This window comes from Streptomyces sp. NPDC025793, from assembly GCF_055558375.1.
In genome coordinates, this window is record NZ_JBVHMR010000012.1 from 167851 (window position 1) to 224360 (window position 56510).

The following is a 56510-nucleotide window of genomic DNA, read 5'->3' on the forward strand; positions in this document are numbered from 1 at the left end:
GGTCGAGGCGGACCTCGGTGCGGGTGCCGGGCTCGGCGTGATCGCTGCGCAGGGTCATGCCCTGGCCGTTTCCACTCTGCCGGGCGCCGGGGACCGAGCCGTACAGGGCGTAGCAGACGGCGTCCAGGACGGAGGTCTTGCCCGCGCCGGTGGGGCCGTGCAGCAGGAAGAGTCCGGCGGCGGACAGGGCGTCGAAGTCGACGCCGAGGGAGCCGCCGAAGGGCCCGAAGGCGGTGATGTCGAGCCGGTGCAGCCTCACCGGGCCACCTCCCGCACGGCGTCGTCGGCGCGCACGGCGTCGAACGCCTCGCGCAGCACGCCCAGTTCACGGTCGTCCGGCCCGGCGCCGCGCACATGGGCGACGAAGTCCTCGGCGACCTGCTGGTCGCTGCGGCCCGCGAGCCGCCGGGCGTACGACACCTCGGGGTCGTCCGGGGCCCGCTCGGGGTCGAAGACCAGGCTGAGGGTGTGCGGGAAGCGCTCGGTGAGCCGGGCCATGGGATCGGCCGGGCGGACCGGGTCGGTGAGGGTGGCCTCGACCCAGGAGTCCTCGTACCGGGCCAGCTCCGGGTCGGCCAGCAGGTCGTCCAGCGTGCCCCTGACGCGGGCCAGCGGGCGCGGCACCGGGCAGTCGAGGCGCTCGGCGGTGACCGAGCCGTCGGCGCCGAGGTCGATCAGCCACATGCTCTTGCGGTGGTCGGTCTCGGAGAAGGAGTAGGCGAGCGGGGAGCCGGAGTAGCGCACGCGCTCGGTGAGGGTCTGGCAGCCGTGCAGATGCCCGAGGGCGACGTAGTCGACGCCGTCGAAGACGCCCGCCGGGACGGCGGCCACCCCGCCGACGGTGATGTCCCGCTCGCTGTCGCTGGCCCGGCCGCCGGTGACGAAGGCGTGGGCGAGGACGACGGAGCGGGTGCCCCGCGCGCGCGTGGCGAGGTCGGCGCGGACGCGGTCCATGGCGGCGCCGAGCACGGCCTCGTGTCCGGCCCGGTCCACCGCGAACTCGTCCTTCACCAGGGCCGGTTCGAGATACGGCAGACCGTAGAAGGCGACGTCCCCGTGGGTGTCCGCGAGCAGCACCGGGGTGCCGGCGGCGGCCGGGTCGGTACGCAGATGGATGCCCGCGCGCTCGATGAGCCCGGCGCCGACGCCGAGGCGGCGGGCCGAGTCGTGGTTGCCGGAGATCATGACCGTCGGCACGCCGAGGTCCGCGAGGCGGTGCAGCGCGTCGTCGAACAGCTCGACCGCGGCGAGCGGGGGCACCGCGCGGTCGTACACGTCACCGGACACGACCACCGCGTCCACGGCGTGCTCGCGCACGGCGGTGACGAGGTGACCGATGAACTCGGCCTGGGCCCCGAGCATGCTCACCCGGTGGAAGGCCCGGCCGAGATGCCAGTCGGACGTGTGCAGCAGTCTCATGATCCCCGAGGTTAACGGCCGGGTCTGACATCACGGGCGGTTACTCCCGTATCGACCGGCGGCACGCAGGAGTTCGTACGGATATCCCGTACGGCGCGAATGGTCTGGATATTCCGATCAGTCCGCTATGTCACGCGTCTCCGTAGGCCTCCCCGCCCAGTTCGAACCCCGCCGAGCCCGCCGTCGCATCGGCGAGCCACGCCCGGAAGGCGTCCACGTCGGCGTCCGGCAGACCGATCTCGATGGTGACGACCTCTCCGTACCGGACGTCGCGCACCTCCCGCCCCGTGGCGTGCAGGTCGTTCTGGACCTTGCCCGCGCGCTGGTGGTCGACGGTGACGGTGGCCAGCCGGAAGCGGCGCCGGGTGAGTGTGCCGAGCGTGTCGAGGGCCCCGCCGACGGCACCGCCGTAGGCGCGGATGAGTCCGCCGGCCCCGAGCTTGACGCCGCCGTAGTAACGGGTGACGACGGCGACGACGTAGCGCATCTCACGGCGCAGGAGCATCTGGAGCATGGGGACGCCGGCGGTGCCGCCCGGTTCACCGTCGTCGCCGGCCTTCTGCACGGAGGCGTCGGCGCCGATCACGTACGCCCAGCAGTTGTGGGTGGCGTCGGCGTGCTCCTTGCTGACGGCGGCGATGAAGTCCTGTGCCTCCTGCTCGGTGGCGGCCGGGGCGAGGGCGCACAGGAAGCGGGAGCGGTTGATCTCGGTCTCGTGCACGCCCGCGTGGGCGACTGTGCGGTACTCGTCCTGCATCCCGCCAGCCTAAGCGGTGGCGGGAAGTGCCGGTCCGGGCGGAGGCCGCGCCCACGCGCGCGTGGCGGCGGATCCTCCTCCTCGGCGCCGCTCGGCTACTGCTTCCTGCCCCCGCGCGGCACGGTCACCCAGGTCAGCAGGGCGACGCCGGGGGCGAGGGCGGACCAGCCGGTGCCGTGCCAGGTGAGGACGGCGATCGCGGACGTCGGGAACTTGGTCCGCACCCGCTCCAGCGTGTCGTCGAGACCGTCCCCGGCCAGCTCCAGGACCAGCTCCTGCAGCCCGGGGTTGTGCCCGACCAGCAGCAGGGTCTCCACCTGGGACGGCACCTCGCGGACCACCTCCACCAGGTCCGCCGCGTCGGCCGCGTACAGCCGCCGGTCGTAGCGCACCGGCGGCGGGGTGCCCCACTCGGCGGAGGCCAGCTCCCAGGTGCGGCGGGCGCGTGCGGCCGTGGAGCACAGAGCGAGGTCGGGCAGGCAGTCGGCCTCGGCGAGGGTGCGTCCGGCGGCCGGGGCGTCCTGCAGGCCGCGCGGCGCGAGAGGCCTGCGGTGGTCCTCGACGCCCTCGGGCCAGGCGGACTTGGCGTGCCGCAGCACCACCAGCCGGCGCAGCGGACCCGAGGAGCCCGCCCGCGCGCTCACGCGAGGCTCCCGAGGTCACGGGCGAGGTCGAGCGCCAGCAGCCGGTCCACGTAGGCGAACGTCTCGAACCGGGCTCCGTCGGGCAGATCCGGGTCACGCGCCACGTCCCGCAGGACGTCCAGGACGCCGGGCAGGTCGAGGTCGTCCTCCCACGCGGAGCGCAACCGCCCCCGCACCGCCTCCGGCACCGGCCTGGACGGTCGCCGGGCCCATCCGGCGACGGCCCGCCGCCACTGCGCCAGCCGCCCGGCCGCCGCGTCCAGTACGGCGGGCGACAGCCGAACGGGCTCACCCCGAGGGACGGAGAGCAGGGCGAGCCGCACCGCCTCGGGGTCTTCGAGGAGGGCCGGGAGCGCGGGGTGGGAGTGGAGGGTGGGTCCGGGGCCGGGGCCGGGGCCGGGTGCGGGTGCGGACGCGGGTCCCGCGTCGCGGCCGACCGCCTGCGGCCCCTGGCCGTCCGTCTTCCAGTGCACCGGTGCCACCCGCATCACCGGGCCTTCGCCGACGGCGGCCGCGGGGTCGGCCGTCACGTGGATCGCCTGGGACTCGCCCAGTCCCGAGGCGAGGTCGCGGCCGTCCTCGAAGGGGCGGATGGCGAGGGCGGTGGCGGCCGCGCGCAGTTCGGCGTGCTGGTGGGGGGACGTGAGGATCGTCCAGACCGGGGTGCCGCCCAGCTCCAGGGCGCGGACCAGGAGGTCGGCGGTGAGGAGCACCCTCAGGGCGGTCGGGTCCAGCCCCGAGGCGTAGGCCTCGATGCGGGTCAGGCCGCGGCGGGCGGGCGCGGCGGGGACGGGCTCACCGGTTCGGTCGTCGAGGATGCGCAGCACAGCGCGAGCGTAGGCGGGCAGAGCGTCCTACGCAGGCATCTTGCTCCGATTCCGGACATGGCGGCGGGTACCGGGGCGGGAATCCGTACCGTGCGCGCCGCTGTTGCCCAGGCGAACTGTTCCCACGAACCGAGGAGGCGGCCATGGCGGTCGTGCACGGCGACGGCAGCTACGACGGCGACGACCACGGCGACGAAGCGGTGATCCGCAGAATCCTGACCGGGCTGGGCGACACCTGGGCCGTGGTCGGCCTGTCGAACAACCGGAACCGGGCCGCCTACGGGGTGGCGCAGGTGCTCCAGCGGTTCGGCAAGCGCGTCGTGCCGGTGCATCCGAAGGCGGAGACGGTGCACGGCGAGCGCGGCTACGCCTCCCTCGCGGACATCCCCTTCGACGTGGACGTGGTCGACGTCTTCGTCAACAGCGACCTGGCCGGGGCGGTGGCCGACGAGGCCGTGGCGAAGGGTGCGCGGGCGGTGTGGTTCCAGCTCGGCGTCGTGGACGAGGCCGCCTACAGCCGGACCCGGGCGGCGGGACTGGACATGGTCATGGACCACTGCCCCGCCATCGAAATTCCCCGCCTCGGCTAGCGAATCTCTCCTTCTACTTACAATTCGACGCTGAATATTGACATTCGCACTAGGCATCTGACCTGTGACAAGACAGTGACCGAGCGTGGGGCCAAGACACCTAAGATCCCGGGTCAAAATTTGGTTAACGCTCTTTTGACAGCATGGAACGCACCCCTAACCTGTGGCCTCCTCGCCCGTTAACGCTGCGTATAGATCTGAGAGGCCACTACACATGGCGAATGTCGACCAGGCTGCACCGGTAGCCACAAGCGACACCGGTGGTCTGCGCCGAGACGTCGGACTGATCGGTCTGATGTGGGCCTCGGTGGGTTCCATCATCGGCTCCGGCTGGCTCTTCGGCGCCGAGAAGGCAGTCGTGGTGGCCGGCCCGGCGGCGATCATCTCGTGGGTGATCGGCGCGGTGGCCATCGTGCTCCTCGCCCTCGTGCACGCCGAGCTCGGCGGCATGTTCCCGGTGGCGGGCGGCACCGCGCGCTACCCGCACTACGCCTTCGGCGGCCTGGCCGGCATGTCCTTCGGCTGGTTCTCCTGGCTCCAGGCCGCGACGGTGGCCCCGATCGAGGTCGAGGCCATGATCGGCTATGCCAAGCACTGGCACTTCGCCGACGGCCTGCAGAACGCCAACGGCACGCTCACGACCAGCGGCATCGTCGTCGCCGTCCTGCTCATGGCGGTCTTCGTCGCGGTCAACTTCCTCGGTGTCCGCATCCTGGCCCACACCAACAGCGCCGCCACCTGGTGGAAGATCGCCGTTCCGCTCGCCGCGATCTTCATCATCGCGGTCGGCAATTTCCACCCGTCCAACTTCACCTCCCAGGGCTTCGCGCCGTTCGGCGCCAAGGGTGTCCTCACCGCGATCAGCTCCAGCGGCATCATCTTCGCGCTGCTCGGCTTCGAGCAGGCGATCCAGCTGGCCGGCGAGAGCCGCAACCCGAAGCGTGACCTGCCGCGCGCGACGCTCGGTTCGGTCGCGATCGGCTCCACGATCTACCTCCTGCTCCAGATCGTGTTCATCGCCGCCCTGCCGCACGCCTCCTTCGCGAAGGGCTGGGCGAACCTGGCCTACGCCGGCATCAGCGGCCCCTGGGCGGGTCTCGCCTCGGTGCTCGGCCTGGGCTGGCTGGCCTGGGTGCTGTACGCCGACGCGATCATCTCCCCCGGCGGCACCGGCCTGATCTACACCACCGCCACCTCCCGTATCTCCTACGGCCTGGCCAAGAACGGCTACGCGCCGAAGCTCTTCACCAAGACCGACTCGCGCGGTGTGCCGTGGTTCGGCCTCGCGATGTCGTTCGTGACCGGTGTGATCTGCTTCCTGCCGTTCCCGAGCTGGCAGACGCTGGTCGGCTTCATCACCTCGGCGAGCGTGCTGATGTACGCGGGCGCCCCGCTGGCCTACGGCGTCTTCAAGGACCGGCTGCCGAACCACGACCGTCCGTACAAGCTGCCCTACGGCAACATCATCTCGCCGCTGTCGTTCGTGGTCGCCAACCTGATCATCTTCTGGTCCGGCTGGGACACCCTGTGGCGACTGGGCTTCGCGATCCTGATCGGCTACGTGCTGCTCGGCGCCTACGCGGCCTACGCCATCCGCAAGGGCCTGCCCGACGCCCCCCGGCTGGACTTCAAGGCCGCGCAGTGGCTCGCGCCCTACCTGCTGGGCATCGGCGTGATCTCCTACCTGAGCACCTTCGGCGGTACCGGTGACCTGCCGCTGTGGTGGGACATGCTGGTCGTCACGGTGTTCTCGCTCGTCATCTACTACTGGGCCAAGGCCACGGCCTCCCAGCCCGAGGCGATCGAGCGCAGCATCGAGGAGGTCGTCGTCACCGACGCCCCCGCGCACTGAGCCACACCACTCCCGGTGTCCCGTCAGCCGATTCCCGGCTGACGGGACACCGTCATAATGCGAGGGTGATCTCCCCCTCCCCCTCCCCCCACCCGGATCCCGCGCACCCCGCACGCCGGGAAGCCCGTACGGTCGTCGTCGTGGGCGCCGGTCCCGCCGGGCTCGCCGTCGCCAACATCCTGCGGGCCGCCTCGGTCGACTGTGTCGTCCTGGAGACCGAGAGCAGGCAGTTCATCGAGACCCGGGCCCGGGCCGGTGTCATCGAGGAATGGGCGGTGCGCGAACTCGGCCGCCGCGGCCTCGCCGGGCACCTGCCGCAGCGGGCCGAGCTGCACAGCGCCTGCGAGTTCCGCTTCGCCGGCGAGCGGTACCGCTTCCCCTACGCCGAACTGACGAGCCGTCACCACTACGTCTACCCGCAGCCGTTGCTGGTGACGGACCTGGTGCGCGAGTACGCCGACGTGCGCGGCGGCGACATCCGCTTCGGCGTGCGCGACGTCACGCTGCACGACCTGGACACGGACCGGCCGGCGGTGTCGTACCGCTGTCCGGAGACGGGTGAACGGCGGCTGCTGCGCTGCGACTTCGTCGCGGGGTGCGACGGGGCGCGCGGGGTGACGCGCGACGCGATTCCCGAGCGGCACCGGCGGATCGCCCGGCAGGACGACGGCATCGGCTGGCTGGCGCTGCTCGCCGAGGTCCCGCCGTCGACGGACTGTGTCCTCTTCGGCGTCCATCCGCGCGGCTTCGCCGGGCAGATGCCCCGCAGCCCCGAGGTGACCCGGTTCTACCTCCAGTGCCCGCCGGGCGACGATCCGGAGAACTGGCCGCACGAGCGGGTCTGGACCGAGCTGCGCGAGCGGCTGGCCGCGACCGGGGCGCCCCCGCTCACCGAGGGGCGGATCGTCGAGAAGCGGGTGCTGGACATGCACCACTACGTCGTCGAACCCCTCTCCCACGGGCGGCTGTTCCTGGCCGGCGACGCCGGTCACCTGGTCGCGCCGATCGCCGCGAAGGGGATGAACCTCGCCCTGCACGACGCCTTCCTGCTCGGCGACGCGCTCGCCTCGTACGTCACGGAGGGAGACGGCGCCGGCCTGGACGGCTACTCGGCCGCGGCGCTGCGCCGGGTGTGGGACTACCAGGAGTTCTCGCAGTGGCTGTCGGACATCTACCACGGTGTCGCGTCCGGTGATCCGTTCCGCGCCGGCACCACGCTGGCCCGGCTGCGCCGGCTGTTCTCCTCGCCCGCAGCGGCGGCGGCCTTCGCCGAGCAGTACCTCGGCACGGCCTCGGCCTACTGAGCCCGTTCGGTGAGATGGTGGTCGGCGGTCTTCAGCGCCTCGTCCACCAGCCGCCGCAGGTGTCCGTGCGCGAGCGAGTAGACCACCCGGCGGCCCTCCTTGCGGGTCCGCACCAGACCCGCGAGCCGCAGCCGGGCCAGGTGCTGGCTGACGGCGGGACGGGCCGCGCCGCATGCCCCGGTGAGCGTCGTGACGTCGGCCTCGCCCGCCGTCAGCGCGTGCAGCAGGGTGAGGCGGGTGCGGTCACCGAGCAGGGCGAGCAGCTCGGCGGCCAGCGTGAACTGCTCCTCGCCCGGACTGCGCGGATGCGTATGGTGCGCAGGTGACAGGTGCATGCGTGCGCTCATACGCACATAATGGTCCCCTGGACGCCGCACGTCCACTCCCGCACACCGGAAGGGGAGCCACGTGAGCGACCGGCACCCTCACCAGCACGCGCACGGGCACGCACACGGGCAGGAGCACAGCCACCGCGCCGCCCGTCTCCGGCACCGCCTCGCGCATCTGCTCACCCCGCACTCCCACGAGAGCGCCGACAAGCTGGACTCCGCCCTGGAGTCCTCGGTGCGCGGGATGCGGGCGCTGTGGGTGTCGTCGGCCGCGCTCGGGGCGACGGCACTGACACAGGCGGCCGTGGTGGCCGTGTCCGGTTCGGTGGCGCTGCTCGGGGACACCGTGCACAACGCCGCCGACGCGCTGACCGCCGTCCCGCTCGGCATCGCCTTCGTCCTCGGACGGCGGGCGGCGACGCGCCGGTTCACCTACGGCTACGGCCGGGCCGAGGATCTGGCGGGGCTGGTGATCGTGCTGACGATCGCCGCGTCGGCGGCCTTCGCCGCGTGGGCGGCCGTCGGCCGACTGCTCGACCCGCGCCCGGTCAGCCATCTCCCGGCCGTCGCGGCGGCCGCCCTGGTCGGCTTCGCCGGCAACGAGTGGGTGGCCCGTCACCGGATCCGGGCGGGCCGCGCGATCGGTTCGGCGGCGCTCGTCGCCGACGGGCTGCACGCGCGCACCGACGGGTTCACCTCGCTGGCCGTGCTGGCCGGCGCGGGCGGCTCCGCGCTCGGCCGGCAACCGGCCGACCCCGTCGTGGGGTTGGCGATCACCGCCGCGATCGCGCTGGTGCTGCGGGACGCGGCGCGGGAGGTGTTCCGGCGGATCATGGACGCCGTCGACCCGGCGCTGGTGGACCGGGCCGAGCGGGCGGTGCGTGCGGTGCCGGGCGTGCGCGAGGTGGGCGAGCTGCGGCTGCGCTGGATCGGGCACCGGCTGCGCGCCGAGCTCGCGGTGGTCGTGGACGGCGAGGCGACGGTGCGGCAGGCGCACGCGATCGCCGTCGAGGCCGAACACGCCCTGCTGCACGCCGTACCGAGGCTGACGGCCGCCCTGGTGCACGCCGATCCGGCACCGGTGCCGGGCGAGCGCGACCCGCACCTGACACTGGCCCACCACCTGACCGCCTGACGCGGACCTCCGGCAGCCCGGCCTCAGGCGGTCCCGAGTCCCTCCAGCACCACGGCGCCGGGCAGTTCGGCGAGGGCCTTGCCGGGTACCAGCAGCTTGCCGCGCCGGCGTCCGCTGCCGACGAGGACGTACGGCAGGTCGGCGACCGCCGCGTCCACGAGCACCGGCCAGCCGGCGGGCAGGCCGACCGGGGTGATGCCACCGTATTCCATGCCGGTCTCGCCTGTCGCCGTGTCCATCGACGCGAACGAGGCCTTGCGGGCGCCGAGATGGCGGCGCACGACGCCGTTGACGTCGACCCGGGTGGTGGACAGCACGAGGCACGCGGCGAGGGAGGTCTCGCCGCCGCGCCTGCCCGCGACCACCACGCAGTTCGCCGACTGCTCCAGCAGGTCGCGGCCGTAGTGCTCCACGAAGACGGCGGTGTCGGCCCAGCGCGGGTCGGTCTCGACGTAGAGGATCCGGTCGGCGGGGACGGCGCCCTGCCAGTGCCGTACGGCGTCGGCGACGGGTGCGATCAGGTCGTCCAGGCAGTCCGGGGCCGGGGTGGCGGTGTCGAAGTCTCCGATGGGTGCGCGCATGGCCGCACGCTAACAGCCCGCGCCGCGGGGCCGTTCAGCGCACGGGCGGCACGGAGACGGCCATGACCATCTCCATCGGTACGTCGCCCTCGTTGCCGTACGTGTGCTGGGTGCTCGCCTCGAACGTGGCGCTCGCACCGGCCGCCACCAGGTGGGCCACGCCGTCGACGGTGAGGGTCAGTTCGCCGGCGGTGACGTGGACGAGTTCCACGGTGCCCACCGGATGCGGCTCGGAGGGGCTGGACTCGCCCGGCATCAGCCGCCAGTCCCACATCTCGACCGGGCCGGGTGCCTCCGTGCCCGCCAGCAGGCGGTTGTAGCTGCCGGCGTCGGTGTGCCACAGGCGTACGGCCTGGTCGGGGGCGACGATACGGACCTTGGGACCCTGTTCGTAGTCGAGCAGGGTGGTGATGCTGACGCCGAGCGCGTCGCCGATCTTGACGACGGTGCCGAGGCTGGGGTTCGTCCGGGCCTGCTCGATCTGGATGAGCATGCCGCGGCTGACTCCCGCACGGGCGGCGAGCACGTCCAGGGTGAAGCCGCGCACCGTGCGCCAGTGCTTGACGTTGCGGGCCAGGGACTGGGTCAGCAGGTCGAGGTCCGACACATCACGTCCATCGAGAGGATAGTTCACTATATGGGATGACGTAGTTCACTGTACTGAACTACGGTGGGGTGCACCCGATCATTCAGCAAACTGTACTGCGAGGCCGTCCGTGACAGCATTCTTCGCCCTCACCACCAGTCTCCTGTGGGGCCTGGCCGACTTCGGCGGCGGACTGCTGACCCGGCGTACGCCCGCGCTGACGGTCGTCGTGGTCTCCCAGTCCATCGCGGCGGCCGTCCTGGGCGCGATCGTCGTCGCGACCGGTGGCTGGGGAGAGGCCGGGCCCCGGCTGTGGTTCGCGTTCGCGGCGGGGCTGGTCGGCCCAATCGCCCTGCTCTCCTTCTACAAGGCCCTGGCGCTCGGCCCCATGGGAGTCGTCTCGCCGCTCGCCACCCTCAGCGTGGCCGTCCCGGTCGGTGTCGGCCTGGTCCTCGGCGAGCGCCCGGGGCTGCTCCAGGTCGCGGGCATCGCGGTCGCCGTCACCGGCGTCGTCCTCGCGGGCGGGCCCCAGCTGCGCGGCGCGCCGGTACAGCGGCGGACGGTTCTGCTCACCCTGGTCGCGGCGCTCGGCTTCGGCACGGTGTTCGCCCTGATCACCGAGGCCTCGACCGATGTGACCGGGCTCTTCCTCGCCCTCTTCGTGCAGCGGCTGACCAATGTCGCGGTCGGCGCGACCGCGCTCGCCGTCTCCGTCCGCCGGGGCGGCCACGGCCTGCCGGACGGCGGCTTCCCGTGGGCCTCGCTGCCCGCGCTGGCCTTCGTCGGGCTCGCGGACGTGGCCGCCAACGGCACCTACGCGATCGCCGCCCGGCTCGGCCCGGTCACCGTCGCGGCGGTGCTGGCCTCGCTGTACCCGGTGGTGACCGCGCTGGCCGCCCGCGGCTTCCTCAGCGAGCGGCTGCGCGCGATCCAGGCAGCGGGCGCGGCGCTCGCCCTGCTCGGCACACTGCTGCTGGCGACCGGCTGAACAACCGCCCCCGCTTCCAAGCCGCTCCCACTCCCACCCTGGAAACACCCTTCACCGCCGCCTCGGCTCCCACCCCGGAAACCGCCCCCGCCGCGACTCCCGCCCCGGAACCGAGCTCGGCCCCGACGCTGCCCGGGTTTCGGCTCGGCCCCCGACCCGGACTCGGCCGCGCCTCGGCTCGGCCTTCGCTCCCGACCTCGACTCGGCCGCACCTCGGCTCGGCCTTCGCCCCCGACCCCGACTCGGCCCCGCCTGAGCTCAGCCCTCGGCCCCCGCTCAACCCTGGCCCCGGCTCGGCCCCCGACCCCGACTCGGCCGCACCTAGGCTCGGCCTTCGCCCCCGACCCCGACTCGGCCCCGCCTGAGCTCAGCCCTCGGCCCCGGCTCGTCCCTGGCCGCAACGCAACCCCCGGCCGCGACTCGACCCCTGGCCTCGGCACAACCCCGACTCTGACTCGCCCCCGCCGGATTCGGCCTAGTCCCTGGCCGCGACTCGGCCCGCCGCTCACCCCCCTGGTCTCGACACAGCCCCCGGCCCTGGCTCGATCCCCGCCCTGGCTCGGCGCACGCCGCCATCGGCCCAGCCCGCGGCCTCAGCTCCGCCCCGGCACCGGCTCCACTCCGGCCCCCGGCCCCGGCCTCGCTGCGGCCCCACCGGCTTCGCCTCAGTCCCCCGCCTCGGCTCAGCCCCAGCACCGAATCGGCCCCCAACCCGGCCTCGACGCCGACCCCAACACAGCCCCAACCCCGCCTCGACCCCCGCCGGATGCGGCCCAGCCCCCAACCCCCTCTCCACCCACAACCCCGACGCAGCCCCGGCCCCAACCCCGGTCCCGGCTCAGCTCTCTGCTTCGAGTTCGGCGAGGCGGGTCACCGTGGCCTCGTCCAGTTGTGCCAGTGCCCGGAGCTGTTCCGCTGTCGTGTCGGCCGGGATCGGGACCGGGGGCGGGGTGCGCAGTGGGGGTTGCCAACCGTCCGCGGGGGTCCAGCGCCGGACGACGCGGGCCGGTGCTCCGGCCACCACGGCGTGGTCGGGCACCGCGCCGCGCACCACGGCGCCGGCCGCGACGACGACGTTCCGGCCGATCCGCGCCCCGGGCAGGATCACCGCACCGGTGCCGATCCAGCAGCCCGGGCCGATCTCCACCGGCTCCATCCGCGGCCACTGCCTGCCGATGGGCTCGTGCGGGTCGTCGTAGGAGTGGTTGGTGGACGTGACGTAGACGTACGGGCCGAAGTAGCAGTCGCGGCCGATGGTGACCGTCGTGTCCGCGATGACGTGGCTGCCGCGGCCGAGGACGACTCCGTCGCCGATGCGCAGGATCGGGTCCGGGCCTAGGTCCAGGTCCGGCATCAGGCCGGCGGTCAGCGTGACCTGCTCGGCGATGATGCAGTGGGAGCCGAGGTGGATCCAGGGTTCACCGAAGACGGTGCCGAGCGGGAAGGCGAGGCGGGTGGCTTCGCCGATCGCGCCGAACCGGTACCCCGCCGGGTGCTCGGCCGAGACGGAGCCGGCGCGCTGTATCCAGGCCCAGGCCTGGTGGACGACACGTTGCGCTGCACGGCGTCGCCGGAATGAGAACGTGTTCTTCCGCTGGGGCACGAGGTTACGTTACTAAGCGGACGCTTTCGGCGAGAGGGCCGCCTGCTGTGATCTTTGCCCCAGCCCGTGTCGTACGGTGCGGTGGACGACGACACGAGGAGAACCGTCATGACGCAGCAGGCGCTGATCGTGGGCATCGGCGGCAGGGAGCCCCAGGTCGATCCCGAGGCGTTCGTGGCCCCCACCGCCTCCGTGATCGGAGACGTCACGCTGCATGCCGGGGCCAGTGTCTGGTACGGGGCTGTCGTGCGCGGTGACGTCGAGAAGATCACCGTGGGGGCGAGCGCGAACGTGCAGGACAACGTGACGCTGCACGCCGATCCCGGGTTCCCCGTCAGCGTGGGTGAGCGGGTCTCCATCGGGCACAACGCGGTGGTGCACGGGGCGACCGTCGAGGACGACTGTCTCATCGGGATGGGGGCGACCGTGCTCAACGGTGCGGTGATCGGGGCGGGCTCGCTGGTCGCCGCACAGGCTCTGGTCCCGCAGGGAATGGTGGTGCCGGCCGGCTCACTGGTGGCGGGGGTGCCGGCGAAGGTGCGGCGGCCGCTCTCCGAGGAGGAGCGGCAGGGCGTGACCCTCAACGGCACGATGTACGCGGAGCTGGCGAAGGCACACAGGGACGTGCACAGCCAGGCATAGCCGGGCCGATCACGCCCGTCCGGCGGAGCCGCATGTCGATACCGCCCCGCGCGCCCGCGGGGCGTCTTCGCTCACCGGCCCACTCGGCGGTTCACTCGCCGGCGCCGACCGGCTCCGCCTCCTGGCCGTGCTCCTGCTGGGCCTTCTGCGCCTTGCGCTTGACCAGCAGCATCGAGGCCAGACCGACGAGGACCGCCGCCGCGAGGCCCACGTAGGAGAACTTCTTCAGCCAGCCCTCGGCGACCACGCCCACGTAGTAGATGACGGCCGTCGTGCCGCCCGCCCAGCAGATGCCGCCGAGGACGTTGGCGATCAGGAACTTCCAGTACGGCATCTGCAGGACGCCCGCGAGGGGGCCGGCGAAGATGCGCAGCAGGGCGATGAAGCGGCCGACGAACACGGCCCACATGCCCCACTTCTCGAAGGACCGCTCGGCGGTGGCCACATGGCCCTCGCTGAAGTGTCTCGGGAACTTGCCGCCCAGCCAGGCCAGCAGCGGGCGGCCGCCCTTGCGGCCGATCGCGTAGCCGATGGAGTCGCCGATCACCGCTCCGGCGGTCGCGCACGCGCCGAGGACGACGGGGTTGACGCCGGAGTGCTGGGAGGACAGCAGCGCCGCCGAGACCAGGACGATCTCGCCCGGCAGCGGGATGCCGAGGCTCTCGACGCCGATCACCAGCGCGACCATGACATAGACGGCGACCGCGGGCACCGAGTCGAGCCATTCCTGCACGTGCACCGCGGGTTCCTCCCCTGTCGCCGACCTGTGGCTGCCGGACACCGCATGCAAAGAGCGTCCCAAGGGAAGGCTACCTGGTCGGCGGTGAGCGGCGGTTAAGCACAGGCCTCCCCGGCCGTTCCCGGCGGCTCCCCGGCGGCACCTTCCCGCCCTCGGCCCTTGGGCTCACGGACACCCCGGTGTCACACAGGCAGGGAAAACTCCCGCGGTATCGCCCGACCCGCCTCCCCCAGGTCCCCGCCCGGGACCCGCCGCGGAAGGACGACGTCCCCGTGCCCTCACCGTCCCCGCTCTCCCTCCCGCTCCCGCCCTCCGCTCCGCCCGCCCCCCTCGCCGGAGAAATCCCCGGTCACCTCCCGGAGGCGACGCCCGCGCCCCGGCCGTCGTCCTTCCTGGCGGGCCGCTCCGTACGGCTCGTCCTGTGCCTCGCGCCGCTGCTGCTGGCGGGCGGCTGGGCGGTGGCCAACCGGCCCGTGGTGTACGAGGGGGTCCGGCGGCTCGTCGCCGCCGATCCCTGGTGGCTGCTGGCCGGCGGCGGTTTCACCTGCCTGAACTGGGTGGCCGCCACGTGTGTCCGGCAGGGCGCGCTGCCCGACCGGGTCCCGGCGGGGCAGTTGCTGGCCTCGCAGTTCGCCGCCGGTGCCGCCAACCACGCGCTGCCCGCCGGACTCGGCGCCCATGCCGTCACCGTGCGCTTCCTGCGGGCGCGCGGTGTGCCGCTGGAGCGGGCGACCGCGTCGATCGGGCTGTACTCGCTGGCGAAGTCCGCCGCCAAGACGGTCGTGCTGGTCGTCCTGCTCGCGGTGTCGCCGGCCTGGCGGCGCCTCGGCGAGCTGGTCCCGGACGGGCGGCTACTGGTCCCGCTCGCCGCGGTCGCGGGCGGTGTCCTCGCGGTCGCCGGGGTGCTGCTGACCGTCGTACGGCCGTTGCGGCGGCCCGTGACCGGACTGCTGCGCTCCGCCCTCGCCGATGCGCGGGAGGTGCACACGCGGCCCTGCCGGGTGGCCGCCCTGTGGGGCGGGGCGGTCGCGATGCCGCTGCTGCAGGGGGCCACCCTCGTCTGTGTCGGAGCCTCGCTCGGGCTGCACATGCCGTGGCAGCAGGTGGTGCTCGCCTACCTCGCGGCCGGTACGGCCGTCGGCGCGGTCCCGGCGCCCGGCGGGTTCGCGGTCGACGCGGCGCTGGCCTGGACGCTGATCGCCTTCGGCGCCGCACCGGCCGTGGCCACCGCGACCGTCATCGGGTACCGGGTGCTGACCGACTGGGTGCCGCTGGTGCCGGGCGCCCTGACGTTCTCGGCGTTGATCCGCGCCAGGATCCTGTGAGCGCGCGTCACGTACCGGTCAGTCACGGCGGGCCACCAGACGGTAGGCGTTCGAGACGCCGAGACGGTGGGAGAGGGGGCGTACCGCGAAGCGGTCGAGGAGCGTGGCGGTGACGAGCGCGGGCACGCCCGCGAGGAGAAGGGCGGTGCGCGCGGCGCGGCGCAGACCGCCGGGGGGCTCGGGAAGCCAGGGCGCGTCCTCGCGCGGCGCCGCGTGGTCGAGGGCCAGCCAGACGGCGGCGAGCAGGTCGACCGGATCGTGCGGTTCGGCGTGCTGCTCCGCGACCACCGTGAAGCCCAGTTCGGTCAGCCGCCGCCGGAGGTTGGCGACGGGCATGAAGTGCAGGTGCTGCGGCTGGAGCCAGGGGAGCCACCAGCGGCCGAGCAGCCGGGCGTAGCGGCTCTCGGGGTCCGGCACCTCGATGAGGAGGTGGCCGCCGGGGCGTACGGTCTCGTGGGCGGCGCGCAGCTCGCGGTCGGGGTCGGTGCTGTGCTCCAGGTAGTGGAACATGCTCACGACGTCGTAGCGGTCGGCGAGTTCGGGGGCGAGGGCCGGGAAGGCGCCGCGGTAGGCGTGGTCCACACGGCCCTCGCGGGCGGCGAGTTCGACGCCGTCGGTGAAGTCGAGGCCGTCGAAGGAGGTGCCGGGCAGGACGGTGCGGGCGGCGGCGCAGAAGTGGCCGTGGCCGGTGCCGACGTCCAGCCAGGTCTTCGGGGCCGGGTCGTACGGCAGCATGGCCTCGGCACGGCTGCGGTACATGGCGGTGCGGCCGCCGAAGGTGCCGCTCATGCGCTGCTCGCCGAGGCCGTCGTAGAAGTCCCGGTAGTAGAACTCCAGGCCCTCCTCGGTCAGTCGGGGGTTCTGGAAGACGTGGCCGCAGTCGGCGCAGCGGTCGAGGGTGAACCGGCCGGGCTTGTGCTGGAGCAGGTCGGTGGTGCGCAGGCGGGGGGCGAGCCGGGCCGAGCCGCACCAGGGGCAGTCGGCGCGCAGCGCCGTGAAGAAGCGGTCCGGGCCGGCGGCCAGGTCCCGCTGGTAGGCGGGGCGCAGGGCGGCGATGCGCGCCCGCTTCTCGCCCTTCTCGGTCTTCTCGCCCTTGGCGCTCTTGTCGCGCTTGTCGCTCTTGTCGTCGGTCATCGGCTCTCCGCTTCGACGTCTGCGCGGGATGCGTGGTCTGCGAGGTGTTCGAGGTGGGCCGCGGCGACCCGGGCGCCGCCCGCCGCGCGGAACGCGGTGCTGATGCGGGTCGCGGCGGCCCGGTGGGCCGGGTCGGTGAGGACGGTGTCGAGGGCCGCGCCCAGCCGGTCCGCGCGGACCCGGCCGAAGCGGACCCGGACCCCGGCCCCCGCGTCCACGACCTGCCCGGCGATCACGGGCTGGTCGTCGCGGATGGGGGCGACGACGAGCGGGACGCCGTGCCACAGCGCCTCGCAGACGGTGTTGTGGCCCGCGTGGCAGACGACCGCGTCCATCCGTTCCAGCAACGGGAGTTGGGGCACGGACGAGAGGGCCAGGACATCCTTGTCGCCGGGCGGCACGGGCAGGACACCGCCGGGATCGGCGATCACCGCCTGCACCCGGTCGGCGCGTTCGCGCAGCGCGGTCAGGCACTCGGCGAGGAACCGGTCGCCCGCGTCGGCGTTCGCCGTGCCGAGGGTCACCAGGACCTTCGACCGGTCCGGGGTGAGCCGCTCCCAGGGGAAGCCGGGCCCGGCCGGGCGCCCGCTGATCGACGGGCCGACGTACCGGATGTGCGGGGCCAACGGCGCCTGGGGTCCGATGAGTTCGGGGGTGCTGAAGATCAGCAGGAGGTGGGGTGAGAAGCGCGGGTCGGCGGTGCCGGCCCCTTCGCCGATCCGGGTCCGCAGCTCGGCCAGGCTCCGGTGCAGCCACTCGGCGACCTTGGGCAGGCCGTCGTACGCGCCGCTGAACTCGGCCGACGTGGTGGCGGAGGTGGCCCACGGCAGCCCGCACCGCTCGGCGACCAGGGCGCCGGCGAAGGCCTGCTGGTCGGCCACGACGACATCGGGGCGGAACTGCCGGACCGCCGCCCGGACACCCGGGGCCATGGCGTCGGCGAGCGGGAGCAGATACCGCTCCCACAGGAACTTCAGCGCCTCCGCGCCCCGCAGCTCCGGCGGTCGTACGGCCCCGTCGGCCCCCGGCACCGGCCCCGTGCACCCGTGCACCTCGGCGTCCGCGCCCGCGAGCCGCCGCACCAGCGCGGGGTCGGCGCACGCCCAGGCGACCCGGTGCCCGCGTGCGGCCAGACGGGCGGCGACGCCGACGGCCGGGTTGATGTGACCGGTCAGCGGCGGTACGACGAAGAGGAAGGCGCTCACCGGACCGCCGCTCCCGCGTGGATCAGGTCCAGGATGTGCCCGCCGACCACCGCCGGTGCCTCGACCAGCACGGAGTGCTCGTGTCCGGGCAGCACGACCGCGCGGAAGTCGGTCAGCAGCGCCCGCTTCAGCGGCACGAGGTCGACGAGGTCCGACTCTCCGCCGTACACCCCGAGGACCGGGCAGTGTACGGCCCTGATCGCGTCCTCCGTGAGCACCCGGCTGGCCGGGATGTCCCGGCCGAGGGTGGTCTCGCGGGCGAGCCGGGCCGCGCCCTTGGCCAGGCGGGCGGTGTTGTGGCCCCGGTTGGCGGTGATCCAGGCGATGGCGTCGGGCTCGTCGTGCGCGAGGTGGGTGACGACCCGGTCCAGGATGGCGCCGAGTTTCGTCGCCCAGGCGGCGGTCGCCGGCTCGGACTCGATCAGCGTCAGGCTGAGCGCGCGCTCGGGGTGGCGGGCCGCGTAGCCGAAGGCGATGGTGCCGCCGTAGGAGTTGCCGACGAGGTGGACGGGGCCGGTGACGGCCAGCCGGCCGAGGAGGGCCTCCAGGTCGTCGATGTTGTGGTCGAGGGTGTAGCCCGCGGGCGGGCGCTCGCTGCGGCCGTGTCCGCGCAGGTCGTACATGACCACGTCGAGCCCGGCCGCCGCGAAGCCGGGGGCGACGGTGAAGTAGTAGCTGGCCAGGCTGTCGGTGAGCAGCCCGTGCACCAGGACCACCGTGGCGCGCGGGGACCGGTCGTCCGCCGGCCCCATGCGCTGGACGTGCAGCCGGATCCCGCCGGCGTCGACCATCGCCACGGCTCAGCCCGCCTGCGCGGTCTTCAGGCTCCACACCACATACTCCACCAGCCGGCCCACGGTCAGCTCGATGATCTCGTCGAACTCCATGCCGGCCAGGAACGCGGCCAGGTTGACCCGCTGTCCGTACCGCTCCTCCAGCAGGCCGGCCAGGGTGACCAGGTCGATGCTCTCCAGTTCCAGGTCGCGGTTGAAGGTGGTGGACATCCCGATCTCGGCGTCGTCGTCGCCGTACTCCGCGAGCACCGTGCGGAGCATGTCGCGGACGTCGGCGAGGACGGCGTCGGCCGTGGGTGCGATGTCGGTCGTGGGCTGCGCCGGGGCCGGCTGGGTGGGGTTCATCGGGGGTCACTCCTCGGCTGCGTCGTCATCGTGGGGTGTGCGTCGTCGGTGCCGGGGCCGGTGGTCCAGGCCACCACGTAGGACCGTGCGGGCAGCGCCGGTGGATTGCCCACCGGCGCGCAGTGCACGGTGTAGGCGCGCTCCAGGCGGCCCGAGACGACCAGTCGGCTGCCGTCCGGGGTGGCCTCCAGCACCGCGAAGTCCCGTGGCCGGCCGCCGAATCCGACGCCCTCGGCCTTGGCGACCGCCTCCTTGGCGGCCCAGAAGCGGGTGAACCACAGATCCTGGGGGTCGGGGCCGTCCGCCGACAGGGCTTCCAGCAGCCGCAGTTCGGCCGGGGCGAGGGCGGTGGCCAGGGTCGCGGGGTCACGCGCGGTGACCTCTTCGATGTCGATGCCGGGGCCGGGCCCCGGGCCGTGCGGCCGTACGATCGCCACGCCCGCCTCACCCCGGTGCGCGAGCGAGACGTCCAGCGGGGGCAGGGTGCGGCCGTGCACCCCGGTGACGTACGGCCGCCCCAACTCGTCGTTCCGAACCAGGAGTTCGGCCGGGAAGACGGGGCCCTCGCCGTGCTGCCAGAGCCACTGCCGTACGGCGTCCTTGGCCGCGATCCGGCCGAGCAGCCACTGGCGGCGGCCGCGAGGCGGGCGGGCGGCGTACGCGGCGCGTTCGGCCGTGCCCAGCGAGTTGCGCATGATCAGCTCGCGGGAGGCGAGGTCGGGCCAGCGCTCGTGCACCAGCACCCAGCCGCCGGGGCGGGCCGTGGACAGGGTGTGGCGCTCGGGGAAGCGCTCGACGGGCCGGGTCGTGGGGTCGTTGTCGAAGCGGCGGTCCTGCCAGCCGGTGACCACGGCCCACACCCGGCCGCCGGCCGTCAACTCGGCGTCCGCCTCCAGGAGGGTGTCCGTCAGGGTCGTGATCCGCAGGCGGCAGCCGACCTCGGTGCCGGGGGCCGGATGCGGACCGTGGAACCTCAACTCCCCTATCTGCACCGGGAAGACGACGGTCCGCTCCGTGCGGGTGGCCATGATCCAGTAGCCGAGGAGCTGGCCCACGTTGTCCAGCAGGGCGCCGGGCGCGGCGGGTGTGGTGATCACTCCGCGGATGTGCCGTTCGCCGATCGCGGTGAGGTCGGTGAGGCCCTGGAAGCCGGGACCGTGGAACATCCAGCGCTCCCGGTACAGCTGGGCGGCGGTGTGCTCGGGGCGGCGCTCCGCGGCCTCCGGGAGCGGGCCCGGCGGGGGCGGTGCGGGATGGTGCGGGGCGAGTTCGACGACGGCGCGGGCCGTGGGGCCGAAGGCGACGGTGACCCGGTCCGGGCGGTCGGCCGACGGGGTGACGGTGACCGGGACGTCGACCGGGGGTGTCGCGGTGAGCCAGCGGTCGAAGCGGGCCCCGTGCACGGCGACCGCCCGCAGTCCGGGGGCGGCGGCCTCCGCCGCGTCCATCATGTGCCGCACGATCGTGGTGGCGGGCACCACCGGCCAACGGTCCTCCGCGTCCGGCCAGTCGGGGCGCTGCGGGAAGAAGCAGTGGTCCAGGAGGTGGGGCATGGTCCGGGGCGAGACGTGGACCGTGGTGGTCGTCGCGGCCGGCCGGGCGAGGGTGGGTACGGCGGTGGGCCGGCGGCGGCCCGCGGCGATCAGCGCGGCCGCCGTGTCGGCGGTGTCCCGGAGCAGGGCGGTCAGCTCGGCGGCGGCCGGGATGCGGGTGGCCAGGCCGTCCAGCTCGTCGAGGCCGGAGCGGGCCGGGCCCGGGTGCGCGGCGGGGCGCAGTGCGGCGCGCACCGCGTCGAGTTCCGCTCCGGCCAGCGAGACGAGGGCGCCGGAGAGGTCCAGGCGGACGGGTGGGCGGCGCCGCGAGGTCACCGCCTGCGTGTCACGGGGTGGCAGCGCGGGCGCCACGGACGCGCCGGCCGCCCACAACGCGGTTGCCACGCGGCGGAGTTGGGACATACCGCTGTGCTGGGGGGCGTTGGCGGCGACGGCCAGGTGGTCGCGGTCGCCGAGGGTGTCGTCGATGAGGGAGGTGAGCCGGCCGGGTCCGGTCTGGACGAAGACGCGGTGCCCGGCGGCGTACAGGGCCTCGGTCAGCTCGCGGAAGCGGACGGGTTCCAGCAGATGCCGGACGAACAGCGCGCGTACCTCCGCCGGGTCCTGCGGGAAGGGTGCCGCGGTCGTCCCGGACCACACCGGCACGGTCGGCGGATGGAGCCGGAAGCGGCCGGCGGCCTCCTTGATGGGGGCGAGGTACGGTTCGAGCATCGGGGTGTGGAAGCCGGAGCGGAACGGCAGCACCTGGCAGATCACGCCCCGGGCGCGCAGGGACTTCACGAACGCGTCGACGGCCGCGCCGGGTCCGCACACCATGGACTGGCGGGGCGCGTTGTCGTGGGAGAGCACGATCCCGGAGTCCGGCCAGCGGTCGGCGAGCGCGGCGCGGACGTGCCCGGCGGAGGTGCCGAGGGCGGCGAAGGCGAGGCCGGGGACGGTGACCGAGTCGGGGTCGAACCCGGCCATGAACGCGTCGACCTCGGCGGCCGAGTAGAGCCCGGCCGCCGCCATGGCCGTCCACTCGCCGACGCTGTGTCCGGCGACCGCGTCCGGTGCGACGCCGATGTGGCGCAGCGCCCGGTCCAGCAGGCGGCCCACGCCGACGACGCCGAAGCCGTGCCGTCCGACGTCGCCGACCTCGACGTCCGTGGCGGGCAGCGGGGGCAGGCCGAAGTGGGCCGCGATGTCGTCGGTGCGCGGCGTGAAGTCCCCTTCCAGACCGGGGAAGACGAAGGCGAGCCCGCCCCCGCCCGCGCCCGCGCCGAGCAGCGGGCCCGGCCGGAACCACACGTCCCCGCGCCCCTGCCACGCACGCCCCTTGGCCACCGCCCGACGGGCCAGCCCGAGCCGCTTGGCGTTCGGCCCCACGATCCCGAGCCGCACGGGTCCGGCACCGGTGTGCGAGCGCGTGGGGTCGAGCCCTGCGGCGAGCACGACGGAGTCGTCGGCGTCGAGCAGCGCACCGAGCTCCGCCACGGTGCCGGCGGCCAGGAACAGCACGGGCTCGGGCTCGGCGACGTGGTCGGCGGCCGGAGTGGGGGCGGACGCGGGGACACGGGCGGCAGTCGGTCTGGACGCAGGCGCGGGCACGCGAGCGGCCACCGGGCTGGAGGCGGGCTCAGGGACACGGGCAGCGGCCGAGCTGGAAGCAGGCGCGGGCACGCGATCGCCGACCGAGCTGGACGCAGGCGCGGGCACGCGATCGCCGACCGAGCTGGAGGCGGGCGCAGGCACACGGGCGCCGCCAAAGCTGGAAGCGGGCGCAGGGACACGGGCGGCGACCGGGCTGGAAGCAGACGCGGGCACGCGATCGCCGACCGAGCTGGAAGCAGACGCGGGCACGCGATCGCCGGCCGAGCTGGAAGCAGGCGCGGGCACGCGGTCGCCGACCGGGCTGGAGGCGGGCGCGGGGACGGGGGCGGTGGTGGCTGGAGTGGCGGAGCCGATGACGTGGGTGGCGGCTTCGGATGGGGTAAGTCCCGGCGTTCGCACGGTGGTTGCGGCCGGAGTCGGGGCGGCGGGCTGGGTGGCAGCCGGGACGCGGGCAGGTTCGGTGGCGCGGGCTGCAGCGGTTTCTCGGGCGTGGCCGGGGACCTCGGCGGTGGTTGCCGCGGGGATCCGGTCGGTGGTTCGGGGTGGGGTGGGGTGCGGGGGTGGGGGTGAGGGGGTGCCGGGGGGCTCCTCCAGGACCACGTGGGCGTTGATGCCGCCGAACCCGAAGGCGTTGACAGCGGCCCGGCGCACCGCTCCGCGGGCGTCGTTCTCCCAGGGCTGGGAGACCTCCAGGGCGCGGAAGCGGGTGGCGGCGAGGGCGGGATGCGGGTCCTCGCAGTGGAGGGTGGGCAGCAGGGTGCGGTGGTGCAGCGCGAGGGCCGCCTTGACCAGGCCCGCCACTCCGGCGGCGGGCATGGTGTGACCGATCATCGACTTCACGGAGCCGAGGACCGGGCGCAGGCCGTCGGGGCCGGGCACCGGTGCCCCGAACACCTCGGCCAGGGTGGCGAGTTCGGCCGTGTCCCCGGCGGGGGTGGCAGTGCCGTGCGCCTCCAGCAGGCCGAGGGAGTCCGGTGCTGCGGGGTCGAGTCCCGCGGCCTGCCAGGCCTGCCGTACGGCGCGGGCCTGTCCGCCCGGGTCGGGGTTGACCAGGCCCGACGTACGGCCGTCGCTGGCCACGCCCGTGCCCCGGATCACCGCGTACACACGGTCGCCCGCGCGCTCGGCGTCCGCGAGCCGTTTCAGTACGACGACGCCGGTGCCCTCCCCGATGAGGATGCCGTCCGCGTGGCGGTGGAAGGGGCGGATGCGCTCGGTCGGGGACAAGGCGCGCAGTTGGGAGAAGACGCTCCAGAGGGTGATGTCGTGGCAGTGGTGCACTCCCCCGGCCAGCATCATGTCGCAGCGCCCGGTGGCCAGTTCGGTGACCGCCTGGTCCACGGCGACCAGCGAGGAGGCGCAGGCGGCGTCCACCGTGTAGGCGGGGCCGCGCAGGTCGAGCCGGTTGGCGATGCGGGAGGCGGCGAGGTTGGGGACGAGGCCGATCGCCGACTCGGGGCTGTCGGGACCGAGCCGTTCGGTGAACGCCGTGCGGATCCGGTCGAGTTGGGCGGAGTCGAGGTCCGGCAGCAACTCGCCCAGGGTTCGCACGAGTTGGCCAACCGTCCGGACCCGCTGGTCGAGCCGGACCAGGCCCGGGGTGAGATAGCCGCCGCGGCCCAGCGCCACCCCGATCCGGTGCCGTTCGGGGAGCCGGTCCGTACCGCCCGCGTCGGCGAGCGCGGCGGCGGCCACGTCGAGGGCGATCAGCTGGTCGGGCTCGGTGCCGGACACCGAGGCGGGCATGATGCCGTAGCGCGTGACCTCGACCTCGGCCAGGCCGTCCACGAATCCACCGCGCCGGCAGTACACCTGGTCGGCGACGGCGGGCCCGGCGGCCGTTCCGGGCCGGTAGTAGTCGGCGTCCCAGCGCTCCGCGGGGACCTCGCCGATCGCGTCGACGCCGTCGCGCAGATTGCGCCAGTACGCGTCCAGGCCGGGGGCGCCGGGCAGGAGCACCGCCATTCCGACGATGGCGACGGGTGCGTGACGTTGACGTTCCGTCATGTCACCAGCCCGACGCGGTGTGGACGACGGCACGGGCCGCCGGATCGCCCCAGGCGAGTTCCCGGAGCAGGGCCGCCGTGCCCTCGTCCGGGTCGATCAGTTCGACCCCTCGCCGGGCGTACTCCCGGCCGAGTTCCGCCCCGACCATCCCGGTGTGCGTGCCGGACGGCGCCCAGGGTCCCCAGTGGACGGTCAGCGCGCGGTTGCCGGTGCGGTCGGCCCAGTCCGCGCCGAGCGCCTCCAGCGCGTCGTTGGCGGCGGCGTAGTCGGCCTGGCCGCGGTTGCCGAGCACGGCGGCGATGCTGCCGAACAGCACCGTGAACGCCGGTGCGGCGGGCAGGTCGTCCAGAGCGGCGAACAGCGCGGCGGCCCCGGCCGTCTTCGTGCCGTAGACCCGCTGGAAGGACTCGGGGGTCTTGTCGGCGATCAGCCGGTCCTCGATGATCCCGGCGGCGAAGACGACGCCGTCGAGTCTGCCGTGTTCGGCGTGGATCTCCTTGACCGCCTGGAGGACGGCGTCCCGCTCGCGGAAGTCGACCGCGCGGTATCGTGCCTCGCTGCCGAGTGCGCCGAGTTCGGCGAGGGTGGTGGCGATCTCCCGCTGGGCGAGGAGCAGTTCGGCGGTCCTGTTGATCTCGGCGGGCTTCGGCGCCCCGGGTCCGGCGGCGAGCGCCGCCCGCAGCTCGACAGGGGTGCGGGCGGCGGCGGTGCGCGGGTCCTCGGGTGCGGTGGGCGCGGGGGTGCGGCCCAGCAGTTCGACGCGGCAGCGGCAGGCACGGGCGAGTGTGGCCGCGAACCGGGCGGTGATGCCCCGGGCGCCCCCGGCCAGCAGGACGACGGAGTCCCGGTCGAGCCCGAGCGCGGCCGCCTCGGCGGCGCCGTCGGCGGCGGGCCCGGCCCCGGTCGTGCCGAGCAGTCCGAGGGGCGCGGGCACGAGTTCCAGACCCTGGCGGGCACCGGCCGCCGTACGCAGGACGACGGGGGCGGCGGTCTTGGGGGCGCGCAGTTCGGCGAGCACGGCGTCGGCGACGGCCGCCGGTGCGGTGTCCGGTACGGCCACGACCCTGGTGAGCAGGTCGGGGTACTCGCGGCCGATGGTGCGGAACAGCCCGTCCAGCCCGGCCGCCCGCACCGCCGCCCGCTCGGCGGACCGCACGGCGAGCAGCGCGCGCGGGCCGCACGCCAGCGCCGCCCGGAGCGCCGGGAAGGCGTCCGGCAGCGCCGGGAGCTCGGGGCCGGGCAGCGCGCCCAGGTACACGACACCGTCGACGGGACCGTCGGCGGCGGCGAGGAGGCGACCGCCGTCGAGGGCCACCGGCTCGGCTCCGGCCCCGGCGAGCCGCGCCGCGACCTCGGCCGCCACCGCTTCGCCGCCGCCGAGCAGGACGAACCGCCGGCCGGCCGGGTCGAGGCCCGCCGGGCCGGCCTCCGGGAGGGGCACGGGCCGCAGCTCACAGCGCCGGGGTGGTACACCGGCGGCCAGAGGCGTTTCCGGGACCGGTGGCACGGCCGCGGCCGACGTGTGCTCCGCGCGCGGGGTGTCCGGGGTCGGCACACCGGAGTACGACGTGTCCGGCCGGTTCCCGACCGGCTCACCCCCGCCCCCGCCATCGTCCCCGGGGCCCGCTCCGGCCCGTGCCGTCAGCCACCCCGTCACCGCCGCCGCCGTACGTGCCTTCGCGAGTTCCTCCAGTTCGGCGTCGTCCAGGACGGCGGCGCCGCCCGCGATGCCCAGGCGCTTGGCGAGTTCGCCCGCTATCTCGGCCCGCTTGATGGAGTCGATGCTCAGGTCCGCCTCCAGATCGAGGTCGGGTTCGATCATGTCGACGGGATAGCCGGTACGTTCGCTGATGATCTCCAGGACGATCCGGGCCACGTCGTCCGTCGGCACGCCATCGGCCGACTCCGGTATCAACTGCCCCTTGGCCGAGGGAAGTTCGTGGCTCTCGTGCTGGACCGGCGGAACGGACAGGGCCGGCTGTGCGGACAGGGCCGGCTGTGCGGACAGCGCGGGCGGTGCGGGCCGGGCGGGCGTCTGTGGGGTGGCGCCGGGCGTGGCTCCGAAGTAGGTGAGCAGCACATCGCGCTGGGCGGCGATCATCTCCCGGCTGGTGCGCAGGAACTCCGAGATCAACGCGTCCCGGTCGGCCGGGGTGGCATGCGGCTGGTCGGTGGTCACGGTCGTCTCCACGACTCGTCGGGCCGGTGCGAGGGCACCGGGCAGGAGGGCTCCGTCGGCGGTGCGGACGAGGTGCCCGTCGACCGTCCAGCCGGGCCGTTTCGGCGCCGGGGCGCGCAGCGCGTCGACGGCGTCGCGGCCCCGCAGCAGCCAGGCCGTGCGCACCGGCCGGCCGGCGACGGCGAGCCGGGCGAGTGCGTCGAGCCAGCCGCGCAGGCCGCTGTCGGCCGTCGGTTCGCAGGCGACCGTGCGGTGCGGCCGGTCGCCGAGGATCTGGCCGACCAGCCGGGTGAGCACGGTGCCGGGCCCCGCCTCGACGAAGAGCCGCGCGCCCGCCTCGTACATCGCCTCGATCTGGGCGGCGAAGTCGACCGGGGAACCGATCTGGGCGGCGAGCTCGGCGCGCACCGCGTCGGGGTCGGCGGGGTAGGGCGCGGCGGTGCGGTTGGCGAAGACGGGGAACTCGGGCGCCCGTACCGGCTTTTCCGCGAGCACCTTCGCGAAGCGCTCGCCCGCCGCGGCCACGAGCGGGCTGTGGAAGGCGCAGGCCACGGGGATGCGCCGGGCCCCGAGCCCAGCCGCTCGCAGCAGTCGTACGGCGGTCTCGACGTCCGGCGTCGGTCCCGAAATCACCGTCTGCTCCGGAGAGTTGGCGTTGGCCACGACGACCGACGCAGGCGCCCCCGAGGTGCGCAGGGCGGCACCGACGGTCTCGGCCCCGGCGCCGACGGCGGCCATGGTGCCGGGGTCGTCACCGGCCGCCGCCAGGATCGCGGCTGCGCGTTCGCCGCTCAGTTCCAGCAAGGTCTCCGGGTCGAGGGCGCCGGCCGCGGCGAGGGCGGCCAGCTCGCCGTAGCTGTGGCCGGCGGCCTGGTCGGGTTGGACGTTCGCACAGATGAGGAAGGCGTGGGCGGCGAGACCCGCGATGCCGAGGGCGGGCTGCGCGGCCCGGGTGTCGGTGAGGGCGGCCCGGTGCCGCTCCCGGGCGGTGTCGTCGAAGGCGGCCGGCGGGTGGACGGTGTCGGCGTGGGCGCGGCCGACGTGCAGGAAGTGACGCAACTCGGGGAGGGTGACGAGGAGTTCGGCCAGCATGCCGGTGCGCTGGCTGCCCTGCCCGGGGAAGAGGAACGCGACCTGGCCGTCGAGCGCGTCCGGGCCCTCGTGCGGGTCGGTGCCCTGCGACGGGGGCGCCACGTGGATCCCGGCGGCCGGATCGTGCTCGCCGGCGAGGACCCGCCGCAGTTGCCCGGTCAGGTCGTCGACGTCCCGGGCCACGACCGCGGCCCGTACCGGTTCGTGCGTGGTGTCGGCGCGCCGGGCGGCGGCGAGGGCGAGGTCCCGCAGCCGCCAGGGCCGGCCGTCGGCCTCGGCGGCGCGGAGGATCTCCGCCACCGTGCGGTGGGCCGCCGCCGTGTCCCGGCCCCGGAACAGGAACAGCTCGCACGGCCAGGCGTCCAGGCTCTGCGCAGGCGCCGCGGCGTCGGCGTGCGCGGCCAGCACCGCGTGGAAGTTGGTGCCGCCGAACCCGAACGCGCTGACCCCGGCGACGCGCCGCGCGGGCGGCTCCGTCCAGGGGCGGGCCCGGGTGTGGAAGACGAAGGGGCTGTCGTCCTGCGTCCAGGCCGGGTTGGGCCGCTCCAGGTGCAGGGTGGGCGGGGTGATGCCGGTGTGGAGGGCGAGGGCGGCCTTGATCAGCCCGGCGAGTCCGGCGGCGCACTTGGTGTGCCCGATCTGGGACTTGACCGAGCCGAGCGCGCAACTGCCCGTGCCCGCACCGGCTTCGGCGAACACCTCGCTCAGCACGATGAGTTCGGTGCGGTCGCCCACGACGGTCCCCGTGCCGTGCGCCTCGACCAGGCCGACGTCCGCCGGTGAGACGCCCGCGTTGCGGTAGGCCCGCTCCAGGGCGGTCCGCTGGCCTTCGGGCCGGGGTGCGGTCAGGCCGAGGGAGCGGCCGTCGCTGGCGGAGCCGAGGCCCTTGACCACGCCGTAGATCCGGTCGCCGGCGCGTTCGGCGTCCGCGAGCCGCTTGAGGACCAGGCAGGCCGCGCCCTCACCGAGGGCGATGCCGTCGGCCGAGGCGTCGAAGGCCCGGGAGCGGCCGGTCGGGGAGAGCGCGTGGACGGAGGAGAACAGGACGTAGTCGTTGATGCCGTTGTGCAGGTCCGCGCCGCCGCACAGCACCAGGTCGCTGGTGCCGGAGACGAGTTCCTTGCAGGCCACGTCGAGGGCGGCGAGCGAGGAGGCGCAGGCGGCGTCGACGGTGAAGTTGGCGCCGCCGAGGTCGAGGCGGTTGGCGATCCGGCCGGAGATGACGTTGGCCAGCATGCCGGGGAAGGAGTCCTCGGTCAGCCGGGGCAACTGCTCCTCGATGCCGTCGGGGACCCGGCCGTAGTACGCGGGCAGGACGGCGCGCAGGGTGACGGCGTTGGACAGGTCGCTGCCCGCCTCGGCGCCGAAGACGACCGAGGTCCGCGCGCGGTCGAACGCCCGCCCCCGCTCGCCGTACCCGGCGTCCTCCAGCGCCCGGCGGGCCGCCTCCAGGGACAGCAGCTGGACGGGTTCGATGCTGCCGAGGGAGGCGGGCGGGATGCCGTAGCTCAGCGGGTCGAAGGGGATACGGGGCAGGAAGCCGCCCCACTTCGACGCCGTGCTGCCGGCCGCGTGGTGCACGGCGGGGTCCCAGCGGTCGGGCGGAACCTCGGTGACGGCGTCGTGTCCGGCGACGACGTTGGCCCAGAAGGAGGCGAGGTCGGGGGCCTGCGGGAACATGCAGGCCATGCCGACGATCGCGATGTCGAGCGGGGCGGGCGGGGCCGGCTCCTGCGCGGCCCGCGGATCCGGGTGCCCGGCGCGCCGGGTCAGGAAGTCGGCGGCGCCGTCGGTCACCGACCGGTGCAGCTCGGCGACGGTGGTGGTCGCCGAGCGCAGGACGGCGACCTCGCCCGCCATGAACATCCCGTCGGTCAGCTGCCGTTGCTCGTCGACGGCCGCCAACTGCCCGTCGGTGCGCCGCTCGACACCCTTGCTGGCGATGCGCAGCCGGCCGACGTTGAGACGTTCCAGTCCCTCCCAGACCTCGCGGTCGGTCAGCCCCTGCGCCCGCAGGGCGGCCTCCCGGTCCGGGTAGTCGCCGGTGAAGGGGCTCGGCACACAGCGGGTCGCGTGGCCGGGCGCGGTCCGGAGCAGGGCGGTCGTGGTGGCGCAGAGCACCTGCCGCTGGAACAGGGGCCGGATCGCGCCGTGTGCCACCGCCTCCTGCGTGAACAGGTAGGCGGTGCCCATGAGGAGGCCGACGGCGGCGCCCCGGGCGGTGAGCGGCGCGGCCAGGGCGGCGACCATCGCGGCCGACCGCTCGTCGTGGATCCCGCCCGCGAAGAAGACCTCCACCTGCCGGGCGGCCTCCTCACCTGCACTCGCCACGTACTCATCGAGTACGCCGAGTTGGGCCTCCCACAGCGGGAACGACGCCCGGGGCCCCACATGCCCGCCGCACTCGGCCCCCTCGAACACGAACCTGCGGGCCCCTGCCTCCAGGAACTGCCGCAGCAGCCCCGGCGAGGGCACGTGCAGGAAGGTCCGGATCCCGGCCCGCTCCAGCACCTCGGCCTGGGCGGGGCGGCCGCCCGCGATGACCGCGTGCGTGGGCCGCAGCTCCCGTACGGCGTCCAGCTGGGCGTTCCTGATCTCCTCCGGCGCGAAACCGAGAACACCCACACCCCAGGGCCGGCCGTCCAGCACGGCCCGCGCCTCGGTCAGCATCGCCCGGGTCCGCGCACCGTCCGCGAGGGCCAACGCCAGGAACGGCAGCGCACCGCCCTCGGCAACGGCGGCGGCGAAACCGGCCTGGTCACTGACCCGTGTCATGGGCCCCTGAGCCAACGGCAACCGCGTCCCGAGCGCCCGACTCATGGCAGACCCGGGCCGCAGGGCGACGGCCGGTGCGGCGTCGGCTGGGGCGGGGGGTCGGGTGTGGGGCGGGGTGGGTGGTGTGTCGGGTGGGGCGGAGGTTCGCGTAACGGCTGGGGCGGGGGGTGCCGGGGCGGGGGGTCCCGGGAGGAGCCGGGCGTGAGGTGCCGTGGCGGCCGAGGCGGAAGTTCCTGAAGCGGCCGGAGCGAGGGATCCCCCGGCGACCGGGGCGCGAGGTGCCGTAGCGGCCGAGGCGCAGGCTCCTGAAGCGACCGGAGGGTGGGGTGCCGTAACGGCCGGGGCGGGGGTTCGCGTGTCGGCCAGGACGTGGGGTGCCGTGACGAGCTGGGTGGAGGTTCCCGGATCGGCCAAGGCGGAGGTTCCCATGTCGGCCGGGGCGTGAGGTGCCGTGGCGGCCGAGGCGGAAGTTCCTGAAGCGGCCGGAGCGAGGGATCCCCCGGCGACCGGAGGGTGGGGTGCCGTAACGGCCGGGGCGGGAGATCCCGTATCGAGTGAGGCGGGGGTTTTCGCATCGGCCGGAGCGCCGGACCCCTTGTCGACCGGGGCATCGGGTGCCGTACGCGTCGCGTCGTGGATCGCCGCCGACAGTTCCCGTACCACCCGCCGAACGTCACCCCACTGATCGGCGAACCGGGCTGCGAGGAAGCCGTCCTGGCCCACCGGCAGCAGCTGGCCGCGCGTGTCGTCCACGCCCAGCAGGGCCGCGATCTCCTCCGGGTCGTCGGCCGGTGGCCACGGGGCGGCGAGGCCGCGGCGCCGCAGTACCCGGTGACCGCCCAGCAGCACGGTCTCCGAGCCGTCCAGGTTCCGCAGCGCGGCCCGGACCGTCTCGGGCAGGCCCGACTCGGGCAGCAGGGCCAGTTGGCTGTCGAGGACGACACCGGCCGCCCCGCCGGCCACGGCGGCCGCCGCCGTTCGCGGTCCGACACCGCCGCAGGCCCAGACCGGGACTCCCGCCAACTCGCCGTCGGACAAGAGCTGTTGCAGCAGGACGAAGGTGCTCAGGTCACCGACCCGGCCGCCGCTCTCGCCGCCCCGGGCGATCAGTCCCTGGGCACCGGAACGAACCGCGGTGTGAGCCTGACCGAGGTCGGTGACCTCGGCCAACACCCGGTACGACGGCGGGAGTTCAGCCATCGTCCACGGCGCGTCCGAGGTGAGGACGAACACGTCCGGGGCGTCCCCGACGTCGGCCGGAGCCAGCGCGCAGCGCCCGCTCACGCGTACTCCGAAGGCCCCCGGAGACGCCCGCTTCAGCCGGGACAGTTCCTCTCGTGATCTTCGATCGCCGGAGCCGAGGTCGAGGATGCCGAGCCCGCCGGCGGCGCTGGCGGCCGCGGCGAGCCCGGCGTCGGGCTCGCCGAACGGGGTGAGGCACAGGATCAGGTCGTGGGCGCGCACAGGGGAGGTCATGTTGCTCCGGCACGGTCGGCGAGACAGCACGGTGGGGGGTGTGCGGCGGAACTCTCTGGTGCGAGGGCACCGGAACCTAGCGAGGTGTTACTGAGGGGTCAATAACGTCGCGCCCAATTCGCGGGCCGTGACGCCGATTCGGCCATGCGATCGAATTCCCCGCAAGGGGAGAAAACGCGTCGAATTCCGTCACGTGCGTGGGCCCGGAACCGCCCCGGCCCACGCACCACACCGCCCCAACCCCGGCAAACCGCCCGCCCGCTTCACCGCGCACTCACCCGGGCGCAACACGCAGGGACAGTCACGCGAAGTCTGTAAATTCTGCATGACTTCACGCCGGTGACTCGATCACGATCCACCGAGCAGTTCGCGCACCGTCGCCGGTACCGCCGTGACCGGACCGGGTACGCGCCGGAGGGCACCGCCCATCGCGAGCAGCACGTCACCTGGGGGCCCCGGCTCGGTACGGCGCCGTTGCTCGCCGGCCCGGACTTGAACAATCCTGGTCTCGTTCTCGTTCTCGCGCTCGTTCCGGGCCCCGTCCCCGCCCCCGGGCGATCTCAACTGCCCGTTCCCTCCGGGAACTTCTGGGTCCCCCGGCGGCGGCTCGGGCTGCCCGGCGACGCCCGGCGCACCCGGTACCCCCGTCGGCCCTGCCCCGTCCGGCACTCCCGGGCCACCGGGCGCCACCTCACTCGCCCCCGCCCCACCCACGCCGGGTCCGAGCGCCCACCGCTGCCCCGACGAACCGTCCCGCCGCGCCACCTCGACCCCGTCGGCCGAGCCGTCCACCCCCGAAGCCAGCGCGAGTCCCCCGCCCCGGCGGAGCAGGATCTCGCCGCGCACGGTGAAGTCGTAGACCACGTCTCCCGCGTGCACGACGCAGCCGGACAGCACGACGCTCTTCGTTCCGGGGTCGGCGGCCAGGCACAGGGCCGGGTCGGCGGCGCTGCGCAGCAGTCCGTCGTCCTGGTACGACCACTGTTGCGAGGCGGCGGCCGAGCACGGGGCGAGCCGTACCTCCGCGCCCGGCCCGACGCCGCCTTCGCCCACGTCGCCCCCGCGCACTTCGCCCCCACGCACGTCCAGGCAGCGCCCGGAGTTGAGGGCGCGCAGATTGCCGTGGGCGACCTCGACGGGGGCACCCAAGCCGCCGACCGAGCCGGTGGACTCGGCGGATGCGGCCGACGCGGCGGAGGGCGCGTCGCCGGGGCGGCTGTCGCGCGCTGGGCCGGTGTGCCCGGCAGGGGCGCCCCAGGTGGCGCCCGGGGTAGGGACACCGTTGTCATCGGACCAGCTTCTGACCGCGAGGACGGTGGCGAGCAGGGCGAGCGAGGTCAGTCCGGCGCCGACGAGCAGAGCGGTTCGGCGGCGGCCCCCGGGGCCGGCGCGATGCCGGACGCCGGATGCCGCCCGGTCCGCGTCCGGGGCGGATGCGGTCGGCCACTCCTCGGCGGCGCCGCGTCCGGGGCGTGAGCCGAGGTAGCGGCGGGCGCCCCAGCCGAGCACGGTCTCGGCGAGCATCAGGCCCAGGTCGCCCTCGAACTGCCCGATGGTGTCGGCGGCATGCCGGCAGTACGGACAGACCGTCAGATGGTGTCGCACATCCGGCAGCAGGGCTCCGCCGCGGCGCATCGGGACGTCGAGGAGCCGGTTGTAGAAACGGCATTCCTTCGTCGGTGCGAGTTCTCTGTGGGCACGTACGCAGCCCGCACGGAATTGCTCGCGGACCCGTTCCAGGGCGGCCGTCGCGGTGGCCGGAGCGATACCCAGCAGACCAGCGGGTATGTTTATCGGCTCCGCTTCCACCTCGGTGTGCCACAGAAGGCATTGCGACGCGCCGGGAAGGTCCCGGAAAGCGCGTTCGGCGAGCCGTCGCCTTTCCGGCGTTCCGGGCTGCGCGGCACGCAGCCCTCGGCCGCCGGTGGGTCTGCGCAATTCCGGCAGAGTCATACAGGTCGCGTCGTCGGCGGCCCAGGTGCGGACGGTGTCGCGGACGGCGACCAGGAGGTGCGGGCGCAGGGCCCCGCCGACGGCGCCGCCCGCAGCGCGGCCGAGCACGTCGTGGAAGGCGGCGGTGGCGACGAGCGGGGCGGCGGGGCCGAAGGAGGCGAGGCAGACGACGGCGTAGTCGCGTGCGGCTCGCCAGTGCCGGGCCAGGAGCACCGCGACGGCGTGATGGCGGGCGACGTGCGGGCCGGTCAGCCGGGCGAGGAGATCCCGGTCGGAGGCTCCGCCCGGACCGGGCAGGGGCGGGTACGGCGGGCGTGGGGGGTGAGGGGACTGCACGGAACCATTTCCTTTCCCACCGCAGAACTGCGTACGAAATGCGGTTCTGTCGGAAAGCAGTGCCTGATTGGTGCGTACCACCAGGGCCGGTCTCGGCGTTCGACGCCGGCCTTTGCCCTTCCCGCGGGGAGGCTCACCTTCGCACACGCGCCTCACAGGAAACAAGAAGATGGATTGACTGGGCTTCAAAGTCGGCGAATTCCACAAGAGTTACCGTCGGTATCCCATCCCGGCGGGATCTCCGACAGTTCTCCTCCAGGCGACTCCGACGGCTTCTCCGGCGTCCACAGCCGGTTCCCATGCTTCTCCGGGCGCACTCTCATCCACGCGCTCCACCATGAGCCGCATGATCGCCCCCCACTCCACAGCGACTCCCGATTCCCCCCGCGCCGTGCGCAAGGCCGTCGTACCGGCCGCGGGACTCGGCACCCGGTTCCTGCCCGCGACCAAGGCCATGCCGAAGGAGATGCTGCCGGTCGTCGACAAGCCGGCCATCCAGTACGTGGTCGAGGAGGCCGCCGCTGCCGGTCTCGACGACGTCCTGATGGTCACCGGCCGGCACAAGCGGGCCATCGAGGACCACTTCGACAACGCCTTCGAGCTGGAGCAGGCGCTTGCCGCCAAGGGCGACACCGTGCGTCTGGACGCCGTACGCGATCCGGCCCGGCTCGCCGACATCCACCACATCCGCCAGGGCGACCCGCTCGGTCTCGGCCACGCGGTGCTGTGCGCCCGGCACCACGTAGGGGGCGAGCCGTTCGCGGTCCTGCTCGGCGACGATCTGATCGACCCGCGCGAGACCCTGCTGAGCCGCATGCTGGACGTGCGCGAGCGCCACGAGGGCAGCGTGGTCGCGCTGATGGAGGTCGATCCGGAGCAGATCCACCTCTACGGCTGCGCGGCGGTCGAGGCGACGGGCGAGGAGGGTGTCGTACGGGTCACCGGCCTGGTGGAGAAGCCGGCACCCGGAACCGCGCCGAGCCGGTACGCGGTCATCGGCCGGTACGTGCTGGACCCGGCGGTGTTCGACGTCCTGGAGCGCACCCCGCCGGGTCGCGGCGGCGAGATCCAGCTGACCGACGCCCTCCAGGACCTCGCGACGGGCGGCACCGTGCACGGGGTCGTCTTCGACGGGCTGCGCTACGACACCGGCGACAAGGCCGACTACCTGCGCACGGTGGTCCGACTGGCCTGCGACCGGCCGGACCTGGGGCCCGAATTCCGGCGCTGGCTCGGGGAGTTCGTGGCCGGCCTGGCGGACGGCGCGACCGGCGACGGCGCGGAACACCGGGCCGCCTGAGCCGTCAACGGCCCGCCCGCCGGTCCGGGGCGGCGGCGCCGGTGGCGGGGTGGCGGTCCGCCCACCGGACGGGAACCGGAGCGCTGCCCGGCCGTGGAGGGGGTGCGCCGGCCGACCCCTTCTGCACGGGCGCGCCCACCGCCAGCGGCAGCCCGGAACCCCCGACGCCTCGCCGGCGGGGCCCTCGTGCCGGTGTCACGAAATGCCGGGTCAGTCCTGCTTGTTGGGACGCAGTGTCCAGACCACCGTCATCTCACTGGTGACGGCGCCGTCCGCACGCCGGATCTCGATCGCCACGGGAAACTCGGGGCGCTGCCCCGCGTCCAGCTCGGCGACGACCTCGGCGGCCGGGCGGCCCAGGGTCGCGGTCGCGGTGACGGCGCCCATCGCCAGCTTCTTGTAGGCGATCTCGGCGCGGACCGCGAGCGGCACCGCGCGTGCGAGCTGGTCCCCGAAGGCGGCCAGCACGATGGCGCCGCTGGCCGACTCTCCGAGCGTGAACATCGCCCCGGCGTGGGGCCCGCCCACGTGGTTGTGGAAGGCGTCCTGGTCCGGCAGGGACACGACGGCGCGCTCACGGCTCGTCTCCAGGAACTCCAGGTTCAGCGTCCGGGCCATGGGCACGGTGGCGGCGAGCATCTCGCCGATCGACATCTGGTCTGCGCTCATGGACCTCATGTTACTCACGAGTAGCCGAAACTGGCCAGCACGAACCGGTACCCGCCCGCACTTCGCTACGGCCCTGACGAGGGCCGGTGACCGAATCGTGTCCCTGGCCCCATAGAGTTACTGGCCATGTGGCCAGATCAGCAGCCGCCAGGGGGCGCGCCGAACCCGCAGCAGAACCCGTACCAGCAGCCGGGTTACCAGCAGCCGAACCCGTACCAGCAGCCCGGGTACCAGCAGTACCCGCAGGCCGGGCAGTATGGTCAGCAGCCGCAGTGGGGGCAGCCGCAGCCGCCCACCGTGCCCGTTGCGACACCTCCGCAGGGCGGCGGCGGCCGTACGAAGATGATCGCGATCATCGCGGCGGCGGCCGTGGTGGTCGCCGCAGGCGTGACCGGATTCCTGGTCCTCGGCAAGGACGGCAAGAAGGACGACACCGCGGGCGGCGGCAAGGGCGGTGCGCACACGAGCCAGTCGCCGACGCAGGCCCCCACGGCCACCTCGTCCTCGGACGACGGCGACCCGCGCGGCAACCAGACGGAGAAGCCGACCGTCGCGGGCTGGAAGGTCGTGGTGAACCCCAAGTACGGCACGGCTTTCGACGTACCGGCCGACTGGGAGGTCGAACGGCCCGGCATCTTCAGCTTCTTCGAGGACAAGAAGAAGGGCGACGGGTCGGCATACATCGGCTTCTCCGGGCCCTCGTTCCTGAAGCAGGACTACTGCACCACCGACGACAACGGCTCGAAGGAGTTCTACGCGCTCGCGGGCAGCGGCACGAAGGGCGAGAACGGCGGCAAGGACACGGCCAGCATCGCCCGCGGCGACGCGGCCGCCTTCGCGTTCGGCGGATACACGGACCAGTCGGACGCCGACAAGAAGTATCTCAAGATCGGCGAGGCGAAGCCCTTCACGACGGCGTCGGGGCTGAAGGGCAGCGTCGCGACGTCGTACGTCGTCGGTGTGCCCAAGAAGAACAAGTGCGCCACCGACGGCAAGGCCATCACGTTCGCCTTCAAGAACTCCGTCGACAACTTCGTCTCGTGGACGCTCTACGGCGCCAAGGGCGTCAAGGACGAACTGTCCGACGCGACCGTCCAGAAGATCCTCGGCACGGTACGGCTGCACGGCAAACCGACCCTGCAGTGACCGGCAGTCCCGGCCCGCCGGAAACGGGGGCCGGGACCGGCAGTGTGGGCAGACCTGACAGGCGTGTGGCGCCGCCCACCCGTGAAACGGGACGGGCGGCGCCACACATCGAACCGGATGCTCAGCCGGGGAACGGCTTGCTCCCGTCCCGCTCGGACGCGATGCACTGGTCGAGCCGGTGCTGGAGGGCGGCCGCGTCGCTGAGCGCCTTCCTGGCCGCCGCGTCCTCCCCCAACTGCTTGAGCTGCGCGGCCTTGCGCTTGAGGTCGGCTATCTGCTGGCGCATCCGGCTCTCGTTGCACGTGATGGCGACCTTCGAGACCACGTGGCCGGCCGGGGCGGCCTGAGCGGGCACCGACGTGACAAGGAAGCCTCCGGCGACGGCCACGGAAACGGCCAGGGCGGAAAGGCGCTTGGTCATGTGTTGTTTCCCCCAGATAGGGCGTGTTTGGGTCGGAGTGGATCTTACAAGTTTCTTGAACTCGCCGGTAACAAGCCCCGCCACCCCCGGACTTGACCCCCGCCCTCGATCAGCGCCCTCGCCTTCCGCAGGGTGGCCACCCCTTCCTGACGTCCGCAAACTCGCTTGGCAAACCCGGAGCGGGAAGGGACAGTCGACCGGTGACCGAGATCTCCGGCTCCCCCGCCCACCCCCACAGACCCACCTGGGCGAGCCGCAACTACTCCCTGCTGACCGCGGCGGCCGTCATCACCGGCCTCGGCGCGAACGGCTCGCTCATCGCCGCCGCGTTCGCCGTGCTGGAGTCGGGCGGCGACGGCGGGGACGTGGGCCTGGTGGCCGCCGCGCGCACGCTGCCGCTGGTGGTGTTCCTGCTCATCGGCGGTGCCGTCGCCGACCGGGTGCCCCGGCACCGGGTGATGGTCGCCGCCAACGCCCTCAACTGCCTGTCCCAGGGCGCCTTCGCCCTGCTCGTGCTGACCGGCGAGCCCAGACTGTGGCAGATGATGCTGCTCACCGCGCTGGGCGGCACCGGGCAGGCGTTCTTCGGCCCGGCGGCCGAGGGCATGCTGATGTCCTCCGTGGACGGCGAACAGGCGGGCCGGGCGTTCGCCTTCTTCCGCATGGCCACGCAGGGCGCGGCCCTCGGCGGGGCCGCGCTCGGCGGTGTGCTGGTCGCCGCCGTCGGCCCCGGCTGGGTGCTCGCGATCGACGCGGCGGGCTTCGCCGTCGCGGGCGCCCTGCGCTCCTTCCTCGACGTCGGCCACATCCCGCCGCGCACCCCGGGCGAGAGCATGCTGGCCGATCTCCGCGAGGGCTGGCGGGAGTTCGTCGGCCGGCCCTGGCTGTGGGGGATCGTCGTGCAGTTCTCCATCGCCAACGCGGTGGTCGGCGCGGCCGATTCGGTCTACGGCCCGCTCGTCGCCCGCGACCGCCTGGGCGGTGCCGGGCCCTGGGGCCTCGCGCTGGCGTCCTTCGGCGTGGGCACGGTGGCCGGCGCCCTGCTGATGACCCGCTGGAAGCCCCGCCGGCTGCTGCTCGCCGGCACGCTCTGCGTCTTCCCCCTGGCCCTGCCCTCGGCCGCGCTGGCCGTGCCGGTGCCGGTGGGCGCACTGTACGTGGTGATGTTCGTCGCCGGTACGACGGTGGAGGTGTTCGCCGTCTCCTGGATGACCGCGCTGCACCAGGAGATCCCCGAGGACAAGCTCTCCCGGGTCTCGGCGTACGACTGGTTCGGTTCGGTCGCGCTGCTGCCCCTCGCCACTGCGTTGGCGGGCCCGGCGGAGTCCGTCTTCGGCCGGGCGGCCGCCCTGTGGGGCTGTGCCGTCCTGGTCGTCCTGGTCACCGCGCTGGTGCTGCTGGTCCGGGACGTGCGCACGCTGACCCGCCGCACCCAGCCGGTCGCCGACTCCACGCCCGCGTCAGCCGATGCCGAACGCCCCGTCGGGGGGCTCGGGTGACGGTACGGCGTCCGCGTCCTCGACCGGCCGCGCGCCGCCGATGAACTCCCGTACCGCCGCCCCGTGTTCGACTCGCGCCGGGAAGGCGTCCGCCGCCGTGCGCCGGGCCAGGGCGGCGACGTCGAGGGGCCGGTGCGAGGCGACCAGCACGGCGTTGCCGAACCGCCGCCCGCGCAGCACACCCGGCTCGGCGATCAGCAGCAGCTCCTCGAACAGCTCGGCGAACGCGGCCAGTTGGGAGCGGAGGAAGGCGAACGGCGCGGAGTCCGGGAGGTTGGCCAGATAGACCCCGCCGGGACGCAGCACCCGCTCGGCCTCGCGGGCGTAGGCCCGCGTGGTGAGATGCGCCGGCACCCGGGAGCCGCCGAAGACGTCGGCGATCAGCACATCGGCGTGATCGTCCGGCGCGCCCTCCAGCCAGGCCCGGGCGTCGGCCGCGTGCAGTTCGACACCCGAGCCCGCCGGCAGCGGCAGATGCTCGACGACCAGCTCCAGCAGGGCGGCGTCCGCCTCGACGACGTCCTGCCGTGAGCCGGGCCGGGTCGCCGCCACGTACCGCGGCAACGTCAGCGCACCCCCGCCGAGATGCGCCACGTCCAGCGCCCGCCCGGCCTCGGCCACGACGTCGAGCACATACCCGAGGCGCCGCGCGTACTCGAACTCCAGATACGAGGGATCATCGAGATCGACGTACGACTGCGGCGCCCCGTCGACCGTGAGCAGCCAGGCCCGCGCACGGTCGACGTCGGGCATGAGCTTGGCGGTGCCGCGGTCGGTGGTGCGGAAGACGGGTATCGATTCGTTCACTCATCCATTGTGGACAACCGTCACCGTTCCCGCGCCCACGGTCCGGCCGCCCTCACGGACGGCGAACCCGAGCCCCGGCTCCAGTGGCACCTCGCGGCCCAGCTCGACCGTCATCTCCACGGTCTCGCCGGGCCGGGCCGCCCCCGCCGCGCCGAGGTCGACGTCGCCGACCACGTCCGCCGTGCGGATGTAGAACTGCGGCCGGTACCCGCTCGCGACCGGTGTCGTACGACCGCCCTCGCGCCCCGAGAGCAGATAGACCCGCGCCGAGAACCGCCGGGCCGGCACGACGCTGCCGGGAGCCGCGACGACGTGGCCGCGCCGGACGGCGTCCCGGGGCACGCCCCGCAGCAGCACCGCCACGTTGTCCCCGGCCTGCGCCTCCGCCATGGGCTTGCCGAAGGTCTCCAGCCCGGTGACGACGGTCTCGACGTCGGCGCCCAGCACCGACACGCGGTCACCGACCCGGAGCGTGCCCCGCTCCACCGCGCCGGTGACGACCGTGCCCCGGCCGGTGATGGTGAGCACGTTCTCCACCGGCAGCAGGAACGGCGCGTCCAGGTACCGCTCGGGCATGGGCACATAGGTGTCCACCGCGTCGAGCAGCGCCTCGATGGACGCCGTCCAGCGCGGGTCGCCCTCCAGCGCCCGGAGCCCGGAGACCCGCACGACGGGTACGGCGTCCCCGGGGTAGCCCTGCGCCGTGAGCAGGTCGCGCACCTCCAGCTCGACCAGGTCGGTCAGCTCCTCGTCCGCGGCGCCGTCCGCCTTGTTCAGCGCGACGACGATGTGGTCGACGCCCACCTGGCGGGCGAGCAGCACGTGCTCGGCGGTCTGCGGCATGATCCCGTCGAGCGCGGAGACGACGAGGATCGCCCCGTCGAGCTGCGCGGCGCCGGTGACCATGTTCTTGACGTAGTCGGCGTGGCCCGGCATGTCCACGTGGGCGTAGTGCCGGGTGCCGGTCTCGTACTCGACGTGCGCGATGTTGATGGTGATGCCGCGGGCCGCCTCCTCCGGGGCCCGGTCGATGCGGTCGAAGGGCACGAAGGTGCCGGTGCCCCGCTCGGCGAGGACCTTGGTGATGGCGGCGGTCAGGGTGGTCTTGCCGTGGTCGACGTGACCCATGGTGCCGATGTTCAGGTGCGGCTTGGTGCGCACGTAGGCCGTTTTGGACATGGCTGTACCTCGAAGCCTCTCAGGCGTGGGAAGAGATGCGGGACCCCCGGGGACCGGCCGACCCTCCCCCTGCGGGGTCCGCCGGAATGTCCGGAGAGGGTCAGCTTCGGGCGCCGTCGACAGCGGCCGCGAGATACGGGACGGCAGCCTTCGGCGCATCCGCGACGGCGGATGCTGCGAGGAGGAAGGCGTACCGGAACATGTCGTCGATCATCGCCGAGGAGCCGTTCGGCGTCGAATGGTTTTCCGTGCCGGACGCCGTCAGGCGCCGATGTTCTTCAGCGCCTCCCGCACGCTCAGCGGGGCGAACCGGCCCCGCTCCCGCGCCAGGAACGCCCGCACGGCCCCGGGGTCGGTCTTGGCGTACGCGCGCAGGGCCCAGCCGATCGCCTTGCGGACGAAGAAGTCGGGGTGCCCGGACTGGAGCAGGCAGTAGCCGAACAGCCGCTCCGCGTCGGTGCGTTCCTTCCACGCCAGCTGGTGCAGCAGAGCTGTGCGGACCACCCACAGCTCGCCGTCGGTGATCCAGGCGTCCATGTCTGCGGCGAGTTCCGGATCCGCGGCGACGAGCGTGCCGACGACGTGGGCGGCGAGCAGGTCGACGGTGTCCCACCAGGGGACGGTCGTCACCAGGTACCGGGTCACCGGCAGGAAGCCGGAGCCGCAGCGGGCGGCGTGCCGGCGCAGGTAGTCCACGGCGAAGTAGTGGTACTCACGCTCGGGCAGCGCCCAGCAGCGCAGGGCGATCGCGGTGCAGTCGGCCTCGTCGGGGCGGGGCGTACCCGCGAGGACGGTGCGGGACAGGGCGCGGCGGGCCGGGGTCGGGATGCCGAGGAAGGGGGCCACGTCCTTCATGTAGTCCCGCATGGCGACGGCCCGCCCGGGGTCCCCGGCGGCCGCGTACGCGGGCGTGAGCCGGGCCAGCACGGTGTCGGCGAGCGCGCTGCGCGGCACGCGCGGCGGGGTCGCACCGGTGACGGTCATGGTACGAACGATACGGGGGTTGCGCCCCGTTTCGTACGGGCGCTCCCCGGAGGTACCGACGGTGAAGCGGGCACGCCCGGCCATGCTCCGGCGTTCGACGCGGAGGTGACACAGATGAAAGCCGTCGTCTACGAACGGCCTTTCAGCGTGCGGGTGAAGGACGTCCAGGATCCTTCGATCCAGCAACCCAACGATGTCCTCGTACGGGTCACGTCGTCCGCCATATGCGGCTCGGACCTGCACATGTACGAGGGCCGCACGGCCGCCCGGTCGGGCATCGTCTTCGGGCACGAGAACCTCGGCGTCATCGAGGAGGTCGGCGGCGGCGTGACCTCGCTGTCCGTGGGCGACCGGGTCGTGATGCCGTTCAACGTGGCCTGGGGATTCTGCAAGAACTGTCTCGCCGGGAAGACCGGATTCTGTCCGACGGTCAATCCCGGATTCACCGGCGGGGCCTGCGGCTATGTGGCGATGGGCCCGTACGAGGGCGGCCAGGCCGAGCTGCTGCGGGTGCCGTTCGCCGACTTCAACCGTCTGAAGCTGCCGCCGGGCGAGGAGTTCGAGACCGACTTCGTGCTGCTCGCCGACATCTTCCCGACCGGCCACCACGGCTGCGAACTCGCCCAGGTGTCGCCCGGCGAGAGCGTGGCCGTCTACGGCGCCGGGCCGGTGGGGCTGATGGCCGCGTACTCGGCGCCGCTGCGCGGTGCGGCGAAGGTCTTCTCGGTCGACCGGGTGCCCGAGCGGCTCGCCAAGGCCGAGCAGATCGGGGCGATCCCCATCGACGTCACCAAGGGCGACCCGGCGCAGCAGATCAAGGAGCAGACGAACGGAGAGGGCACCGACAAGGGCGTGGACGCCGTCGGCTACCAGGCCCAGGCGCACGACGCCAGCCACGAGGAACCCGCGATCGTCCTCAACGAACCGGTCGAGACGGTCCGGCCCACCGGCACGCTCGGCGTGCCGGGGCTGTACGTGCCCTCGGACCCGGCCGGTCCCGACGAGCACGCCAAGCACGGCCAACTGCTGGTCTCGATCGGGAAGATGTGCGGGAAGGGCCGGCAGATGGGCACCGGCCAGTGCAACGTCGAGCGGTACAACCGCCAGCTGCGCGACCTGATCATCGCCGGGCGGGCCAAGCCCGGCTTCGTGGTCTCGCACAAGCTGCCGCTGGACCAGGCACCGCTCGCGTACGAGACGTTCGACCAGCGGATCGAGGGCTACACCAAGGTGGTTCTGCACCCCGGTCACGCGCTCGCCGCCTGAGCACGCGCGCGTGACCGCCGGGTCCGGGCACCGAGGGCGCCCGGACCCACCCGTGGCGGCGATCACCCGCGTACGTCGGTTAATGTCACCGGATGCTCGACGCCGATCCCGCCGGCACCGCGACGGCCGCTCCCGGACTCGCCGCGCGCTGCACGCGCGCGCTGCTGTCCCCGTACGCCCGGCTGTCGCTGCTGCTCGCGCTGCTCGCCGGGGCCGGTGCGGGGGTCCTGGTCTTCGAGCCGCAGCGGCTGCTGGCCCAGGGCTGGCCGCCGCAGCTCGGCGGCGCCGCGGCGGCCGTGGCGTTCGCGGCGGCGTACGGGCTGTGCACGGTGGCTTTCGTGCCGCGGCCGTTGCTCAACCTGGCGGCGGGGGCACTGTTCGGCTCCCCGCTGGGGCTGGCGACGGCGCTGGCGGGCACGGTGCTCGGGGCCGGTGTGGCCTTCGGGCTCGGCCGGCTCCTCGGTCAGGACGCGCTGCGTCCGCTGCTGCGGGGCCGCTGGCTGAGGGCGGCCGACGGGCAGCTGAGCCGGCACGGGTTCCGCTCGATGCTTGCGGCGCGGCTGTTCCCGGGGGTGCCGTTCTGGGCGGCGAACTACTGCGCGGCCGTCTCCCGCATGGGCTGGTGGCCGTTCCTGCTGGCCACAGCCGTCGGGTCGGTCCCGAACACCGCCGCCTACGCGGTCGCCGGCGCCCACGCCTCGGCACCGACCTCCCCCGCCTTCCTGATCGCGATGGCCTCCATCGCCGTACCGGCGCTGCTGGGCACGGTGGTGGCCTGGCGCAAGCGGCACCACTGGCGCGGCCGATAGCGGTCAGACCCCTTCGAGGATCATGGCGTTGGCGAGTCCGCCCGCCTCGCACATGGTCTGCAGGGCGTAGCGGGCGCCGCGCTCCCGCATGGCGTGGACCAGGGTGGTGGTCAGCCGGGTGCCGCTGGCGCCGAGGGGGTGTCCGAGGGCGATGGCGCCGCCGTGCGTGTTGACCCGGGCGAGGTCGGCGCCGGTCTCCTGCCGCCAGGCCAGCACCACGCTCGCGAAGGCCTCGTTGACCTCGAAGAGGTCGATGTCGTCGATGGTCAGCCCCGCCCTGCGCAGCACCTTCTCGGTGGCCGGGACGACACCGGTGAGCATCAGCAGCGGGTCGGAGCCGGTGACGGCGAAGCTGCGGAGGCGGGCGAGCGGGCGCAGGCCGAGGCGGGCGGCCGTCTCGCCGGAGGTGATCAGGACGGCGGAGGCGCCGTCGTTGACCGGGCTGGCGTTGCCCGCCGTGACGTTCCACTCGATCTGCGGGAAGCGTTCGGCGAAACCGGGGTCGTAGTAGGCGGGCTTGAGACCGGCGAGGATCTCCGGAGTGCTGCCGGGGCGTACGCACTCGTCGCGGCTGACTCCGTCGAGCGGGGCGACCTCGGCGTCGAAGAGGCCGTTCTCCCAGGCGCGCGCCGCCTTGTGGTGCGAGGAGACGGCGAACTCGTCCATCTGCGCGCGCGTGAGGGACCACTTGGCGGCGATCAGCTCCGCGCTGACGCCCTGCGGGACCAGGCCCTCGGGGTAGCGCTCGGCGACGCCCGGCCCGAACGGGTCTTTCCCGGCGGGCACGTTGGACCACATCGGCACCCGGCTCATCGACTCCACCCCGCAGGCGACCACGAGGTCGTAGGCGCCGGAGACGACGCCCTGCGCGGCGAAGTGCACGGCCTGCTGGGAGGAGCCGCACTGGCGGTCCACGGTGGTCGCCGGGACGGACTCGGGGAACCCGGCCGCGAGGACGGCGTACCGGGTGGTGTTCATGGCCTGCTCGCCGACCTGGTCGACGGTGCCGCCGATGACGTCGTCGATCAGCGCCGGGTCGACGCCGGAGCGCTCGACCAGGGTGCGCAGGGTGTGGGCGAGGAGCTGCACGGGGTGCACGTGCGCGAGGGAGCCGTTCGGCTTGCCCTTGCCGATGGGGGTGCGTACCGCTTCGACGATCACCGCGTCGCGCATGGCGGAGGCCTCCTTGGCCGGCTACCAGTGAGTAGGAAATCCGAACTCACCATAGCGCGACGAGTTGGAAAATCAAACCCTCCTCTAGACTGGCCCTCATGGCCGAACGGAAGACCACGCACGACTCGCGCCCCTGCTCCATCGCCGACGCCCTCGCGCTGGTCGGCGAGAAGTACTCCCTGCTCGTCCTGCGCGAGGCCTGTCTGGGCAACGGCCGCTTCGACCAGCTGGTACGCAACACCGGCGCCCCGCGCGACATCCTGGCCACCCGGCTGCGCCGGCTCGTGGACGCCGGGATCCTCACCAAGCGCCTCTACAGCGAGCGCCCGCAGCGCTTCGAGTACCGGCCCACACAGGCGGGCCTGGAGCTGGAGCCGGTCCTGATGACCCTGAAGGAGTGGGGCGACCGCCACATCCGGGGCGGCACCGACCTGCCCATGGCCGTCGAGCACGCCTGCGGCCACGTACTGGTCCCGGTCGTCACCTGCCGGGCCTGCGGCGACGAGGTGCGCCACGAGGACCTGACGGCCCACCCTCAGGCGCCGGGCTGGACGATCACGGGCCCTATCGCCTCGTAACCTCACGGGAAGCACACCCAGCCCCTGTTTCCACGCTGTCACCCGGGCCCGCTACGCTGCCCTCGTCATTTGATCACTTCTTTACCCGACAGCACTGGACGCATTACCTTCATGCCTTGGTTCGAATCCCTCATCCTCGGACTCGTCCAGGGGCTGACCGAATTCCTGCCCGTCTCCTCCAGCGCGCATCTGCGGCTGACCGCGGCGTTCTCCGGCTGGGAGGACCCCGGCGCGGCCTTCACGGCGATCACCCAGATCGGCACGGAGACCGCCGTACTGCTCTACTTCCGCAAGGACATCGGGCGCATCGTCTCGGCCTGGTTCCGGTCACTGTTCGACAAGGCGATGCGCCGGGACCAGGACGCGCGGACGGGCTGGCTGGTGATCGTCGGCTCGATCCCGATCGGCGTGCTGGGTCTGACGCTCAAGGACCAGATCGAGGGCCCGTTCCGGGATCTGCGCGTCACCGCGACGACGCTGATCGTGGTCGGCCTGGTCATCGGTGTCGCCGACCGGCTGGCGGCCCGCGACGAGACCGGCGGCCGGCACCGGGCGCCCAAGCAGCGCAAGTCCCTTCAGGACCTGGGCGTCAAGGACGGTCTGGTCTTCGGCCTGTGCCAGGCCTGCGCCCTGGTTCCCGGTGTCTCCCGCTCCGGCGCGACCATCGGCGGCGGTCTGTTCATGGGCTACCGGCGCGAGGCCGCGGCCCGCTACTCGTTCCTTCTCGCCGTCCCGGCGGTGCTCGCCTCGGGCGCGTTCGAGGTGAAGGACTCGGTGACCGAGGGCCATGTGGCGTGGGGCCCGACCCTGTTCGCGACGGCCATCGCGTTCGCGTCGGGATACGCGGTGATCGCATGGTTCATGAAGTGGATCTCCCACCGGAGCTTCATGCCGTTCGTCTGGTACCGCGTGGCCCTCGGCGTCGTCATCGTCGCCCTGGTCGCGGCGGGCGTACTGAGCCCGCACGCGGCCGAGCCGGCGAGCTGAGCGCGGCGCCGCGCGGCGCGCGGCCGCGGTGACCAACCCCATAGGTTCTGCGTAGCCGGGCGGTAGCGCAGTGTCAGTGCTTGCCCCTAGGCTGTCCGCATGTCCCGCGAATTCCCGACCTCTGGTTCCGTGCGGTCCGCCGCCGAGGTGAACGAGCAGATCCGGGCACTCTGGCTGCGCGCGGGCGGCACCCTGTCCGCCCAAGAGCGCGAGGAGTACGAGCTGTTGGTGGTCCAGTGGGCCACGGCGATCCGCGCGGAGGTCATCGAGGCCGCCTGAGCCGGCCCGCGGCGGGGTCGCCGCGCTCACCCACCCTTTGCGTCGCGGGTCCACAGGGACAGATCGCTGCTCGTCGCCACGGCAAGGGTCCGACCGGAGGGCGAGAATCCGGCGGCACGGAGTTCGGAGTAGTGGGAGTGGAAGATGTGCCACCAGCGCTCCCCGTGCGGACCGGAGTGCGGCAGACCGCCGTCGCGAGAGAGCAGGACACGCTCGTTCGGCCAGGCCGGGGCGACCACCTCCAGCCTCCAGCCGTCTCCCCCGGAAGTGTGCAGCCCTCCTCCGAAGAGGCCGGCGATGCGCACCCTGCTTCCGGCGACCGGTCCCAGCCCGGGACACCACAGCGCGGGATCCGCGTCGGGGCCGCTGTCCTCGGGGTCCGCGTCACGATCCCGCGCGATCTTCTCCCCCGTGACGGCGTCGAAGAGGCCGTGCCCGTCGTGCGAGACGACCATCACCACGTCCTGGCCGGTGCCCGGGTGCGACGCGAATCCGATCCCGAGAAGTCCGCCGACCGGGGCGTACGCGATGCGCCGCCAGGGCTCGGGCGCCTCTACCACCGGGGCGGCGAGAAGCCTCTGCCTCATCGCCTCCTGGTAGGGGGAAAGCTCCGGCTCTCGGCCCGGCCGATCGACCGGAGGCTCGTTCTTCGTCCACTTCGTCACCCAGCCATGATCCCCGAATAAACCCGTTCGTCCTCTTGGCACTTCACCCGCCATGCCCAACACTGTGCCGATGACCCAGCGCGCGGAGCTCGCGACCGTGATCGACCGGCTGGCCGTGGACGAGGTGATCACCGCGTACGCCGTGGCGGTGGACGACGGCGACTGGACGGCGTACCGGCGGCTGTTCACACCGGACGGCCGCGCCGACTACCGCTCGTCGGGCGGCATCGAGGGCCCCGCGCCCGGGATCGCCGACTGGCTCGCCGAGAACCTGGCCCTGTTCCCCGTGCGCCAGCATCTGATCGTCAACCGCCGGATCCGCTTCGGCGTCCTGGACCACGACACGGGCGACACCGCCCGGGTCCGGGCCGACTATCTGAACCCCATGTGCTTCACGGCCGCCGACACCCCCACGCCACCGGATCTGGTGTGCGGCGGCCGCTACGACTTCGGGCTCGTGCGCACGGCGGAGGGCTGGCGCCTGCACCGGGTGGCGGTCGAGGAGAAATGGCGCAGCCTTTCGGCCAAGGTGACCGCGGCCCCGCAGGGAGGCTCACCAGGCCCCCTGTCCTAGATCGCTCCCCCAGCGCACACTGGAGACGCAGGCCGGGTAGGGAGGGTCCACATGAGGACGATCGATCACTGGCTCACCTCCCCCTGGCGCCGCTCGACCGTCGCCGCGCTCGCCGGAGCCCTGCCCGTCCTGGCCTTCCCGGCCCCCTCCCTCTGGTGGTTCGCCTACGTCGCCCTGGTCCCCTGGATCCTGCTGGCCCGCTCGGCGCCGACCGGGCGGCGGGCCGCGTACGACGGCTGGAGCGGCGGCTTCGGCTTTCTGCTGGCCGTGCACCACTGGCTGCTGCCGAGCCTGACCGTTTTCCTCTTCGTGATCGCCGCCCTGCTGGGCGCGCTCTGGGCGCCCTGGGGCTGGCTCGTGCGCCGCTTCCTGGGCGGGCGGCCCACGGCGGGCCGGGGCGGCGCCGCGCTGCTGGTGCTGCCGTCGGCCTGGCTGATCGTGGAGCTGGTGCGGTCCTGGCAGGGCCTCGGCGGGCCGTGGGGGATGCTCGGCGCCAGCCAGTGGCAGGTCTCCCCCGCGCTGCGGCTGGCCTCGGTGGGCGGGGTGTGGCTGCTCAGCTTCCTGATCGTGGCCGTGAACGTGGCGGCGGCCGTGCTGGTCTCGGTGCGCGAGGCGCGGGTGCCGGCGGTGGCCTCGCTGGTCGCGACGGCCGCCGCGACCTCCGCCGCGTGGGCGTGGGCGCCCCGCCCGGAGGTGGCCGGGCACGTCAGGATCGCCGTCGTACAGCCGGGAATCATGGACGGCGGCGACAAACGGTTCGACCGCGAGGAGCAGCTGACCCGGCAGCTGGCCGGGCAGGACGTCGGCCTGGTCGTGTGGGGCGAGTCCAGTGTCGGTTTCGACCTGGGCGACCGGCCCGACCTGGCCCGCCGGATCACCGCGCTGTCCCGGACGGTCGGCGCGGATGTGCTGGTCAACGTGGACGCCCGCCGCTCCGACCGGCCCGGCATCTACAAGAGCTCGGTGCTGATCGGCCCGAACGGCCCGACGGGCGACCGGTACGACAAGATGCGGCTCGTGCCGTTCGGCGAGTACATACCGGCCCGCTCGCTGCTCGGCTGGGCCACCTCGGTCGGCAGGGCGGCCGGCGAGGACCGCAGGCGGGGCACCCGGCAGGTCGTGATGGACGTCGGACACGGGCTGCGGATCGGCCCGCTGATCTGCTTCGAGACCGCGTTCCCCGACATGAGCCGGCATCTGGCCGAGGACGGCGCCGACGTCCTGCTCGGCCAGTCCGCCACCTCCACCTTCCAGGGCAGCTGGGCGCCGGAGCAGCACGCCTCGCTGGGCGCGCTGCGGGCCGCCGAGACCGGCCGCCCGATGGTGCACGCGACCCTCACCGGGGTCTCGGCGGTCTTCGGGCCGAGCGGGCAGCGCCTGGGCCCCTGGCTCGGGACCGACGCGAACACGGCCCGCGTGTACGACGTACCGCTGGCGCACGGTGTCACGCCGTACGTCCGCTACGGCGACTGGCCGGTGGGCGGCGCCCTGCTGGTGCTGGCCGCCCTGGGCGCGACGGAGGGGGCGAGGGCGCTCAGGCTGCTGCGGCGGAACGGTCCTGGACGGCTCGTACCAGCCGCTCGCACAGCTCATGGGTCGCCAGTGCGTCCCGTGCGCTGAGCACCCTGCCCGCGCGTACGGCGTCGAGGAAGGCGAGGACCGCCTGCTCGATGCCGCGCTGCCGGGCCACCGGCACCCAGTCGCCGCGCCGACGCACGGTCGGCTGGCCCTTGTGGTCGATCACCTCGGCGAGGTTGAGCACCTGGCGCTTGGTGTCCTGCCCGGAGACCTCCAGGATCTCCTCGGCGGAGCCGCTGAGCCGGTTCATCACGCCGAGCGCGGTGAAGCCGTCCCCGGCGAGCTGGAGCACGATGTGGTGCAGCAGCCCGCCCTCGGTCCGGGCGCGCACGGTCACGTCGTCGACCGTGCCCGGCACCAGCCACCGCAGGGTGTCGACGACATGGATGAAGTCGTCCAGGATCATCGAGCGTGGCTCCTCGGGCAGCCCGATCCGGTTCTTCTGCATGAGGATCAGCTCGCGCGGATGGTCCAGGCACTGCGTGTACCCGGGCGCGTAGCGGCGGTTGAAGCCGACGAAGAGGGAGACCCCGCGTTCCTCCGCGAGGCCCACCAGCCGTTCGGAATCGGCCAGTTCGTAGGCCAGCGGCTTGTCCACGTACGTCGGTACGCCCGCCTGGAGGAGCCGGGTGACGATCTCGGGGTGGGCGGCGGTCGGTGCGTGCACGAAGGCCGCGTCGAGGCCGGCGGCGAGCAGGGAGTCGAGCGTGGTGTGCCGCCGCTCGTCCGCCAGGTGGAGGCTGCCCGCGACCCGGCCGAGGGTGGCGGGTGTCCGGGTCTGGAGGTGGAGGTCGATCCCGGGCTGCGTGGCCAGCACCGGCAGGTAGGCCTTCTGCGCGATGTCCCCGAGTCCGATGCAGCCGACCTTCACGTGTGCTCCCTGTCTCGCCTGCCCGCGCGTGCTTCCTCGGCAGCATACGGGGGCCGCCGGCCGGCGATGCCGTCGAAGCCGCGCGGGAGCCGGGAAACCGCTGGTGGGGTGGGATGGACCGGGGGAGGATACGGGGCATGACGACGACCGAACGCCGAGAGCCCGAGCAGACCGCCGGTGAACGCGCCATGCTGGAGGGCTGGTTGGAGTACCACCGGCAGACGCTGGCCGCCAAGTGCGAGGGCCTGACGGACGAGCAGTTGCGCACCGCGTCCGTGCCGCCCTCCGAACTGTCGCTGATGGGGCTGGTGCGGCATCTGGCCGAGTGCGAGCGCGGCTGGTTCCGCAAGGTGCTGACGGGCGACGATCCGGGGCCGATCTACTACACGGACGAGGACGAGGACGGCGACTTCCACGTCACCGAGGCCGACACCTGGCAGGAGGCGTACGCGACCTGGCAGGCCGAGATCGAGACCGCCCGGCGCAACGCGGCCGGCTTCGGGCTCGACGATCTGTCCGTGGGGAAGAGCAGGTTCAGGGACACGCCGTTCAACCTGCGCTGGATCTACACCCACATGATCGAGGAGTACGCCCGGCACAACGGCCACGCCGACCTGATCCGCGAGCGGATCGACGGCGCCACCGGAGACTGATCGTCACCTTCGGCACCCCGGAACCCTCCGTACGGGGCACGAGATCACCCGCGCGGGGGCCTCGACCTCGGCTCCTTCGTGCCAAAGCGGGCGTCGAACCAGCAGAGTTGCCCAGGTGCATCGAACGACCACCACCGCAGCGCTCCTCGTCAGCGTGGCCCTCTCGGCCCTCTCCGGCTGCGTGACGGTACCGCGCCCGGTGACTCCGGCACCGCCGCCGGACACGGCCCCCACACAGCCGACGGCACCCCGGCCGGACGGCAGCGTGGTGCCCCGGGTGATCCAGGCCCCGGCCCAGCAGGCCCTGGAAATGGCGGGCTCGCCCCGGCGGCCGAAGCACAGGGAGCACGCTGCCCCACGGCATACGGCCGAGGCCGCACCGATCGCACCCCGGCCTCGCGCGGCCGAGCCCGCTCCCCCGCACCCCCGCACCCACCCCGAGCACCGGCACCTCCCCCCGCACACCGACACCCCCGACTTCCCCGGCCCGGCCCAACAGGCCCCGGACGTCTGTGCCCTGGGCAGGAAGTACGGCGGCTGGCAGGGGGACAGCCCGGCGGCGCGGATCTGCGAGCGGACGTACGGCCGCTGACACCGTCGCAGCCTCGGCCGCGCTGTTCCCCGCCGCCCGGGGCATCTCCACCGGCTCCGCCGCCCTGGCCCGGTCGGTCCACGTCCGGGGCCGGGCAGGGCCTACTCCCCCAGCCGCAGTTCCAGTCGCCTGATGGCGGCCCGCACCCCGTCGCCGTAGCGGTCGTCGGAGAGGGCGCCCGCGGCGCGCCGGGCGCGGCGCACATGGCTGCGTGCGGCGTCCGCTCGGCCGAGCTTCACGTAGTCGGCGGCGAGATTGAGGTGCAGGGACGGAAGGAAACCGCGGACGCGCGCCGGTTCACCGTCGCCGCCGTCGGCCAGTTCCTCGGCCGCCGTCAACGCCCGCAGATCCCAGGCCAGTTCGTCCCCCGGGTCGTCCTGGGTGTCGGCGAGATAGTGGGCCAGGGTGCACCGGTGCAGCGGGTCCCCCGACTCCCCGATCTCCGCCCACAGCGCGAGGAAGCGACTGCGCGCCTCCTCGCGGTCGCCGCCGTGGTGCAGCATCACGACCTGCCCGATGCGCGTCAGCACGGCATCCGGTGCCACCTGCTCCTGCCGCTCCGCCACCGCGTCCTCCGGGCACTCGTCGACTGTCCGGTCCCGACGCTAACCGGCCGCGGCGGCAATCCCGGGCAGGCGGCCCCGTACGGCACGGGACCGCCCGGACGGCCGGTCAGTCCTTCAGGTTGGGGATGGTCCAGTCGATCGCCTCGTGGCCCTGCGCCGCGATCGCGTCGTTGATCTGCGTGAACGGGCGCGAGCCGAAGAACTTCTTCGCGGACAGCGGCGAGGGGTGCGCGCCCTTGACCACCACGTGCCGGGTCTCGTCGATCAGGGGCAGCTTCTTCTGCGCGTAGTTGCCCCACAGGACGAAGACGGCCGGGTCCGGGCGCGAGTCCACCGCGCGGATCACGGCATCGGTGAACTTCTCCCAGCCCTTGCCCTTGTGCGAGTTGGCCTCGCCGGCCCGGACGGTGAGCACCGCGTTGAGCAGCAGGACGCCCTGCTCGGCCCACGGCATCAGATAGCCGTTGTCCGGGACGGGCAGGCCCAGCTCCGCCTGCATCTCCTTGTAGATGTTCCGCAGCGAGGGCGGGGTCTTCACACCCGGGCGGACCGAGAAGCACAGGCCGTGGCCCTGGCCCTCGCCGTGGTACGGGTCCTGGCCGAGGACGAGGACCTTGACCTTGTCGTACGGCGTGGCGTCGAGCGCGGCGAAGACCTCGTCGCGCGGCGGATAGACGGGACCGCGCGCCCGCTCTTCCTCGACGAACTCGGTCAGCTCCTTGAAGTAGGGCTGCTGGAGCTCGTCGCCCAGAACCCCGCGCCAGGATTCGGGCAGCATGGCGATGTCGGTCACGTCAACGTCCTCACGGTGTCGATCAATTACGGCCGAAGCCGACGTGCGGTCACTTCCAGGCTTCAGAACCTACAGGCGACCACTGACAACGGGCACATGAAGACCGGTTCACCAGCTGGTCTTGCGGTGCAGCATCCACATCATCATGATCGTCGACGGGTCGAGGGCCTGCTCGCCGCCGGAGATGTCGTCGCTGGCCGCGACGTACTGCCGGCCCTGCCACAGCGGGATCAGCCGGGCGTCGTTCACCATGATCTGCTGGGCCTGCTCCAGGTCCTTCACAGTCTGGGCGCGGTCGCTCTCCGCGCGCGAGTGCGGCAGCAGCTTGCCGGTGATCTCCGGGGACGGGTACGGGGTGCCGAGCGCGTTGTGCTCGCCGACGAACGGGGCGATGAAGTTGTCGGCGTCGGGGAAGTCCGGGAACCAGCCGCGGCCGAACACCGGGTACTCGCCCTTCTGGTAGCCGACTACGAAGGTCTTCCAGGGGCGGCCCTGGAGCGTGACGGTGAACAGCCCGGAGCCCTCCAGCTGTCGCTTCAGTTCCTGGAACATCAGGGCGGTCTCGGAGCCGTAGCGGTCGGTGGTGTACCAGAGGGTGAGCGGGACGCGCTGGTGGATGCCCGCGTCGGTGAGGATCTTCGCGGCCCTGGGGACGCTCGGGTCGCCGAAGTCGTCGAAGAAGCCGGTGGTGTGGGCGGTCAGGCCCTTGGGGACCATCGAGTACAGCGGGTCGACGGTGTCCTTGTAGACCTTGTGCGCGATGGCGGCCCGGTCGACGAGCTGGGCGACCGCCCTGCGGACGGCGGGCTCCCTGGCCCAGGGGTCCTTGGGGTTGAACACGAGGTAGCTGATGTCGGTGCCCGCGCCGTCGACCAGCTGCAGGTTGGCGTTGCCGTGCTGCTGGAGGGTGAGGATGTCGTCGGCGGCGAGGCCGCGGTAGGTGACGTCGATGCGCTTGTCCCGCAGTGCCTTGACCATCTCGGCCGAGTCCTGGAAGTAGCGGATGGTCACCGCGTCGTTCTGCCGCTCGGCGAAGCCGTGGTAGCTGCCGTTGGCGGCGAGGACGGCCCGCTCGCCCTCCGTGTAGGAGCGCAGGGTGTACGGCCCGGAGCCGTTGACCACGGTGTCCTTGCGCAGGGAGCGCGCCGGGTAGTCGTTCGGGTCGACGATCGACATGGCAGGGGTGGCCAGCACGAACGGGAAGGTGGCGTCGGACTGGTTGAGGTGGAACACGATCTCGCGGTCGCCGAGCGCCTGCACCCGGTCCAGGCTGCCGAGCAGTCCGGCGGGACCGCCGGGGGCGTCGATGGTGCGGATGCGGTCGACGGAGTACTTGACGGCGTTCGCGTTCAGCGGGTCGCCGTCGGAGAACTTCAGGCCCGGGCGCAGCTCGCAGCGGTAGGTGCGGCTGCCGGAGTCGGTGAAGGAGCAGCTCGCGGCGGCGTCGGGCTGCGGGGTGGTGGCGCCGTTCGGGTAGGCGAGGAGCGTCTGGTAGACGTTCCGGTACAGCTCCCAGGAACCGTCCCAGGCGCCCGCCGGGTCCAGCGCGCTGGGCGCGCTGGTGGTCCCGACGACGATCGGGCCCTTGCCGTCACCGCTGCCGCCGGACAGCATTCCGCAGCCGGCCGCCAGGGACAGGGACGCGATCGCCGCGACGACACGCAGGCTTCTGTTCCGGCTTCGGTTCCGGTTGAACACGCGCACGCTCCTCGATCCGCCGTACCAAGGGTCGGCAGACCATACCGCAGCGTTCGATCCTCTGAACCTCCCCTGGATCAAGGGTTCTTGATCGAAAAGACGATGACGAATCGATGACGACGTTGTCAGTTCGCTGTGCGGACCCGATGAGCGTTCCGGGCGCCGATCCGTCCGAAAATCGGCGCCCGGACCGTGGCTCAGCCCACGCCGGCGTTGAGGAAGATGCCGCCGTCCACGACGAGCGTCTGGCCGGTGATCCAGTCGGACTGCGCGGAGGTGAGGAAGGCCGCGGCCCCGCCGATGTCGGAGGGCACGCCGAGCCGCGCGAGCGGGTAGGCGGCGGCGGCCTCCTCCTCCCGGCCCTCGTACAGGGCCTGCGCGAACTTGGTCTTCACGACGGCCGGGGCGATCGCGTTGACCCGCGCCTTCGGCGCGAACTCGTGCGCCAGCTGCTGGGTCAGGTTGATCATCGCGGCCTTGCTGACGCCGTAGGCGCCGATGAACGGCGAGGGCGCGAGGCCCGCGACCGAGGCGATGTTGACGATCGCGCCGCCGTTGTCCTTCTGCCAGGCGTGCCAGGTCTTCTGGGCGAAGCCGAGCGCGGAGATCACGTTGGTCTCGAAGACCTTGCGGGCGACGTCCAGGTCGAGGTCCGCGATGGGCCCGAACACCGGGTTGGTGCCCGCGTTGTTGACCAGGTGGTCGAGGCGGCCGAAGGCCTCCATGGTGCGCTCGACGGCCTCGGCCTGGTGGGCGAGGTCGTGCGCCTTGCCGGCGACGCCGATGACGCGTTCGGCGCCGAGCTTGTCGACGGCCTCCTTCAGGGCGTCCTCGTTGCGGCCGGTGATGCACACGCGGTCGCCGCGGGCGACCAGTGCCTCGGCGACGCCGTAGCCGATGCCGCGGCTCGCGCCCGTGACGAGGGCGACCTTGCCGGACAGCTCCGGGAGTTCAGTCATGTCGGTGTTTCCCCAGGTCCTCAGGGTTGCTTAGTCGAGCGGTCCGCCGGCCACGTACAGCACCTGGCCGGAGACGAAGCCGGCCGCCTCGCCGGTGAAGAAGGCGATGGCGTTGGCGATGTCCTCGGGCTCGCCGACGCGCTGCACGGGGATCGCGCCCGCGGCGGCCTTCTTGAAGTCCTCGAAACCCATGCCGACGCGGTCGGCGGTGGCCTTGGTCATCTCGGTGGCGATGAAGCCGGGGGCGACGGCGTTGGCGGTGATGCCGAACTTGCCCAGCTCGATGGCGAGGGTCTTGGTGAAGCCCTGGAGTCCGGCCTTGGCGGCCGAGTAGTTGGCCTGGCCGCGGTTGCCGAGGGCCGAGGAGGAGGACAGGTTGACCACACGGCCGAAGCCCGCGTCGACCATGTGCTTCTGGACGGCCTTGGTCATCAGGAACGAGCCGCGCAGGTGCACGTTCAGGACGGTGTCCCAGTCGGAGACGCTCATCTTGAACAGCAGGTTGTCACGGAGCACGCCCGCGTTGTTGACGAGGATCGTCGGGGCGCCCAGCTCCTCGACGATCCGGGCGACGGCCGCCTCGACCTGTGCCTCGTCGGAGACGTCCGCGCCGACCGCGATGGCCTTGCCGCCGGCGGCGGTGATCTTCTCGACGGTGTCCTTGCAGGCGGCCTCGTCGAGGTCGATCACGGCGACCGCGC

General features: G+C 73.4%; 49 protein-coding genes (2 of these 49 only partly in view). 19 read left to right on the top strand and 30 right to left on the bottom strand.

Translation table 11 applies throughout. The features are described from left to right. From ACZ4MF_RS23515 to ACZ4MF_RS23535, 5 genes are all read right to left on the bottom strand, one after another. A protein-coding gene (locus ACZ4MF_RS23515; protein ID WP_467493879.1) for an AAA family ATPase crosses the window boundary here: on the bottom strand, positions 1 to 259 show its 5' portion. The gene continues 2738 nt to the left of window position 1, outside the view; only the first 259 of its 2997 coding nucleotides appear in the window; the start codon lies at positions 257 to 259; its stop codon lies off the left edge, out of view. Further along, positions 256 to 1419, bottom strand: coding sequence for an exonuclease SbcCD subunit D (locus ACZ4MF_RS23520; protein ID WP_467493880.1), 1164 nt, complete (start codon positions 1417 to 1419; stop codon positions 256 to 258). Before ACZ4MF_RS23520 ends, ACZ4MF_RS23515 begins: the two co-directional genes overlap by 4 nt. A gap of 130 nt (positions 1420 to 1549) precedes the next feature. Next, positions 1550 to 2176, bottom strand: a complete 627-nt coding sequence (locus tag ACZ4MF_RS23525) for a YigZ family protein (protein WP_467493881.1) — start codon at positions 2174 to 2176, stop codon at positions 1550 to 1552. A gap of 95 nt (positions 2177 to 2271) precedes the next feature. Then, positions 2272 to 2820, bottom strand: a complete 549-nt coding sequence (locus ACZ4MF_RS23530; RefSeq protein WP_467493882.1) for a SixA phosphatase family protein — start codon at positions 2818 to 2820, stop codon at positions 2272 to 2274. Beyond that, the gene (locus tag ACZ4MF_RS23535) at positions 2817 to 3647 is read right to left on the bottom strand and encodes a hypothetical protein (protein ID WP_467493883.1); all 831 of its coding nucleotides are present in this window, start codon (positions 3645 to 3647) and stop codon (positions 2817 to 2819) included. Before ACZ4MF_RS23535 ends, ACZ4MF_RS23530 begins: the two co-directional genes overlap by 4 nt. A gap of 143 nt (positions 3648 to 3790) precedes the next feature. Here ACZ4MF_RS23535 and ACZ4MF_RS23540 point away from each other — a divergent pair, with 143 nt between their 5' ends. From ACZ4MF_RS23540 to ACZ4MF_RS23550, 3 genes are all read left to right on the top strand, one after another. After that, on the top strand, positions 3791 to 4237 hold the full coding sequence (locus ACZ4MF_RS23540; protein WP_467493884.1) for a CoA-binding protein: 447 nt from the start codon (positions 3791 to 3793) through the stop codon (positions 4235 to 4237). Between the two features lie 214 nt (positions 4238 to 4451). After that, positions 4452 to 6089 (top strand): APC family permease, encoded by a 1638-nt coding sequence (locus ACZ4MF_RS23545; protein ID WP_467493885.1) that lies wholly within the window; start codon positions 4452 to 4454, stop codon positions 6087 to 6089. A 140-nt stretch (positions 6090 to 6229) separates the two neighbouring features. Further along, positions 6230 to 7393: a 4-hydroxybenzoate 3-monooxygenase gene (locus ACZ4MF_RS23550; RefSeq protein WP_467493968.1), complete on the top strand. Its 1164-nt coding sequence runs from the start codon at positions 6230 to 6232 to the stop codon at positions 7391 to 7393. Here the strand turns inward: ACZ4MF_RS23550 and ACZ4MF_RS23555 are convergent. Further along, positions 7387 to 7740 carry an ArsR/SmtB family transcription factor gene (locus tag ACZ4MF_RS23555; RefSeq protein WP_467493886.1) on the bottom strand — a complete coding sequence of 118 codons (354 nt, stop codon included), beginning with the start codon at positions 7738 to 7740 and terminating at the stop codon, positions 7387 to 7389. The two genes, ACZ4MF_RS23550 and ACZ4MF_RS23555, sit on opposite strands and share 7 nt — an antisense overlap. 61 nt (positions 7741 to 7801) lie before the next feature. Here ACZ4MF_RS23555 and ACZ4MF_RS23560 point away from each other — a divergent pair, with 61 nt between their 5' ends. Then, positions 7802 to 8857, top strand: a complete 1056-nt coding sequence (locus tag ACZ4MF_RS23560) for a cation diffusion facilitator family transporter (RefSeq protein WP_467493887.1) — start codon at positions 7802 to 7804, stop codon at positions 8855 to 8857. Positions 8858 to 8880: 23 nt separating this feature from the next. Here the strand turns inward: ACZ4MF_RS23560 and ACZ4MF_RS23565 are convergent, their stop codons facing one another. Both ACZ4MF_RS23565 and ACZ4MF_RS23570 read right to left on the bottom strand, forming a co-directional pair. Then, positions 8881 to 9438, bottom strand: a complete 558-nt coding sequence (locus tag ACZ4MF_RS23565) for a YbaK/EbsC family protein (protein WP_467493888.1) — start codon at positions 9436 to 9438, stop codon at positions 8881 to 8883. A 34-nt stretch (positions 9439 to 9472) separates the two neighbouring features. After that, entirely contained in the window at positions 9473 to 10045 is a 573-nt protein-coding gene (locus tag ACZ4MF_RS23570; RefSeq protein ID WP_467493889.1) for a helix-turn-helix domain-containing protein, read from the bottom strand. Between the two features lie 109 nt (positions 10046 to 10154). Between ACZ4MF_RS23570 and ACZ4MF_RS23575 the strand changes: the two genes are divergently transcribed. Next, positions 10155 to 11012: an EamA family transporter gene (locus tag ACZ4MF_RS23575; RefSeq protein WP_467493890.1), complete on the top strand. Its 858-nt coding sequence runs from the start codon at positions 10155 to 10157 to the stop codon at positions 11010 to 11012. Between the two features lie 838 nt (positions 11013 to 11850). On the opposite strand, the gene ACZ4MF_RS23580 is transcribed toward ACZ4MF_RS23575, so the two are convergent. Further along, the gene (locus ACZ4MF_RS23580; protein WP_467493891.1) at positions 11851 to 12615 is read right to left on the bottom strand and encodes an acyltransferase; all 765 of its coding nucleotides are present in this window, start codon (positions 12613 to 12615) and stop codon (positions 11851 to 11853) included. 108 nt (positions 12616 to 12723) lie between these two features. Between ACZ4MF_RS23580 and ACZ4MF_RS23585 the strand changes: the two genes are divergently transcribed. After that, positions 12724 to 13257 (top strand): gamma carbonic anhydrase family protein, encoded by a 534-nt coding sequence (locus ACZ4MF_RS23585; protein ID WP_467493892.1) that lies wholly within the window; start codon positions 12724 to 12726, stop codon positions 13255 to 13257. Between the two features lie 91 nt (positions 13258 to 13348). On the opposite strand, the gene ACZ4MF_RS23590 is transcribed toward ACZ4MF_RS23585, so the two are convergent. Then, positions 13349 to 13996, bottom strand: a complete 648-nt coding sequence (locus tag ACZ4MF_RS23590; RefSeq protein ID WP_467493893.1) for a DedA family protein — start codon at positions 13994 to 13996, stop codon at positions 13349 to 13351. A 272-nt stretch (positions 13997 to 14268) separates the two neighbouring features. Here ACZ4MF_RS23590 and ACZ4MF_RS23595 point away from each other — a divergent pair, with 272 nt between their 5' ends. Beyond that, positions 14269 to 15321: a lysylphosphatidylglycerol synthase transmembrane domain-containing protein gene (locus tag ACZ4MF_RS23595; RefSeq protein ID WP_467493894.1), complete on the top strand. Its 1053-nt coding sequence runs from the start codon at positions 14269 to 14271 to the stop codon at positions 15319 to 15321. An 18-nt stretch (positions 15322 to 15339) separates the two neighbouring features. Here the strand turns inward: ACZ4MF_RS23595 and ACZ4MF_RS23600 are convergent, their stop codons facing one another. From ACZ4MF_RS23600 to ACZ4MF_RS23630, 7 genes are all read right to left on the bottom strand, one after another. After that, entirely contained in the window at positions 15340 to 16377 is a 1038-nt protein-coding gene (locus ACZ4MF_RS23600) for a class I SAM-dependent methyltransferase (protein ID WP_467493969.1), read from the bottom strand. A 74-nt stretch (positions 16378 to 16451) separates the two neighbouring features. Continuing rightward, positions 16452 to 17660 (bottom strand): glycosyltransferase, encoded by a 1209-nt coding sequence (locus ACZ4MF_RS23605; protein WP_467493895.1) that lies wholly within the window; start codon positions 17658 to 17660, stop codon positions 16452 to 16454. After that, positions 17657 to 18451 carry an alpha/beta fold hydrolase gene (locus tag ACZ4MF_RS23610; protein WP_467493970.1) on the bottom strand — a complete coding sequence of 265 codons (795 nt, stop codon included), beginning with the start codon at positions 18449 to 18451 and terminating at the stop codon, positions 17657 to 17659. Before ACZ4MF_RS23610 ends, ACZ4MF_RS23605 begins: the two co-directional genes overlap by 4 nt. A gap of 9 nt (positions 18452 to 18460) precedes the next feature. Further along, positions 18461 to 18799: an acyl carrier protein gene (locus ACZ4MF_RS23615; RefSeq protein WP_467493896.1), complete on the bottom strand. Its 339-nt coding sequence runs from the start codon at positions 18797 to 18799 to the stop codon at positions 18461 to 18463. After that, the gene (locus ACZ4MF_RS23620; RefSeq protein ID WP_467493897.1) at positions 18796 to 23952 is read right to left on the bottom strand and encodes a beta-ketoacyl synthase N-terminal-like domain-containing protein; all 5157 of its coding nucleotides are present in this window, start codon (positions 23950 to 23952) and stop codon (positions 18796 to 18798) included. Before ACZ4MF_RS23620 ends, ACZ4MF_RS23615 begins: the two co-directional genes overlap by 4 nt. A gap of 1 nt (position 23953) precedes the next feature. Next, positions 23954 to 31474 (bottom strand): SDR family NAD(P)-dependent oxidoreductase, encoded by a 7521-nt coding sequence (locus ACZ4MF_RS23625; RefSeq protein ID WP_467493898.1) that lies wholly within the window; start codon positions 31472 to 31474, stop codon positions 23954 to 23956. A gap of 348 nt (positions 31475 to 31822) precedes the next feature. Continuing rightward, complete coding sequence (locus ACZ4MF_RS23630; protein ID WP_467493899.1) at positions 31823 to 33763, bottom strand: ricin-type beta-trefoil lectin domain protein; 1941 nt, start codon at positions 33761 to 33763, stop codon at positions 31823 to 31825. Positions 33764 to 34109: 346 nt separating this feature from the next. Between ACZ4MF_RS23630 and galU the strand changes: the two genes are divergently transcribed. Continuing rightward, positions 34110 to 35063 (top strand): UTP--glucose-1-phosphate uridylyltransferase GalU, encoded by a 954-nt coding sequence (gene galU / locus ACZ4MF_RS23635; protein ID WP_467493900.1) that lies wholly within the window; start codon positions 34110 to 34112, stop codon positions 35061 to 35063. Positions 35064 to 35273: 210 nt separating this feature from the next. Here the strand turns inward: galU and ACZ4MF_RS23640 are convergent, their stop codons facing one another. Further along, positions 35274 to 35732 (bottom strand): DUF4442 domain-containing protein, encoded by a 459-nt coding sequence (locus tag ACZ4MF_RS23640; RefSeq protein ID WP_356030028.1) that lies wholly within the window; start codon positions 35730 to 35732, stop codon positions 35274 to 35276. Positions 35733 to 35858: 126 nt separating this feature from the next. Between ACZ4MF_RS23640 and ACZ4MF_RS23645 the strand changes: the two genes are divergently transcribed. Next, positions 35859 to 36878 carry a DUF8017 domain-containing protein gene (locus ACZ4MF_RS23645; RefSeq protein WP_467493901.1) on the top strand — a complete coding sequence of 340 codons (1020 nt, stop codon included), beginning with the start codon at positions 35859 to 35861 and terminating at the stop codon, positions 36876 to 36878. A 121-nt stretch (positions 36879 to 36999) separates the two neighbouring features. On the opposite strand, the gene ACZ4MF_RS23650 is transcribed toward ACZ4MF_RS23645, so the two are convergent. Beyond that, on the bottom strand, positions 37000 to 37299 hold the full coding sequence (locus ACZ4MF_RS23650; protein ID WP_356030025.1) for a hypothetical protein: 300 nt from the start codon (positions 37297 to 37299) through the stop codon (positions 37000 to 37002). A gap of 200 nt (positions 37300 to 37499) precedes the next feature. Between ACZ4MF_RS23650 and ACZ4MF_RS23655 the strand changes: the two genes are divergently transcribed. Next, positions 37500 to 38798: an MFS transporter gene (locus tag ACZ4MF_RS23655; RefSeq protein ID WP_467493902.1), complete on the top strand. Its 1299-nt coding sequence runs from the start codon at positions 37500 to 37502 to the stop codon at positions 38796 to 38798. Here the strand turns inward: ACZ4MF_RS23655 and ACZ4MF_RS23660 are convergent. From ACZ4MF_RS23660 to ACZ4MF_RS23670, 3 genes are all read right to left on the bottom strand, one after another. Beyond that, positions 38760 to 39605, bottom strand: a complete 846-nt coding sequence (locus ACZ4MF_RS23660; RefSeq protein ID WP_467493903.1) for a spermidine synthase — start codon at positions 39603 to 39605, stop codon at positions 38760 to 38762. The genes ACZ4MF_RS23655 and ACZ4MF_RS23660 overlap by 39 nt on opposite strands. Next, positions 39606 to 40784 (bottom strand): elongation factor Tu, encoded by a 1179-nt coding sequence (gene tuf / locus ACZ4MF_RS23665; RefSeq protein WP_467493904.1) that lies wholly within the window; start codon positions 40782 to 40784, stop codon positions 39606 to 39608. Between the two features lie 261 nt (positions 40785 to 41045). Further along, on the bottom strand, positions 41046 to 41768 hold the full coding sequence (locus ACZ4MF_RS23670; protein ID WP_467493905.1) for a DNA alkylation repair protein: 723 nt from the start codon (positions 41766 to 41768) through the stop codon (positions 41046 to 41048). A gap of 114 nt (positions 41769 to 41882) precedes the next feature. Between ACZ4MF_RS23670 and ACZ4MF_RS23675 the strand changes: the two genes are divergently transcribed. Together ACZ4MF_RS23675 and ACZ4MF_RS23680 are read left to right on the top strand one after the other, a co-directional pair. Then, positions 41883 to 43034, top strand: a complete 1152-nt coding sequence (locus tag ACZ4MF_RS23675; RefSeq protein WP_467493906.1) for a glutathione-independent formaldehyde dehydrogenase — start codon at positions 41883 to 41885, stop codon at positions 43032 to 43034. A 92-nt stretch (positions 43035 to 43126) separates the two neighbouring features. Beyond that, the gene (locus tag ACZ4MF_RS23680) at positions 43127 to 43843 is read left to right on the top strand and encodes a TVP38/TMEM64 family protein (RefSeq protein ID WP_467493907.1); all 717 of its coding nucleotides are present in this window, start codon (positions 43127 to 43129) and stop codon (positions 43841 to 43843) included. 3 nt (positions 43844 to 43846) lie between these two features. Here the strand turns inward: ACZ4MF_RS23680 and ACZ4MF_RS23685 are convergent, their stop codons facing one another. Beyond that, complete coding sequence (locus tag ACZ4MF_RS23685; protein ID WP_467493908.1) at positions 43847 to 45016, bottom strand: thiolase family protein; 1170 nt, start codon at positions 45014 to 45016, stop codon at positions 43847 to 43849. Positions 45017 to 45114: 98 nt separating this feature from the next. On the opposite strand from ACZ4MF_RS23685, the gene ACZ4MF_RS23690 reads away from it, so the two are divergent. The 3 genes from ACZ4MF_RS23690 (at position 45115) to ACZ4MF_RS23700 (ending at position 46860) form a co-directional block, all read left to right on the top strand. Further along, complete coding sequence (locus tag ACZ4MF_RS23690; RefSeq protein WP_467493909.1) at positions 45115 to 45594, top strand: winged helix-turn-helix transcriptional regulator; 480 nt, start codon at positions 45115 to 45117, stop codon at positions 45592 to 45594. Positions 45595 to 45705: 111 nt separating this feature from the next. Further along, positions 45706 to 46581 carry an undecaprenyl-diphosphate phosphatase gene (locus ACZ4MF_RS23695; protein WP_467493910.1) on the top strand — a complete coding sequence of 292 codons (876 nt, stop codon included), beginning with the start codon at positions 45706 to 45708 and terminating at the stop codon, positions 46579 to 46581. 99 nt (positions 46582 to 46680) lie between these two features. Beyond that, a complete protein-coding gene (locus ACZ4MF_RS23700; RefSeq protein ID WP_356030012.1) occupies positions 46681 to 46860 on the top strand; it encodes a hypothetical protein in 180 nt (59 codons plus the stop codon). 26 nt (positions 46861 to 46886) lie between these two features. Here the strand turns inward: ACZ4MF_RS23700 and ACZ4MF_RS23705 are convergent, their stop codons facing one another. Further along, on the bottom strand, positions 46887 to 47447 hold the full coding sequence (locus ACZ4MF_RS23705) for a hypothetical protein (protein WP_467493911.1): 561 nt from the start codon (positions 47445 to 47447) through the stop codon (positions 46887 to 46889). 148 nt (positions 47448 to 47595) lie between these two features. Between ACZ4MF_RS23705 and ACZ4MF_RS23710 the strand changes: the two genes are divergently transcribed. Both ACZ4MF_RS23710 and lnt read left to right on the top strand, forming a co-directional pair. Then, positions 47596 to 48099 carry a nuclear transport factor 2 family protein gene (locus tag ACZ4MF_RS23710; protein WP_467493912.1) on the top strand — a complete coding sequence of 168 codons (504 nt, stop codon included), beginning with the start codon at positions 47596 to 47598 and terminating at the stop codon, positions 48097 to 48099. 51 nt (positions 48100 to 48150) lie between these two features. Then, positions 48151 to 49719 carry an apolipoprotein N-acyltransferase gene (gene lnt, locus ACZ4MF_RS23715; protein ID WP_467493913.1) on the top strand — a complete coding sequence of 523 codons (1569 nt, stop codon included), beginning with the start codon at positions 48151 to 48153 and terminating at the stop codon, positions 49717 to 49719. Here lnt and ACZ4MF_RS23720 read toward each other — a convergent pair. Beyond that, positions 49634 to 50548 carry a Gfo/Idh/MocA family protein gene (locus ACZ4MF_RS23720; protein WP_467493914.1) on the bottom strand — a complete coding sequence of 305 codons (915 nt, stop codon included), beginning with the start codon at positions 50546 to 50548 and terminating at the stop codon, positions 49634 to 49636. The genes lnt and ACZ4MF_RS23720 overlap by 86 nt on opposite strands. A 137-nt stretch (positions 50549 to 50685) precedes the next feature. Here ACZ4MF_RS23720 and ACZ4MF_RS23725 point away from each other — a divergent pair, with 137 nt between their 5' ends. Next, the gene (locus ACZ4MF_RS23725; protein ID WP_467493915.1) at positions 50686 to 51201 is read left to right on the top strand and encodes a DinB family protein; all 516 of its coding nucleotides are present in this window, start codon (positions 50686 to 50688) and stop codon (positions 51199 to 51201) included. A 115-nt stretch (positions 51202 to 51316) separates the two neighbouring features. Beyond that, complete coding sequence (locus ACZ4MF_RS23730; RefSeq protein WP_467493916.1) at positions 51317 to 51793, top strand: hypothetical protein; 477 nt, start codon at positions 51317 to 51319, stop codon at positions 51791 to 51793. A gap of 101 nt (positions 51794 to 51894) precedes the next feature. Here ACZ4MF_RS23730 and ACZ4MF_RS23735 read toward each other — a convergent pair whose 3' ends face one another. The 5 genes from ACZ4MF_RS23735 to fabG all read right to left on the bottom strand — a co-directional run. Further along, a complete protein-coding gene (locus ACZ4MF_RS23735; RefSeq protein ID WP_356030003.1) occupies positions 51895 to 52359 on the bottom strand; it encodes a hypothetical protein in 465 nt (154 codons plus the stop codon). A gap of 106 nt (positions 52360 to 52465) precedes the next feature. Continuing rightward, positions 52466 to 53152 carry a uracil-DNA glycosylase gene (gene ung, locus ACZ4MF_RS23740; RefSeq protein WP_467493917.1) on the bottom strand — a complete coding sequence of 229 codons (687 nt, stop codon included), beginning with the start codon at positions 53150 to 53152 and terminating at the stop codon, positions 52466 to 52468. A 108-nt stretch (positions 53153 to 53260) separates the two neighbouring features. Beyond that, entirely contained in the window at positions 53261 to 54856 is a 1596-nt protein-coding gene (locus tag ACZ4MF_RS23745; protein WP_467493918.1) for an ABC transporter substrate-binding protein, read from the bottom strand. A 191-nt stretch (positions 54857 to 55047) separates the two neighbouring features. Beyond that, positions 55048 to 55809 carry an SDR family oxidoreductase gene (locus ACZ4MF_RS23750; protein WP_467493919.1) on the bottom strand — a complete coding sequence of 254 codons (762 nt, stop codon included), beginning with the start codon at positions 55807 to 55809 and terminating at the stop codon, positions 55048 to 55050. 30 nt (positions 55810 to 55839) lie between these two features. Further along, a protein-coding gene (gene fabG / locus ACZ4MF_RS23755) for a 3-oxoacyl-ACP reductase FabG (protein ID WP_362821386.1) crosses the window boundary here: on the bottom strand, positions 55840 to 56510 show its 3' portion. The gene runs 91 nt beyond the window's last position; only the last 671 of its 762 coding nucleotides appear in the window; its start codon lies beyond the right edge, outside the window; the stop codon is at positions 55840 to 55842.

Excerpts from the sequence above, each read along its gene's own strand:
- ACZ4MF_RS23640 (WP_356030028.1), bottom strand. The coding sequence starts at position 35,732 with ATGAGCGCAGACCAGATGTCGATCGGCGAGATGCTCGCCGCCACCGTG.
- ACZ4MF_RS23645 (WP_467493901.1), top strand. The coding sequence starts at position 35,859 with ATGTGGCCAGATCAGCAGCCGCCAGGGGGCGCGCCGAACCCGCAGCAG.
- ACZ4MF_RS23625 (WP_467493898.1), bottom strand. The coding sequence starts at position 31,474 with ATGACCTCCCCTGTGCGCGCCCACGACCTGATCCTGTGCCTCACCCCG.
- ACZ4MF_RS23565 (WP_467493888.1), bottom strand. The coding sequence starts at position 9,438 with ATGCGCGCACCCATCGGAGACTTCGACACCGCCACCCCGGCCCCGGAC.
- ACZ4MF_RS23700 (WP_356030012.1), top strand. The coding sequence starts at position 46,681 with ATGTCCCGCGAATTCCCGACCTCTGGTTCCGTGCGGTCCGCCGCCGAG.
- ACZ4MF_RS23555 (WP_467493886.1), bottom strand. The coding sequence starts at position 7,740 with ATGAGCGCACGCATGCACCTGTCACCTGCGCACCATACGCATCCGCGC.
- ACZ4MF_RS23695 (WP_467493910.1), top strand. The coding sequence starts at position 45,706 with ATGCCTTGGTTCGAATCCCTCATCCTCGGACTCGTCCAGGGGCTGACC.
- ACZ4MF_RS23610 (WP_467493970.1), bottom strand. The coding sequence starts at position 18,451 with ATGGTCGACGCCGGCGGGATCCGGCTGCACGTCCAGCGCATGGGGCCG.
- ACZ4MF_RS23690 (WP_467493909.1), top strand. The coding sequence starts at position 45,115 with ATGGCCGAACGGAAGACCACGCACGACTCGCGCCCCTGCTCCATCGCC.
- ACZ4MF_RS23540 (WP_467493884.1), top strand. The coding sequence starts at position 3,791 with ATGGCGGTCGTGCACGGCGACGGCAGCTACGACGGCGACGACCACGGC.
- ACZ4MF_RS23705 (WP_467493911.1), bottom strand. The coding sequence starts at position 47,447 with ATGAGGCAGAGGCTTCTCGCCGCCCCGGTGGTAGAGGCGCCCGAGCCC.
- ACZ4MF_RS23585 (WP_467493892.1), top strand. The coding sequence starts at position 12,724 with ATGACGCAGCAGGCGCTGATCGTGGGCATCGGCGGCAGGGAGCCCCAG.
- ACZ4MF_RS23750 (WP_467493919.1), bottom strand. The coding sequence starts at position 55,809 with ATGACTGAACTCCCGGAGCTGTCCGGCAAGGTCGCCCTCGTCACGGGC.
- ACZ4MF_RS23615 (WP_467493896.1), bottom strand. The coding sequence starts at position 18,799 with ATGAACCCCACCCAGCCGGCCCCGGCGCAGCCCACGACCGACATCGCA.
- ACZ4MF_RS23710 (WP_467493912.1), top strand. The coding sequence starts at position 47,596 with ATGACCCAGCGCGCGGAGCTCGCGACCGTGATCGACCGGCTGGCCGTG.
- ACZ4MF_RS23675 (WP_467493906.1), top strand. The coding sequence starts at position 41,883 with ATGAAAGCCGTCGTCTACGAACGGCCTTTCAGCGTGCGGGTGAAGGAC.
- ACZ4MF_RS23680 (WP_467493907.1), top strand. The coding sequence starts at position 43,127 with ATGCTCGACGCCGATCCCGCCGGCACCGCGACGGCCGCTCCCGGACTC.
- ACZ4MF_RS23620 (WP_467493897.1), bottom strand. The coding sequence starts at position 23,952 with ATGACGGAACGTCAACGTCACGCACCCGTCGCCATCGTCGGAATGGCG.
- ACZ4MF_RS23520 (WP_467493880.1), bottom strand. The coding sequence starts at position 1,419 with ATGAGACTGCTGCACACGTCCGACTGGCATCTCGGCCGGGCCTTCCAC.
- ACZ4MF_RS23670 (WP_467493905.1), bottom strand. The coding sequence starts at position 41,768 with ATGACCGTCACCGGTGCGACCCCGCCGCGCGTGCCGCGCAGCGCGCTC.
- ACZ4MF_RS23685 (WP_467493908.1), bottom strand. The coding sequence starts at position 45,016 with ATGCGCGACGCGGTGATCGTCGAAGCGGTACGCACCCCCATCGGCAAG.
- ACZ4MF_RS23725 (WP_467493915.1), top strand. The coding sequence starts at position 50,686 with ATGACGACGACCGAACGCCGAGAGCCCGAGCAGACCGCCGGTGAACGC.
- tuf (WP_467493904.1), bottom strand. The coding sequence starts at position 40,784 with ATGTCCAAAACGGCCTACGTGCGCACCAAGCCGCACCTGAACATCGGC.
- galU (WP_467493900.1), top strand. The coding sequence starts at position 34,110 with ATGATCGCCCCCCACTCCACAGCGACTCCCGATTCCCCCCGCGCCGTG.
- ACZ4MF_RS23650 (WP_356030025.1), bottom strand. The coding sequence starts at position 37,299 with ATGACCAAGCGCCTTTCCGCCCTGGCCGTTTCCGTGGCCGTCGCCGGA.
- ACZ4MF_RS23545 (WP_467493885.1), top strand. The coding sequence starts at position 4,452 with ATGGCGAATGTCGACCAGGCTGCACCGGTAGCCACAAGCGACACCGGT.
- ACZ4MF_RS23525 (WP_467493881.1), bottom strand. The coding sequence starts at position 2,176 with ATGCAGGACGAGTACCGCACAGTCGCCCACGCGGGCGTGCACGAGACC.
- lnt (WP_467493913.1), top strand. The coding sequence starts at position 48,151 with ATGAGGACGATCGATCACTGGCTCACCTCCCCCTGGCGCCGCTCGACC.